Consider the following 56,436-nt stretch of genomic DNA (forward strand, 5'->3'; position numbering starts at 1 on the left):
GTCCACAAAGACATTGGGCACGAAGGCCGGCGTCAGATAGGGCGCGTTCCAGTTCGTCTCCGACAGGGTCTCATAGGCCAGCAGCGTCGCCGGATAGTCCGCCTGATGCGGCCGGCTCGCGACGAGCGTCGACAGGAAGACAAGCTGGTGGTCGAGATGGATGTCGCCCGGATGTGGCGCGAAGATCAGGTCGGGCCCGAGATCGGCAACAAGGCCGCCGATTGCGCCGTTGACGGCCCCGTGCGGATGCTCGCCCAGCGCCGCCGCCGGCAGGTCGAGCCAGTGCGTCCGCGTCACGCCGAGCACGGCATGGGCGGCGGCGGCCTCCGCCCGGACACTGGCAACCATGTCGTCGGAGAATTGCGGCGGTTGGCCCCGGGTGGCCACGCAGACATGCACCTCCCGCCCGGCATCGGCGAGCCGTGCCATGGTGCCGCCAACGCCCAAAACCTCGTCATCGGGATGTGGTGCGATCACGAGCACCGGTCCGGTGCCGGACAGGATATCCATCAATTCGCCTCCTTCGCGCGGCCAAGTATGGCGTGGATGCGCGGCGGTGGTCCCGCCAGCGCGCGCTCTGTCGCCAGGATGCAATTCCCGTCGCCGCACATGATGGTCCAGCCCTGCGGGTCCATCGCCGCAATCTGGCCGGCCTGCGCGATATGCCGCCCCGGCGCGGGGTCGGGTGCGCTGTCCAGAATGGTCAGTCGCGATCCGTCCGGCAGCGTCGTGAAAGCGCCGGGATAGGGCGGGCCGACCGCGCGGATGAAACGGTCGATGGTGGCCGCGGGCTGGTGCCAGTCGATGCGCCCGTCCTCGGCCGTTCGTTTGGCGCAGACGGTGGCTTGCGCGTCATCCTGCGGGATGCGCGGTGCGTCCCCTGCGGCAATCCGGTCAAGCAGCGGCGGGAGCATATCTGCCAGAACCTCCAGTTGCCGGTCATAGAGATCGCGCACCCGGATTCGGTCCGGATCGATGCGGAAGGTTGCCTGTGCGGCTATGTCGCCCGTATCCGCACCATCGGCCAGCCAGAAGAGCGAGGCGCCGGTCTCTTCGGTGCCGGTCAGGATGGTCCAGGGCAACACGGCGCGCCCCCGCAGTTTCGGCAGGACCGACGGGTGATAGCCGATGCTGCCGAGCCGCGCCGCATCGCGGAAATCGGGTCCGCAGAGCTGGGACCAGCCGATCACGAGCGTCAGGTCCGGCGCGGCAGCGCGCAGGGCCGCGAGCGTATCGGGGCTGTTGGAGGCGGCGGCTTCGAATAGGGGCACGCCATGCGCGGCAGCCAGCGGGCGCAAGTCGACGAAATCCGAATGGCGATGCGCGAGCGACAGGGGCAGGGTGATCAGAAGGGCGGGCGCATGGCCGGCATCGACCATCGCGTGGAAGGCCGTTTCCGTGCTGTGGACCGCGCCTACAAGCACCACCCTCATGTGGCGCAGACCCGTTTTGCGCCGCCTTGACCAGCGGTGGATTGGCGGGCCAATTCGGCGCGGGCGACGGTTGCGGCCGCAATCCGGTCCTCCCGCCGGCGTTCGCCGAAGATGAGCACCGCCACCGTTTCCAGTATGATCCGCAGATCGAGCAGGAAGGACCGGTTGGCGACATACCAGAGGTCAAGTTGGAGCTTTTCGCTATTGCTGAGGAACGTGTTGCCGCTGACTTGTGCCCAGCCGGTCATGCCGGGACGCACCGCGCATCGATAGACCCCGTCGGCGCCGAATTCCGCGATCGTCTCGGGCAGGAGCGGGCGCGGACCGACCAGCGCCATATGGCCGAAGAGGATGGCGAAGATCTGGGGCAGCTCGTCGAGCCGGGAACGACGCAGGAGGTTCGATGCCGCGGTCACGCGGTCCGCATCCGGCAACAAAGCCCCGTCCACGTCGCGTGCGTCCGACATGGTGCGGAATTTCCGGATCTTGAACGGGCGCGCCGCGCGGCCGGCGCGGGTCTGGGCGAAGAGCAAGGGGCGTCCGAGCGACACGAACACATAGGCCGCTGTCACCAGCATCGGTATGGCAAGGACGATCACCCCCACCAGAACGATCAGCAATTCGACGAATCGCGGCACGAAGCCTCCCCTTGGCGAACCAACACGAAAACGGAATACTCACACACGTTCAGGGCAGGTTAAGTAGCGCATCGGACGCCCCACGGGTCAAGTAGCAAGCCGGGTTTGATGAAAAAATGAACATTTGCACATGGCAGGGCGGGTTTCCTTTTGACCGGACACGGCGAGCGGTTAGCCTCGGGCCTGTGTGTAACGAGTGTCGGGATTGTGCCCCGCAATGAAACTGCTTCACGTCATCACAGGGACGAATGTGGGCGGCGCCGAGATTATGCTCGCGCGGTACCTGTCCGCCTTGGGCGATGGCCGCGCGGCGCATCGCGTGATCGGACTGCTGCCCGACGGGCCGGTCGCTGGCCAGATCAGGGGCGCGGGCGTGGAGCTTTCCTCTGTCGGCATGGGGCAGGGGCGGCCCAATCCGGCCGCACTCCTGCGGCTGCGCCGGATGATCGACGATGCCGCGCCTGATGTGATCCACGGCTGGATGTATCACGGCAATCTGGCCGCGCGGCTGGCGACGATGGGACGGCGCAAGCGGCCGGCGCTGGTTTGGGGCATGCATCACTCCCTGCAGGATCTGGCGAACGAGAAAGCCAGCACGCGCGCAGTGGTGCGGCTGTCGGCGCGGCTCTCGGGGCAGGTCGATGCCATCACATATTGTTCTGCCGTTTCCCAGGCGCAGCATGAAGCGGTCGGATTTCTGCCCGACCGCGCGCATCTGGTGCCCAATGCGATCGACACAAACGCGTTTCGCCCCGATCCGGAGGCCAAGGCGCGGCTTGCGGGAATAGGCGGATTTCCCGCGGAACGTGTCGTCATCGGCAATGTGGCGCGGGCGCACCCGATGAAGGACCATGGGCGGATGATGGAGGCTGTGGCCGATCTTGCCGCGATCGGGCACGACGTTCAAGCCGTCATCGTCGGCGCGGGGCACAAAGACGGCGCGGCGCGGGAGGTGGCGCGCAGGCGCGGTGCCGAGGACCGGTTAACGTGTCTGGAGGCGCGCGACGACATTGCGCGGCTGGTTCCGGGCTTCGACATCTACCTGTCCGCGTCAGGCTGGGGGGAGGCATTCCCGCTGTCGGTGGGCGAGGCCATGGCCGCCGGCGTGCCCGTCGTCTCGACCGATGTGGGCGATTGCCGATTGCTCGTCGGACCAGGCGGGCAGATCGTCCCCTCCGGCAATACCGTGGTGCAGGTTGCGGCCCTTGTGGATATGATCGCTGCCGGGGATGACCGGCGCCGCGCGATCGGTGCTGCGGGGCGGGCACATGTTGCCCAGAATTTCGGACTGTCGCGCTACCTCGATAGTCACCAGAACATCTACAAGGATGCGCTATCGCGACGGAGTTCATCCTAAACGGGTTTATTTTTTTCGGATTTCGGGCTAATGGATTCAGGGAATATTACGGGAATTCTGAAGAATAGTGGCGACGTTTCAGGGTGGGGCCCAGAAACGGACCCCGATCCGGTGGCGTTTTTGGGGTGTGACCCGGATGACAGAGTTGCGGCGACCATGCCGGCCCGTGTGTTGTGGGATGGGGCGCTGAACAAGTGAACAGAAGCAATGGATCTTTCGACCTGGGGCCGGGCAGCCGGCCGACCTATGCTGCGCAGCCGGGCAGTTTCGAGGAGCGCCCGCAGGAGCGCGTCAGCTTCCACGATATCTGGGCAATCCTGCGCCGCAATCTGGGGATGATCCTGCTCATCCTCGCCGTGGGCATGACCGCCGGCGCGTTCGTGACGCTCAATCTCGACAAGACCTACCGGGCGCAATCGACCATTGTCCTGAAAGTCAGCGACGCCCGCGTCACCCAGACCGACGCGGAGATCGAGGCCGTGGAGCTGACCCGCGCGTCGGTGGAAACGGAAATCGACGTTCTGCGCTCGCGCGAGTTTGCCGGCCGTGTGGCGAGCGTGCTCGACCTCTATACGGACCCCGCTTTCAATCCGCTCGCGCGCCCTGGGATGACCGAGGCCGATGTGACCGCCGCGGAGCGCGAGACCGTGATCTCCAAATTGCTGACGACCTATTCCGTCTACCGGTCCGGCGACAGTCTGGCGCTCGACATACTGGTGGAATATGGCGAGCCGGTCATGACCGCCCGGATCGCCAATACGGTGGCCAGCGAGTACATCTCCAATTCGCTCGACCTGAAGATGTTCGACGTGGAGCAGTCGATCAACTTCCTGCGCAACCGGACGAAAACGCTGGCCGATGTGCTGGCGCTGAACGAGGCGCGCGTCGCAGGCTTCATCCGCGAAAACAATCTGGATGATACGGCAGCGGCGGACGGGCTGCGTGCGCAACTGGAGCGGGTGACGGCCCTTTACGATCTGGCTGTGGCCGGCCAGACGGCGGGGCAGGACCCCGAGGTCCTGCGCGCCCAGATCACGGAACTGGAACGCCAACTGCGCAGCCGGACGCAAGCCGAACTGGAACTGCTGAAACTAGAGCGGGCGCTGGAAACGGACCGCAACCGCTACCAGACAGCGGTGGAGAAGCTAAGCGAGATCGAAGCGCAGGCCGATATCCTGTCGGCAGGTGCGCGGCAGGTCTCGTTCGCGGAGGTGCCGCAGAAGCCGGCCGCGCCCAATGTACGCACGGCGCTGGCATTCATCTTTGTCGGCCTGCTCGGCCTGTCTTTCGTGGCGGTGCTCCTGCGCGAGGGCCTGGACCGGCGCATCTGGACGGAGGTGCATTCGGGCCGCGTCACCGGCGTGCCGAACCTTGCCTATGTGCCGCGCGTCGGGCGCGGCGGACGTCGCGGGCCGGTGCCGCACCAGTTCCTCGTCGACAATCCGCGCTCGGCTTTCAGTGAATCGCTTCGCTCGCTCTTCACACTTTGCATGAACCTCGGCACGCGGGACCGCAGCCAGGTCATCATGATCACCTCCGGTCTGCCCAATGAGGGCAAGTCCACGATTGCGGTGTCGCTCGGCGTCTCGGCGGCGGCCGACCATCCCAAGGTGCTGCTGATCGACCTCGACGTGCACCGGTCGGGCGTGTCCAACCTCCTCAAGGTGGGCCTGTCGGACGTGTCTATCGGAGAGGTCATGCAGGACCCTGAACTGCTTGCGGAAAACATCAGCCCGGTCGAGGAACTGCCCGGTCTGTTTCTGCTGAACTTCCGCAAGGACTCGGAGATTTCGGGCCAGTTGATGACCGGCCAGAAGGCCGCGCGGTCGATCCGCTGGATGCGGGAAAATTTCGATGTGATCATTTTCGATACGCCGCCGGTCCTGATCGTCGATGATGCGAGCCGGCTGGCGCCCATCACCGACGAGGCGCTCTTGATCGCACGCTGGGGCGTGACGACGGAGGAGGTTCTGCGCGACACGGCGGAGCGGCTCAAGCGCAACGGTGTGCAACTGACCGGCACGGTCATCAACGATGTCGATATCCGGCGTCAGAAACGCTACGGCTACGGGGGCTATGCCAGCTACTATGCCTATGGCGGCGACTATTACTGACCGGTTTGGCCCTGTCCGTCGGGCATGCGCCCGCGCCGCACTGGCCGCGTGGCTTGGCCCTATGGCAATCGCCGCTTCCGCGGTTGGTGCCGCCGACCTGCCGGCCTTCCCGGGCGCACAGGGCTATGGTGCTGTTGCCACGGGCTGGCGCGGCGGGCAGGTGATGCGCGTCACGACCCTCGATGATGCGGGCCCGGGCAGTCTGCGGGCCTGCGCCGAGGGCGCGGACACGCCGCGCGTCTGTATCTTCGATATCTCCGGCACCATTTCCGTCGACCGGCCGATCTTCGTTTCCAGCAACCGCTATATTGCGGGCCAGACGGCTCCGGGCCAGGGCATCCAGATCCGGCTTGGCGCATCGCGAAACACGCCGCTTGTGATCAAGAACGTCCATGATGTGGTGGTGCGGTTCCTCAAACTGCGGCCCGGGCCGAGCCAGATCGCCGGTCCGAGCGTGGACGGCGTCACGGTCGAGAATGGCGAGCGGATCATGCTCGACCATCTGTCGGTCATGTTCGCCACCGACGAGAATGTGAATGTCCATGTCTCCAACAGCGTCGCGGGCGATATCACCCTGTCGAACAGTATCGTTGCCTGGGGGCTCGATCGGTCCAACCATCCCAAGGGACGGCATTCCAAGGGGGCGCTGATCTGCTCGGACGAAGGGCCGAAGAATGACTGCGGCCGGATCAGCCTGATCGGCAACCTGTTTGCCCATAACCGCGACCGCAACCCGGACCTGAAAGCCACCGATCACGGACCGGTCGAGGTGATCAACAATATCTTCTACGACGCGATCAGCCAGTTCGGCGAGTTCTACGACCTGCTTGGCGATACGGATATCTCCTATGTCGGCAATCTCGCGCTTGCCGGGCCGTCGACGAACCGGCGCGCGCCGGAGGCCGTGCAACTGTTCGACTGGGAGGATGGCCATACCATCGCGCTCTATGCTGCCGGGAACCGGGCCGAACGCCGCCGCCCGTGCCGGCGGCCGCGCGAGTTGGATGTGCTCGATGCCGAAGCGAAACGTCTGTCTGTTGATGCGCCGGCCGTGCCGCTGACCGTCGAGCCGCTGGATGTGGACGCGGCCGAGGCACGGGTCATGGAAACCGCGGGTGCACGCTTGCCGGATGGCCGGTTTCACGATGCGCTCGACCGCGCCGTGCTCGACAATCTACGCGACTGTTCCGGATCGGTGATCGACCGGGTTGAGGAAGCGGGCGGCTGGCCTAACCTGCCGGAGGAACGTGGCGCACCTGATGCCGACGGCGACGGGTTGCCGGACCCGTGGGAAGAGGCGCAGGACGCGCTCGACGCCCGCGTGCGGGACAATATCTGGGCGCCGGCCCATCCCGCGGGCTGGTCCCATCTGGAGCTTTGGCTGGCGCATCTTGCCGGCGACGAGATTGCCCCGTGACGGTGTTGCGCGGCCTGAGAGACCGGATCAGGGCGGAGGACACGTTCAAGCGGCTTGCGCGCAATTTCTCCTGGCTTTTCTCCGCCCATATGGCGATTGCCCTCTTGGGGCTCGTCTCGCTCGCGGTCACGGCGCGCGCGCTCGGGCCAGCCGCGCTCGGCATTCTTGCCATTGTCGAGAGCTATGTGCGGATCATCGATCGCTTGTTCCGGCTTGAACCGCTGCAGGCCGTCATCAAATACGGCGTCGACCCGCTGGAAGCTTCGGACCGCGACAGATTCCTGCGGCTCGTCAAACTCTCGTTCCTTGTGGACCTCTGCGGCGGTGTGCTTGCCGGTACGATTGCGATCGGGTTTGCCGGTCTCGCGGCGCCCCATATCGGGCTGGAGGAGGCTGGCAGCGCCTATCTCGTCCTTGTTGCCGCAGCGCTTTTCCTGTCATTCCAGCCGACCGGCCTGTCGGTGTTGCGGCTCTTCGATCGGTTCGATCTGCTTGCAAAGATCGACACTGGCGTCGCCGCCCTGCGCCTGGTGCTCTGTGTCCTTGCCTGGGCGGCGGGCTGGGGCATCTGGGCGTTTCTGACGATCCTTTTTGTCCAGAGTGTCGCCACCAACCTCGTGACATTCTCCTATTCGCTGCGCGAACTGTCGCGGCGCGGCTTCGACCCGTTCTGGATCAAGCCCATGAAAGGCGTGATCGAGGAGAATAGCGGTTTCGTCCGGTTCCTTTGGAACTCCAACATCAACGTCATTCTGCGCCAGTCGACACAGAGGTTCGACACGATCCTGCTGGCGCTTGTCGTCGATCCGGTGATCGTCGGCTATTTCCATATTGCCAAGCGCAGTTCCAACGCTGCCCTCCGGTTCGGGCGGCCGCTGCGGCAGGCGATCTACCCGGACATTGCGCGGCTCTGGTCTGCGGGGCAGTTCGACAGGTTCCGGACGGTGGTCTTCATTACCAGCGGCGGGGTTCTGGCCGTCATGTTCGTCGTGTTCCTGCCGGTCATGTTCTATGCCGGGCCGCTGGTGGCGCTTGTCTTCGGGCAGGGATATGCGGATGCGGCCGGGATTGTGACGATCCAGGCTCTTGCGGTCGTGCTTTACCTTGGCGGGATCATCCTGAACCCCACACTCCTTGCCATGGGATGCGACAGGCAGCTGGTTCGTGTTACCTTCGTGGCCACGATCATGTTCTTCGCCGGTTTCCTGCCAATGGCAAAGCTTTTCGGCGGGGAAGGCGCGGCCATGGCGCATCTGATGTTCAACGTGGTCTGGCTGGTTGGATGCCTGATCGTGTTTCGACGCTATGGGACGGGCGGACCGAGCGCGGGGACGGGAGTGAAACAGAGAAGTGACTGACAGCGCAATCCCGACGCTCCAGGGGCGGCATCACGTTCTGGACCGGTTCGAACTCGCGCTGGTCGGACTGGTCGTTTTCCTGTCGCCGATGAACTACCTGCGGGTCGACAGTTTCTACCTGACATTCGGGGATGTGGCGGGGTTCATGGCCTTCTTCCTGATCCTTGCAACCGGGCGCCTGCCATTGCGCCCGTTGGGCCCCGCAACGCCGGTCTGGCTGGCATCCTTTCTGCTGATGATCTCGGGGTTGCTGATCGGGAGTTTCGTCAATGGCGATCCTGTGGCCGGCACGACCATCGCGCTGCAATACAGCTACTCGCTGATACTGCTGCCGGTGCTCATCTGCGCACGGCCCTATGCGCAGATCGTGTTGTTGGCCAAGATTTTCGTCCTTTCCATAACGGTGATCATGATCTTCGGCATCTTCTGGCTGGAGTTCGGGGATCTGACAAACTGGCGCCTCGTCTCGCCATCAGGACGGCTCAGGTCATTGATCGAAAGGGAAAATGGCGCGGCCACCATGTGTGGGCTTGCCGTGACATTCCTCGTTTGGCTCACGTTGACAGGCAGGTGGTCACGCCTGACCGGTGCGGTGCTGGCCGTTCCCATCGTCTATGGATTGTTGCTGACAGGTTCGAATACGGGTCTTGCCGTGGCCACGGTCGGAGTCGGTAGCGTCATCTTCTTCAGCGGTTCATTCGTCCTTTTCTCGATCGGGCTTGTTTTGGTCAGCCTGATTGCCGCAACGACATATTTCTGGGGCGATCTGTTCCTGCCGGACGTGTTCCAGAGGCGTGTCTTTGCGGCCATCCAGCAAGGCGATCTGAACCAGGCAGGCACATTTTCCGACCGCTGGTTTCTGATCAGAGAGGCCATGGACATCGCCAATTCGCATGTCCTGATCGGACTTGGCGCTGACCAGCACCGCCTGATTTCCGCGCATGGCGCACCTGTCCACAACACCTATTTGCTTATGCTGACGGAGGGCGGTCTCCTGTCGCTTGTCGGTCTGGTCGGACTGCTGGCCTCCGGGCTGTACCTCGGGTGGCTGTCGCTCCGGCAGGGCGGGTACATGCGGGGCGTGATGACGCTGACGATCATCCTGCTCTACATGCTGCTGCTGAACGCGTTCGCGCATTTCTACGCCCGATTCTGGATCATTCCGCTCGCGCTGGCGCTCGGGATCAGCGCCTCGGTCTTCTTTGACCGGTCCCCGCATCTGGAGCGCCGGATGCGCTGAATCCACCCGCCGTGACAATCTTAACTTTGTGGACGCGCAGGGCTTTGCTAAGGTTTGCGGAGTTTCCTGCGGTCCGATCATCGCCATCCGGCACTTTTGCCGATGCGAACGGGCCGAATTGCGCCTGCCCAGTGTAACCGAGTTTGCCGAGTGTTGAGTGTCATGAAACCTTTTCTTGCGATCACCGCATATCTCGCCCTCGCGGGCGCCGCACAGGCGCAGCAGGCCGAAACCTATCTTCTGAACGATCAGGATACGATTTCCCTGCGTGTCGGCCAGTGGAACCTTGAGGAGCGGAATTTCGACCTTTGGGACGGGCTGAGCGGGGAGTATCGCGTCGGACCCGATGGCTACCTGTCGGTGCCGCTCGTGGGCTCGATTCCGGCCGAGGGCAAAAGCGTGTCGGAGTTGAGCGAGACGATTGCGCGGCTTGTGCAGATCAATATCGGCCTGCCGCAGCCGCCCGCGGTGGCCATGGATATCGCCGCCTACAAGCCGATCTATGTCGGCGGGTCGGTCAACCGGCCGGGCGAGTATCCCTACCGCTACGGCATGACCATCCAGCAGGCGATTGCAGTGGCTGGCGGGCCGCCGCGGCTCGATGATCCCGAAGAGACGAATGAGCGCGAGGCGATCCGTCTGCGCGGCGACATCGAGGCCTACCGCACCCGGATCGCGCGGCTCGAAGCCGAGCAGGAACGCTATCTGAACGAACTGGCATCCTACGCCACGGCAGAGGAAAGCGGGAACCTGCCGGCGGTGGAATTGCTCGATGCCGAGGGGCTCGAGGATGATATCCAGGATGCCAACCGCAATTCGCTCGTCGCGCGGAAGGAGAATATCGAGAGCCTGCGCCAGTTGCTTGAACAGCAGATCTCGCGGCTCGGCGCCGAGATCGCGCTGCGCGACGAACAGATCCGCCTCGCGCGGGAGGAACTGGACGGGGCGAGCCAGCTGAAGGAGCGGGGCCTTGCCGTCAATGCGCGGCTGACGGCCCTGACAAGCGCCGTGTCGGACCTTGAATCGAAGCGTATCCAGTTGGAGGTCGCGAAGCTGACGGCGGAACAGCAGCTCAACCTTGCGCAACGCGATGCGCTCACGCTGCTCGACGAAGCCCGATTGCGGCGCCTGTCGGACCTGAAGGAAAGCCGCATCGAACTGGATGAGTTGCGGGTCCGGCTCGCCACGACGCTCAACCTCTATAACGAAGCGATTTCGCGCGGCCTGATCGACGATCAGGTGCTCGACCTGCCGCAGCCGAAATATTTCGTGACGCGGGAGAATGACGCGGGCGGCTTCGACATTCTGGAGCTTGAAGCGACGGCGCGGCTCAGTTCCGGCGACACGCTGCAGGTCGTGATCGACAGCGGCTTCGACACGCCGGCGAACTGACGGCGCGGGTCCGGAGATGGCACCGATCAAAATCCTCTACCCATTCGTGGGCGGCGACACGTTTGGCGGCAGCCATGTGTCCGCGTTGCAGATGATCCGCGCGCTCGACCGGGACCGGTTCGATCCGCATATCCTTCTGCATCACGACGCGGGTGCGGTCGGGGACCTGATCCGTGACTTCGGATTGGACTTCGAGCTTTTGCGCGATGTGCCCATCATGGCACCGCGCTACAGCCGCAAGCCGGGCGACGCGACGCCGTTGACATTTCTGACGCGGAGCTGGCGCGGCCTGTCCCGCGCGCTTCGGCGGATCGACCCTGACATTGTGCACACGAATGACGGGCGGATGCACAGCAACTGGATCGGACCGACGAAGGCCCAACGTCGCAAATTCATCTGGCATCACCGGCAGGCGCCGGAGGCCGCCGGTGTGAATTTTGTGGCACCTTTGCTGGCGGACAGGATTCTCGGGGTGTCGGAATTTTCACGACCGTCCCGGCCCGTGCGAAGCGTCGCAGAGCTATACACCGTCGTGCGCAGCCCGTTCCTGTTCCCCGTCATCCGGCCGGACCGGGCAGCTGAACACAAGGCGCTGACGCAAGAACTGGGTGTTCCGGACGATGCCATCCTTCTAGGATATTTTGGCGAACTGAATGTCCGCAAGCGGCCGCTTGATTTTGTGAAGGCCGTGAAATCGGTTGCGGCGGTGTTTCCCGAGCGGTCTGTTTTGGGCCTCTTCTTCGGGCGGCCCGATGGCACGGAAGCTGCGTGGGACAGGCAGGTTGCGGCGCTGTCGGAATCGCTGGGCCTGGACGACCGGATACACCTGATGGGGTATCGCAGCCCGATCGAGCCCGCGATGGCGGGCGTGGATGTGATGCTCGTCCCCGCCGTGAGCGAACCGTTCGGGCGGACGCTGATCGAGGCCATGTATCTGGGAACGCCCGTCGTGGCGACAGACCATGGCGGCAATCCCGAGGCGATCACGGATGGAGTCAACGGGTTCCTCGTTCCACCCGACGCGCCGGATACGTTCGCTGAGCCCGTGCGCCGGCTCATGAGCAAGCCGGACCTTCATGCCCGGATCACGGGCAGCGCAATGCGCAGTGCAGAAAGCGGCTATGGATTGACGGATCACGTCCGGTCCGTCAGCCGCGTATATGAAGCGGTCACAAAACCCGTGCCTCCACACGGAGAAAGCGCCAGCTCATGTCAGATCTGAGGCTCGATTTCCTGATCATCGGCGCCGCGAAATGCGCGACCACCTGGCTTCAAAATAGCTTGCAGGCCAACCCTCAGATATTCATGCCCGATCCAGAGATGCACTATTTCAGCCGTGAATATGCGCGCGGTCCGGACTGGTATCGCAGTGCATTTCCGGCTGAAAAGGCCGGGCAGATGTTCGGGGAGAAATCGAACAGCTACCTGACCGAGGAAGCGGCTGCTGCCCGGATCGCGGCCGATTGCGGCCAGATCCCGATGATTCTGCAATTGCGGGATCCGGTGGCGCGCGCCTATTCCGACTATTGCATGCTCTACCGCCGTGGTTCGGTCGGCCCGAATGTGGAGGAATATCTCGACCCGCGTGTCGCTGCGGATGGCCGGTTCCTACAAAATGGGCTCTATGCGCGGCACATCAACCGGTTCCTCGATCTGTTTCCCGCCCGGTGCTTCCTGTTCCTGCGCTTCGAGGATGTCAGGACGGCCCCGGAAGCCCAGTTGGCCAAGGTCGCCGAGCATATTGGGTTCAAGGGCCATCTGGAGCCGCCGCTTTCCCAGAAGGTCAAGGACCGGCATGCCGCTCAAATCCCGCCGTCGCTCCGCCCCATATTGGAGCCGTTTCGTCCGGTCCTCCGTCCGGTGCGCCATACGGCTCTGGTCAAGGGGTTGCGCAATGCCGTCGCGCGGGAGGTCAATTATCCGCCTCTGTCCGCCGATCTTGCCGCGCGGATGGCGGACCATTTCGCGCCGGACGTGGCCGAATTGGAGCGGTTGAGCGGCCTCGACGTTTCCGAATGGTTGCGCCCGATGGAGCAAGTAAATCGGCGTGAACCCTTGGGCGAATCCTAGGGCAGTATCGACAGAAGTTCCGGGGCATCGAGACGCGCGACGGTCAGGTCCGCGGCATGCGCCGGCGTGGGCGGGGCGGTATGGTGCAGCCGTGCGGACCGTTCCACCTGCACCGTTGTCCAGCCCAGACGACGCGGACCTATGAAATCCTTTGCGGGATTGTCGCCGATATAGATGCATGCCTCTCCGGTGACGCCAAAATCCGCCTGAAGGTCGGCAAAAGCGGGTGTGTCCGGCTTGAAGTGACCGCCCCGCGAAGGGTCGTTGATATGAACGGTGCTGATCCGTTCCCTCAGCCCGAGCGCGTCGATCTTGAGGTTCTGCGTGACAAGGCGGCCGTCCGTCACAATGCCCGTCGGGACATGCGCGGGCAAGATGCCCAGCAGATTCTTCGCGTCAGGGCAGAGCGCGATCTTCGGGCGATGTCCGCGCAGTTCCGCGACCGGATCGATCCCTGCGGCCTCCAAAGCCGGTCCGATGCCGGTCCGGACGACGGCCCTGTCGATAGCCGGCGCATTCGGGTCGGCCAGAAAACTGTCGCGACAGGCGGTGCCGAACCCTTCGACCCCGAGCGCCTCGCGGCAGAGCCGCTCGAGATGGTCGAAGCCGCTCAGGACATGGTCGCGCTCCAGATAGAGCGTGTCGTCAAGGTCGAAGACGACCAGCCGGACCGCCATCAGACGAAGATTTCGCTGTCATGGCGGAGCATGCGCACGCCCTCGGTCCAGTCGTCATGCGCGCTCAGCGGGCGGCCTGTGGCATCCTCGATCAGCCATTGCGCGAAGCGCGCCCCGCAGTGATGCGCCAGCGGATAGCCGCCGCCGAAGCGTGCGTTGATCTCGAAGACCCGCGGGCCTTTGACCGGATCATGGATCAGCTGGTAGCAGACCGTGCCCCAAAGGCCGGGCAGGGCGTCGACGATCTGCGCAGAGATTGCGTCGATCTCAGGCAGGCGGACAGAAAGACCTTTCTCTACTTCGCCGCCGCGGGTCTGTTCGCGCAGGTGGGCAAAGCTCGTCCGCAATGTGCCGGCGCGGTCGACAAAGATGGACACGGTATATTCCGGACCGGAGAGCAGATCCTGAAAAATCAGATCACCGGCCGGCTTGGCGGCTAGGTCCTCTGGCCCCGCGAGCGTCACGATGCCCTTGCCGGAACTGCCCGAAACCGGTTTGCCGATGACCGGCCAGTCCACCGCCGCGCCGCCGTCCGTAAGTGTGTGCCAGTCATAGGTTTCCGGCACGGCGATTCCGGCGGATTTCAGGGCCGCTGCCGTTCGCCTCTTGTCGCGAGCGATCGCGACCACGTCCGGTGACGAGACATGGACCGCGCAACCGATTTCTTCGAATGCGGACCGCGCCGCGGCATAGGCCGCGAGTTCGGTGTCGATGGTCGGCACAAGCAAACGGGCACCCTCCGTCCGCGCGACCTCAAGCACGGCCGGAATGAACCCGGGATCATCCGCTCGCGGCACGCGAACGCGCCGGTCGGCGCTGAGGCAGGCCGTGCTGCGGTCGGGATCAAGGTCGAGCGCCACGATCCGCGGAATGAGCCCCAGGTCCCGCGCCGCGTCCCGCAGGCAGTTCAGCAAGCCCACCCGACGTCCGGCCGAGGAGAGGATGATTGTCAGTTGATCGCTCAAGTCGATTTGGTCCGCAGGCAATGGGGTGAATGTTGCGACAGCCAGACGCGTACCCGACGATGGCACGCGTTCACTGCCAAGGCACTAAATGTCATACTCAAGCTTTCGCATGGTTGCGGAAGCGATCCGGTTGAACGCAGTGATATCTTCCTGCGTGAGCTTTGAGGTCCAGCCGCCTTGATTGTTGTAGACAGGCTGCCGCGTCTGCTCGGCGCGTATTGCCATGTTCCCATCCTTTATCCAGTTGTATCCGGAGCCATCGCTGTGGAGCATAGAGTCCGCGTACGGAACCTCGATGGCCTCGCAAACCTGCCTGACAACATGTTCGGTATCTGAAACCAGACTTTCGTAGCGGACTATCGCCGAGAATTGCGCATCTGGCCTCGAAACCATAGCCTCATTGTCGGTTACCCATCTTTTGATCGCGAAGTCCCGGTCCACACCGCGCTTTAGAAAAGAAGCAAGCACGTCCCTCCCATCTCTGGTGATTGCAACAAAGCGTGCATTTGGGACGACCCGAAGAATGCGATCTATCGCATGGACATGCTTGGGCGTCTTCTCCACGAAACCTGAAAAACCACCTTGGCGCGCGAGATTCGCCCAAGCACGGGTAACCTCTTTCGCGGTTCGCAAGTTCTTGCTTGGAAAGAAGAGGCCGCTTTCGTACCCGATATGCATGAGGTCCGGACAACGGCCGAGGATCGTGGCAAGCAACGATGTTCCACTATGCCCACAACCGACGACGAAAACCGGTTTCAAGTCAGAGAAATCGAGCGGCTGAAAACCAAAGTCGTTGATCAAATTCAAAGTTTGCAGGCCCTTGATGCGCAGTTGTTCTGGCAGACTTGCGGGTCTGACGAGATCAAATTTGCTTGCCATGCATTCGACTCCGCTCTTTTGCCGCTCTGATGAGATCGTGCTTCAGGAAAACAGGCGTACCTGCGCGCCTGTCAGCCACCATCCAACGCAACATCATCGCCGAATGTTTCGCCCCATCAGGTCCATTGCAACGAATATCTTGCCGCTGCGTGGGGATTCTCACTGCAAGGGGCGGGCCATAAAGTGATTTGTTGGCGGACCGGGCTATGCCATGATCGGGCAGCCCGAGAGGGACCGGCCGTGTGTGGGGTCGGGCGGCCACCCAGTGGCCCGGATGCGTTACGAGGGGTGTGCGTTGGATCGACGTCGGCAGAACCAGTTTGTCCGTTTTCTCGCGGTTGGGCTTCTCAACACGGCCTTTGGCTACGGCGTCTATGCGCTTCTCGTCTTCGTCGGGCTGCCCGCGCAGGCTGCGCTGATCGGGCAGTTCGTGGCTGGCGCGACGTGGAACTACTTTACCCATGCGCGGCTTGTGTTCGGCACGCGCGGCACTGGGCGGATGCCGGCCTATTTCGGCGCCTACCTGCTTGTCTATGCCGTCAATGCGCTGCTGTTGCGGCTTCTCATGGGGCTGGGGCTCGGCGCGTATCTGGCGCAGGCGCTTCTGCTGCCGGTGACGGTGGTGCTTGCCTTCCTGCTCATATCCCGCGTGCTTGACGGGCCGGACCGGGCGGCACAGCAGCCGTGAACCTGTCGGCGCACGATATCCCGCGGCACACGGGCGCCGACAGCCGGCGCGGCCTTTGGGTCGTCATCGCCTGTGCGGCGGTCCTGCTTTTGCTGATCCTCTTGCGGATGGTCGGCTACGGGCTCAGCCGCGACGAGATGATGTATGCGAGCGCCGCGCGGCTTCTGGAAACCGGCGCGCCCTATGCGGATTTCTTCTACAATCACGTGCCTTACTCGGCCTATTACTTTCGGCTGTTCGACCTCGCATTCGCAGAAAACTACCTTCTCCTCTCCGCCCGTTTGGCGGTCTTTGTCGCGTGGATTGTCTTTGCCGCGAGCGTCGGCTGGTTTGCCTGGGTGCGGACCGGATCCGCGCTGTTCACCGGCTTTGCGCTGGCCGCGGTCCTTTGCAATGACCTGCTCCTGTCCGTGCCGGGCATGGTGGCGTCGAACAACCTGTTGCCCCTGCCGCTGGTTTTTCTGGGCTATACGCTCTTCATCTGCGGCACGCAAAGCGCGCCGAAAACTTTGCTTCTGCTCCTGAGCGGCCTCTGCCTGTCTTTGGCCACCGGCACGAAGATCAGCGCCGTGGTTTTCGTGCCGCCTGTTGCAGTGGCCGCCTTCTTCCTGCCCTCCGCGGCCGCGATGCGGGACCGGTTGTTGCGGTCTGTGCTGCCGCTTGCGCTGGGCGGGCTCGTCGGCGGCGCGCCGTTCCTGTGGCAACTGGCAACCGATCCGGCGACGGTCATGGCGCATGTGGTCGGGTTCCACCGTGGCCCGCATGTCGCCTATTGGGTCGCCAACGCGACGTCCGAGCCGGGGCTGGCACTGTCTCTGGGCGCGCGGTTGCAGCTTGCGTTCCAGATCTGGTTCGGCGGCGCGTTCCTGATCCTCTGGCTGGTGACGCTCGGGCTGGGTCTGGCGGGCGTCATGGCAGGGCGGCGCGTCGTGACGGGCCATGTGCTGACGGCCCTTGCGGCCCTACTCCTTGCGATCGGGATCAGTCTGACCCCCCATCCGGCCTTCCCGCAATATTTCGTCCCGCCTTTGGTGCCGCTTCTGCTCCTATGTATCCTCTGGGCTGGCGCGGTTGCCGACGATCTGGACCGGATGGCACCCTTCCTGTTGGCTGGAAGCCTGGCCCTGCTCCTGTTGGCCGCTCCAAGGCTGGCGAGCGGCGCGCGAACCCTGATGGCACCTGCTGAGACCGTCTCGGCGAAATCGGCGCGTGCGGGAGCGGCCCTCGCGGAGGCTGTCACCGCCAGCGGTCCCGTCGCGACGTTCCTGCCCGTCTATGCGCTCGAAGGTGGGTTGCCGGTCTATCCCGAACTTGCGACAGGCCAGTTCGCTTACCGGATCGTGCCCCATACCGCGCCTGACCTGCTCTCGCACTATGTGGCCTTCGGACCCGGCGAGGTTGCCGCCCGTTTTGATGCCGAACCGCCTGCCGCGCTGCTTCTGGGGTTCGAACCTGAACTCGAAGCGCCCATGGTCGCGTGGGCAAAGGCCAATGGGTACGAGGCCGAGCCATTTCCGCTCGCGGACAATCGCTACGGACGCGCGATGCTTTGGCTCGCGCCTCCGTGAGCGGAGCATCGCGGCCCAAGAGGTTGTAAAAAATTCCGATTCCGGCATAGTCGGATCGGTTACAGTGTATCGAGTTTTCTGAGTTGCAAGGGGTGTGATCCATGCAAATCGTCTTGCTTGCCGGTGGCCTCGGTTCCCGATTGGCCGAAGAAACCACACGAATTCCGAAACCGATGGTGGAGGTCGCGGGGCGTCCGGTCATCGTCCGTGTGATGGATATCTATTCCCATTTCGGGCACCGGAACTTCCTTGTGGCCGCGGGCTACAAATCCGTGCTGCTGAAACAGTTCTTTCTCAACTTCCACCTCGCCTCCAATGACGTGACCGTGGATGTCGGCACCGGCGATGCGCGGTTCACGGATGCAGGTGCTGCAGATTGGGAAGTGTCGATCGTGGATACCGGTGCGACCGCGATGACCGGCGGGCGGCTTTTGCGCCTGCGCGACTGGCTCGACGGCGGCACATTCATGGTGACCTATTCCGACGGGCTGGGAAACATTGACATCGACGCGCTACTGGCCTTCCACAAATCGCATGGCAAGCTCGCGACCGTGACGGCGGTGCAGCCGCCCGCGCGGTTCGGCAATCTCGAACTGGACGGCGATCAGGTATCGGCCTTCACCGAGAAGGTGCGGCGGCATGAAACCTGGATCAACGGCGGCTATTTCGTCTTCGAGCCGGGCGTACTCGACTATATTGACGGCGACAGCCAGCCGCTCGAACAGGAGCCTCTGACCCGTATCGCCGAAGACGGCCAGCTGATGGCCTACAAGCATCACGGGTTCTGGCATCCGATGGACACGGTGCGCGACCGCGATTTCCTGGCCAAACAGTGCGACCGCACGCCGCCGCCCTGGCTCGACTTCGATGCAGGCGCGGAAGCGGCGCGGGCCGCGAGCACGACCTGGTAGGCCCGGATGGCAGCTCCCACCCCCTTTGACGGCGCATTTGCCGGGCGCCACGTGCTCCTGACCGGCCAGACCGGTTTCAAGGGCGGCTGGCTGGCGGCGTGGCTGGTGCGTCTGGGCGCGCAAGTCACCGCTGTGGCGCTGCCGCCGGAGGATGGGCCGGGCTACTATCGCGACACGGGGATCGAGGCGCGGATCGACAGCCGGTTTGCCGATATCAACGACCGGGCGGCGCTCGCTGCAACGCTTGACGGCGTCGAGGCGGATCTGGTCATCCATATGGCTGCGCAGGCGCTCGTGCGCGACAGTTATGCCGATCCGGTCGGCACTTTCATGACGAACGTCATGGGCACGGCGCATGTGTTGGAGGAAGCCCGCAGGATGCCCACGCTCAGGGGCGTTGTCGTGGTCAGTTCCGACAAATGCTACGAGAACCGCGAATGGGTCTGGGGCTACCGCGAGAACGACCCGATGGGCGGGGCCGACCCTTACAGTGCGAGCAAGGGCTGTACCGAATTGCTGGCAGCCTCCTGGCGGCGATCGTTTTTCTCCGACTCTGATGGTCCGCGTCTGGCCTCCGCCCGCGCCGGCAATGTGTTTGGCGGCGGTGACTGGGCGCGCGACCGTCTGATACCAGACATTGTGCGCGCGGCGGCAGCCGGCACGCCCGTCGCGCTGCGCAACCCGGAGTCGAAGCGACCGTGGCAGCATGTGCTGGAGCCGCTGAGCGGTTATCTGCAATTGTCGGCGGCCCTTCTGGCAGGTGGCGAACGTGCCGACGCGGCCGCGACCGGCTGGAATTTCGGGCCGGGCCCGGACGCAGTGGTGCCCGTGTCCAAACTGACCGAGGCGATGTGCGCCGCGTGGGGGGCAGGCGCGCCGCAGATCCGTTTTGCCGACGAGACAGATGCCCCGCACGAAGCCAAAATCCTGCAACTCGACAGCACCAAGGCCATCACGGAACTCGGCTGGCGCCCGCGACTGACATTGCGCGAGGCGGCCGCGATGACGGCCGAATGGTATGCCGCACATGCGGGCGGGCAGGATATGGCTGCCCTCAGTGACCGACAGATTGCCGCCTTTGAAGAGAGAATGACCCACGACCCGAGATGATCCGAAACCGCCGCGCGGCGAGAGGCCGACGGCGACGAAAAGGAGAAGCAGATGCGCGTGAATTATGGCCAGACCGTCCATGGCGAGGAAGAAATCGAAGCCGTCGTGGATGTGCTGCGGACCTCCACCCAGATGGGGCCGCGGGTGCGCGACATGCAGGCGCAGGTCGCGGCGCTCTTCTCCAAGAGCCACGGGATCATGGTCAATTCCGGCTCCTCGGCCAACTATCTTGCGGTCGAGTTGCTCGACCTGCCCGAAGGGGCGGAGGTCATCACGCCCGCGCTGACATTCGCCACCACCGTGGCCCCGATCGTGCGCAACCGGCTGGTGCCGGCCTTTGTCGATGTGGCACCGGGCACCTACAATATCGACGCGGACCGGATCGAGGCGATGATCGGCCCCAAGACAAAGGCGATGGTCATTCCCTCGCTCATCGGCAACCTGCCGGACTGGCCGAGGATCGCGGAGATCGCACGCGCGCACGGGCTCAAGATCGTGGAAGACAGCGCCGACACGCTTGGCGCGACGATCGGCGGCCTGTCCACGGGGCTCTATTCCGACATCTCCACCACCAGCTTCTACGGCAGCCACGTCATCAACGGCGCGGGCAATGGCGGGATGCTGTGTGTCAGCGACGAGGATCTGGCGCGGCGTGCGCTCCTGCTGCGAAGCTGGGGGCGGACATCCTCGCTCTTCGTGGAAAGCGAGACGATCGAAAACCGTTTCAACGTTGAACTGGACGGGATCGAATATGACGCGAAATTCCTGTTCGAGGATCTGGGCTACAATGTGGAACCGTCCGAGATCAGCGCGGCCTTCGGGCTGGTGCAACTGAAGAAGCTCGACCGCAACATCACGGCGCGGGAAGAGAATTTTGCCCAGCATCTCGCCTTCTTCCGCGACTGGGAGGACTGGTTCATCCTGCCCGAGCAATTGCCGGCATCGCGCACCGGTTGGTTGGCCTTTCCGCTCACGCTGCGGGAGGGGGCGCCGTTCACACGGCGCGACTTGCAGATCTATCTGGAGGAACGCGACATCCAGACCCGCCCTGTCTTCACCGGCAACATCCTGCGACAGCCGGCCATGAAAGGGGTGGAGGCCCACACCGACGCGGACGGCTATCCAGCGGCCGATGCCGTGATGCGCGGCGGGATCCTGCTGGCCTGCCACCACGGGCTGGACCAGCCGCAGATCGACTATATGCACGAGACTTTGCGCACATTCCTGAACGGTAAAAAGTAATAGTAACCAGTATATTGACGTATCGAGAGGAGAGACGGATGGAGAGTTCCCTGACGGCCTGCAGAGCCTGCCGCTCAGAAAATCTGGTGACGTTCCTGCCAATGGGGGACCATCCGCCGGCCAATATGTTCGTGCGGCCCGAGGATCGCGACAAGCCGCAACCGGCCTTTCCGCTCAACACTCAGGCCTGCCTCGATTGCGGGCTGATCCAGGTTGCGGACCAGATCCCCGCGGGTTTCTTCGAACACTACCTTTACGTGCCCTCGGGCGCCGCCACGATGCACACGCATTTTGACGGGCTGGCGTCTGTGCTGACCGGTCTGGCCGATGGCGGTCTGGTCGTCGATATCGGCTGCAATGATGGGCTGATGCTGGCAGCGGCGAACGGCAAGGGGGCACGCACGCTGGGGATCGACCCGGCCCGCAATCTGGCAGAGATCGCGGCCGAACGCGGTGTCACCGTCGAGACCGGATATTTCGGACCGGACTTCGCGGCAGAGATGCGGGACAAACATGGTCCGGCGGCGGTGATTGCTACCTCGAACACGCTCAACCATATCGGGGATCTGCACAGTTTCATGGTCGGAATCGACCGGTTCCTGGCCGATGACGGCGTATTCGTGGTGGAGGTGCCCTGGGGCAAGAAGATCGTCGAGACGAGCCAGTTCGACAATGTCTATCACGAACATGTCTCTGAAATGAGTCTGCGGTCCCTCGTCAAACTCGCGGCCTTTTTCGGCATGGACGTGTTCGACGTCACGAAACTGCCGGTGCACGGCGGATCGATGCGGGTCTTCTTCTCCCGCAAGGCGGCCGGCCGTCCGATCGCGCCCATCGTGGCTGAGATGCTCGCGGATGAGGATGCCATCGGCATGACCGAGGCCGCGACCTATGCGGCTTTCGCCGAGCGGGTGGAGGCGATCAAGACCGATCTGCGCGCCGAACTGTCGAAACTGAAGGCAGAGGGCAAGGTTGTTGCCGGATACGGCGCACCGGCCAAGGGCAATACATTGCTCAACTATTTCGACATCGGGCCGGAGGATATCGCCTATCTGGTCGATAAGAACCCGCTGAAACAGGGGCTTCTGTCGCCGGGCAAGCTGATCCCAATCTATGGGCCGGAGAAGATCGCGACAGACCCGCCGGACGTGCTTCTGGTGCTCGCATGGAATTTCTTCGACGAGATCCGCGAGCAGCAGGCGGCCTTCGAAAACGCCGGTGGACGGTTCCTCGTCCCGCTGCCGCACCCCCATTTCGTGCCCGCCTGATCCATGTGGCGCGGGCGGTCCGTTACTGTCGCGGGGGGCGCCGGGTTCATTGGTGCCCGGCTGACGCGCGCGCTGGTCGAGCAGGGGGCGAACGCCGCCGTGCTGGTGCGCGAGACGACGGACACGCGCCGTTTGGACACTATTCTGCCGCCGGAGCGCATCGACAGGGTGAACTTCGCGGACCGGAAGGATCTTGAGAGGGCATTGGCGCTCCGTTCGCCCGATACCGTTTTCCATCTGGCCCAAGGGGTGGCGCGCGGCGCAGCGATGACGCCCGCCGCCCTTCGCGACGCCGTGGCGGTGGACCAGACAGGGCTCCTGACCCTGCTGGACGCGCTGGCAGACAGCGGCGCACCGGTCCGGGCTTTCGTGCGGGCGGGGTCGATCGCCGAATATGGCTCCACCGAGACACCGGCACGTGAAACCGATGCCGGGCGGCCGACGGGTATCTACCAGACCGTGTCGCTCGGCTCGACCGTGCTGCTGCAGGGACTGGCCGACGGGCTGCCGTTTCCGGCCATCACGCTGCGGCTCGCGCTTGTGTACGGGCCGGACCAGTCGGAGGCGTTTTTTGTGCCCGCCGCGATCCGGTCCGCGCTGCAAACGGGCATGATTTCATTGCGCGCGCCCGGCGATATCCGCGACTATATCCATGTGGATGATGTCGTGGCCGGGATGCTGGCTGTGGCCGAAGCACCGGAGCAGGCCGCGCCGGTGATGAACCTCTCGACCGGTCAGGGACGGTCGCTCGCCGCTGTGGCGGCCGGGATTGCCGCGGCGACCGGTGCCAAGGTCCGGTATGAGGGCGCGCCGGATGCGACAAGCGCGAACCCTTTTATCCACGCCGATCCGTCGCTTCTGTCCGGTTTGTACGGCTGGGCGCCGAAAACATCCTTCGCGGCGGGGATCGAAACATTGGTGAGAGAGATGACCCATGGCTGACCCGGCGCAAAAGGCAAAGGCGGAGACATTCGTTTCCATCCTTGTTCCCGCCTTCAACGAGGAAGAAACCGTCGAGCGCGCCTATCGCGAGGTGACGGCGGTGATGGAAGGGCTGGAGGACACCCGGTTCGAGATGATCTTCACCGACAATCATTCGACGGACGGCACCTTCCGCAAGCTGATGGAGATTGCAGAGCGCGATCCGCGGGTGAAGGTGATCCGCTTCTCGCGCAATTGCGGCTACCAGAGATCGCTTCTGGTCGCCTACCAGTCCGCGAGCGGGGATTGTGCGATCCAGCTCGATTGCGACCTGCAGGACCCGCCGGAGCTGATCCCGCAAATGCTGGAGAAATGGCGCGAGGGGCATCAGGTCGTCTATGGTATCCGCCGCAGTCTTGCCGACGGGCCTCTGGTCGCCTTTGCGCGGCGCGCCTTCTATGCCGTCATCAACTGGCTGAGCGAGGATGAGTTGCCACTGAATGTCGGCGAGTTCCGGCTCGTGGACCGGCGCATCCTGAACGAACTGGCGCGGGTGCGGGACAGCTCGCCCTACCTGCGCGGCCTCATCGCGGCGATGGGTTTCAGCCAGGTCGGGCTGGAATATGACCGGCAGGACCGGATTGCGGGCACGTCGAAATTTCCCTTCAAGGCGATGCTGTCACTTGCGATCGACGGGATCGTCAACCATTCGCTCGTACCCCTGCGGCTTGCGACGCTGGTTGGCATGTCGGTCGCGGTCATCACCTTCCTGATGCTGGTCATCTACCTGATCGGCAAGCTCGTCTTCGGGCAGGACTGGCCGGCGGGTTTTGCGACGACCACCGTGCTCCTGCTCCTCTCCATGATGCTGAACGCAATGTTCTTCGGGATCGTGGGCGAGTATCTCGGCCGGATCTTCATGCAGGCCAAAGCCATGCACGTTCCCATTGTCGAAGCGCGTGTGAATATCGACCCGCCCGCCCATCTGACCGCGCCCGACGCAGACGGTCCCATGCCGGAGTACGAGATCCATGCGCCTGGTCTTCATTCTGAGCGGACTTAGCGCCGGAGGGGCCGAGAAGATCATCGCCCTTCTGGCCGCGCACCGTATGGAGCGGGGCGACGAGGTGCATGTGGTCGCTATGTACTGCCCCGAGGAGGGGCCCTATTTTCCGTTGCCGGACGGGGTGAAGGTCCATGTGCTCGACCGGGGCGCCGTGCAGGGCGGGCGCGGGCTGCAATGGCGGCGGCTGCGTTTTATCCGGCGCACGCTGAGAGAGATCGCGCCGGATGTGGCCGTGTCCTTCCTGACCAAGATAAATGTTCTGTCACTTTTGGCGACTGTGGACCGCGATTTTCCTTTGCTGGTCTCGGAGCGCAACAATCCGAAAGCCCAGAAAAACAATCGGCTGTGGAAGCATCTCAACTTACTGATGTCAGGAACAGCTGACAGGATCGTAATGCTGACCAGAAGATCAATAGATCAATTGCCGAATAGATTACAGAGAAGGGCATTTGTTATTCCGAACCCTTGCATGAGGTTCCCAAATATTCTGTACAGTCATAGCACGGGAAAGCGTGTTATTGCCGTTGGCCGACTGGATTATCAAAAGGGATTTGATCTTCTGATTCCTGCATTCCGATCTGTGCTAGCGGCACACCCTGACGCCACATTGAAGATTTTCGGCGAGGGGCGCGAAAGGCAAAATCTGGAAGCCTTGATCCGAAAAGAAAATCTTGAAGAAACTGTATCCCTCCCAGGCACCACAAAGCGGAGCGGTGAATGGATTGAACATGGTGATCTGTTCGTTTTGCCCTCAAGGCATGAGGGATTTGCGAACGTTGTCGCTGAAGCCGCGGCAGCTGGCTTGCCAATCGTGGCATTCGATTGTGATTTCGGTCCTGCTGAAATCCTCAAGGACGGCGAAACCGGACTCCTTGTGCCGGATGGCGACGTAGATGCAATGGTCAAAGCATTGATTGATTTGCTAGATGACCCATCGCTGCGCCAGAAAATGTCGGAAAATGCGCCAGCAACAGTCGCGCATCTGTCCTTGGAGAATGTGATGCAGCTCTGGGACGCGGCGATTGACGGTCTGGTCGCGGACCGGTCAGGCTGAGCGCACGCAGGCAATTCCACTGCGGTCTGAAACGAAAAAAGGCCCGCACAGGGCGGGCCTTTCCGGAATTGCTTTGGGTGCCGCTTTGCTCAGAGCGCCTCTTTCAGCGCCGGCACGGCGTCGAACAGGTCGGCCACCAGCCCGTAATCGGCGATCTGGAAGATCGGCGCTTCCTCGTCCTTGTTGATCGCGACGATGACCTTGCTGTCCTTCATGCCGGCCAGATGCTGGATCGCACCGGAGATGCCGACAGCAATGTACAGTTCGGGCGCGACCACCTTGCCGGTCTGGCCGACCTGCCAGTCGTTCGGGGCATAGCCCGAGTCGACAGCGGCACGGGACGCACCGACAGCGGCGCCGAGCGTGTCGGCGAGGCTCTCGATCAGGGCGAAATTCTCTTCCGATCCGACGCCGCGGCCACCGGACACGACGATCTTGGCAGATGTCAGTTCCGGACGGTCGCTTTCCTGCACCTTGTCCTCGACGAAGCTCGACAGGGCCGGATCGTCAGCGGCGGCGATCGTCTCGACCGGGGCGCTGCCGCCGGTCGGGGCCGCGTCGAAATTGGCGGTGCGCAGCGTCACGACCTTCGTCGCATCGGCCGATTTCACCGTCTGGATCGCGTTGCCCGCGTAGATCGGGCGCTCGAACGTGTCGCCGTCAACCACGCCGGTCACGTCGGAGATGACCATCACGTCGAGCAGGGCCGCCACGCGCGGGGCAAGGTTCTTGCCCGCAGCGGTCGCGGGTGCGACGATGTGGCTGTAGTCACCCGCCAGGCTGACGACGAGCGCGGCGAGCGGTTCCGCCAGCCCGTGGCCGTAGATCGCGGCATCGGCATGAAGCACCTTCGAGACGCCGTCGAGCGTCGCGGCCTCGGCGGCGGCATCATCCGTGCCTTCGCCCGCGACCAGCACGGTCACGTCGCCCAGCTGTTTCGCACCCGTCAGGGCTTTGGCGGTGGCATCAAGCGCCAGCGCGCCGCCGGAGAGTTCGGCAATCAGAAGGACAGACATCAGAGAACCCCCGCTTCATCTTTGAGTTTCGCGACCAGTTCGGCCACATCCGCCACTTTCACGCCGGCAGACCGGGTCGCCGGTTCGGCGGTCGACACAACGGTGAGCCGCGGCGAGACATCCACGCCGTAATCGGCGGGTGTCTTTTCCTCGAGCGGCTTCTTCTTCGCCTTCATGATGTTGGGCAGCGAGGCGTAGCGCGGCTCGTTGAGACGCAGGTCGACGGACACGACCGCCGGCAGTTTCACGCTGATCGTCTGCAGGCCGCCATCGACCTCGCGCGTGACCTGTGCGCTGTCGCCTTCGACCTTCACCTCGGAAGCAAAGGTCGCCTGGCTCCAGCCGAGCAGGGCGGACAGCATCTGGCCGGTCGCATTCATGTCATTGTCGATGGCCTGCTTGCCGCAGATCACCATCTGCGGGGCTTCCTCATCGACCACGGCCTTCAGGAGCTTGGCCACCGCGAGCGGCTCCAGATCCTGGTGCACATCATCGGTGGCCACGATCAGGATCGCCCGGTCGGCACCCATGGCAAGCGCGGTGCGCAGCGTTTCCTGAGCCTGTTTCACACCGATGGAAACGGCGACGATCTCTTCGACCACGCCGGCTTCCTTCAGACGGATCGCCTCTTCGACGGCAATCTCGTCAAAAGGGTTCATCGACATTTTCACATTGGCAAGGTCGACCCCGGTCCCGTCCGCTTTGACGCGAACCTTCACGTTATAGTCGATCACCCGCTTCACAGGCACAATCACCTTCATCGCGCAGCTCTCCGTTCTGGGCCGATCGCTCGGCAGGGCATCTGGACGCCGTGGCTAGACCCGCGCAGGGTGGCCGAGCCGGCATCCGGCTGATCATTCGTGGCGGCAATCAATCAGCGAAAGCGCCATATCGCAAGAGGGACATTGCGTCACGCCGACGCAACGGAACCCCCTTGGGGTTGTATCGGGGGTGAAAATGTCGCCTTCGGGCGGCGGTGCGGGCTTCCGGCCGGTGGCAGGCGGTTCGGGCGATTCGACCAACGCACCCTCAGCGATGCGCGCCCGGCACCCAGAGTATGTCGTCCGCCCCGTTGCCGTTGGCGATCCGTCCGGCGACGAAGAACCAATCCGACAGTCGGTTGAGATAGCGCAGCGCCGCGTCGTTGACCGGTTCATGTCCCGCCAGTTCCACGGCCAGCCGTTCGGCGCGGCGCGACACGGTCCGGCAGAGGTGGAAATGCGCGGCAAGCGGCGTGCCGCCGGGCAGGATGAAGCTGCGGAGCGGCGTCAGGTCGGCATTCATCGCGTCGATCTCGGCCTCCAGCCGGTCGACCTGCGCGTCCGACATGCGCAGCGGCGGATAGTCGGCCTCCGCATCCTTTTCCATATCCGGACGGCACAGGTCGGCCCCGAGGTCGAACAGGTCGTTCTGGATGCGGGCCACGGCCTCGGCCATGTCGCCGTCCGCATGAAGGCGGGCAAGGCCGAGCGTCGCGTTCACCTCGTCCACCGTGCCGTAGGCCTGTACGCGCAGGTCATGCTTGGCGACGCGTGTGCCATTGCCGAGCGCGGTGTCACCCTTGTCGCCGGTACGGGTGTAGATCTTGCTCAGGACAACCATCGGTCAGCCTCCGTTCCGGGTCAGCCAGGTCAGACCGACAATGAGCAGCACGGCAATGAACTGCAACAGGAGCCGCAGCCGCATGATCTTGTTGGCATATTTCTTGTTGAACTCGCCGCCCTTGGCGAAACCGCCAACGCCCAGCAACAGGACGGCCAGCACCGCCAGACAGGCGATCAGGATAATCGTGACAAAGGTGGGCGCCATGATGCGGTTCCTCTCCGAGTTTCGCCCTCTCTACCGCGTCGCGGGGCGGGGGCAAAGGGACAGCGTGTCACCCCCGCAGGACGATCCGGTCAAAAATCCGTGTCGAGGTGACCCGCTTCAGCGCCCCCATCATATAGGTCGGCGTGGTCACATAGTAGCGCGGGCGCGGGCGCTTGCTCTCCAGCGCATGGATCAGCTTCTCGGTGACGGCGGAGGCTGGCAGTTCGAACCGGTCGGGTTTGGTCGTGTCGCGGTAGAGGCGCGGGATCAGCTGGGCCTCGTAGAGCCGCCGGAGCGCCGAGTTTTCCCAGTCGATCCATGTCTCGAAATGCGCGCGCGAATTCTCGCGGATCCGCGAGGTGATCGGCCCGGGTTCGATCAGGATGATATCGACCGGCGCGGGCTCGGATTCGAGCCGCAGCACATCCGTCAGGCCCTCCATGGCATATTTCGTGGCGACATAGGCGCCGCGCATCCGCAAGGGCGTGAAGCCGAGCACGGAACTGTTGTTCACGATCCGGCCGTGGCCCTGTGCGCGCATCACCGGCATGACCCGTTTGATCAGGTCGAACTGTCCGAAAAGATTGACCTCGAAAATCTCCCGCAGGGCGCCGCGCGGCAGGTCCTCGACCGCGCCGGGTGTTCCGAAGGCCCCATTGTTGAAAAGCGCGTCGAGCGTGCCGCCGGTCCGCTCCAGCACCGTATCGAGTGCCGCAGCAATCGAGTCGGTATCGGCGAGGTCGAGCGGCAGGCTTTCCAACCCTTCGGCCACCAGCCGGTCCACATCCTTCTGCTGCCGGCAGGTGGCGAAGACGCGCCAGCCCCGTTTCGCCATGCCGCGCGCCGCGTCCAGACCGATGCCGCTCGAACATCCGGTGATCAGGAGGGATTTCTGGCCCATGTTTTTCATTTTCCTTGGCTTTTCAAAGCGTGTCCCGATGCCCCCGGCGGCGCAGTCTAGGCAGGTCGCCGATCCGTCGCAAGCCGCGCCGCGCAGGGCCGGTGACGTCAAGCCTCATCTTGGTCTGGACCGCCAGAAATGGGGGATGTATCACAATATCTATGGCAGATCTCATCGACGACCCCGAAATACCGGAACCTCAGGGACAGAGCGCGGAACCGCTGCGCCGGGCGCTTGGCGACCGGTACCTGACCTATGCGCTGTCCACGATCATGCATCGCGCGCTGCCCGATGCGCGTGACGGGCTGAAGCCGGTGCACCGGCGGATCCTCTATGCGATGCGCGGGCTGAAACTGGACCCGAACGGGGCGTTCCGCAAATGCGCCAAGATCGTCGGTGAGGTGATGGGCAACTATCACCCGCATGGCGATCAGGCGATCTACGATGCGCTGGCGCGGCTCGCACAGGATTTCAACGTCCGCTACCCGCTCGTCGACGGGCAGGGCAATTTCGGCAACATCGACGGCGATAATCCGGCGGCGCAGCGGTACACCGAGGCACGGCTGACCAAGGCGGCGGAGGCGCTTCTTGAAGGTCTGGCCGAGGACAGCGTCGATTTCCGCCCCAATTACGACGGCTCGGAAAGCGAGCCGGAGGTCCTGCCCGCAAGTTTCCCGAACCTGCTGGCCAACGGGTCGTCCGGCATCGCCGTCGGCATGGCCACGAGCATTCCGCCGCACAATGTGGAAGAGCTTTGCAACGCGGCCCTGCACCTGATCAAGTCGCCCAACGCGCGGATCGAGACCCTGATGGACCATGTGCCGGGTCCGGATTTCCCGACCGGCGGCGTTCTGGTGGAGCCGCGCGAGGCGATCCTGAAAGCCTATGAGACCGGCCGCGGCGGCTTCCGCCTGCGCGCCCGCTGGGAGATCGAGGATCTGGGCCGCGGCACGTGGCAGATCATCGTGACCGAGATCCCCTATCAGGTGCAGAAGTCGAAGCTGATCGAGAAGATCGCCGCGCTCATCACCGAGAAGAAGATCCCGATTCTCGCAGATGTGCGCGACGAGAGCGCCGAGGATATCCGGCTGGTGCTGGAGCCGCGCGCCAAGACGGTCGATCCGCAGGTGCTGATGGAAACGCTCTTCCGCCAGTCCGATCTGGAAAGCCGCTTTCCGCTCAACATGAATGTGCTGATCGACGGCCGGAAGCCGGAGGTCTGTTCGCTACGCGACGTGCTAAGGGCCTTCCTCGACCATCGCCGCGAGGTGCTCCTGCGCCGCTCGCGCCACCGGATGGGCAAGATCGACCACCGGCTGGAAGTGCTCGAAGGCTATATTACGGCCTTCCTCAACCTCGACCGCGTGATCGAGATCATCCGCTACGAGGATGATCCGAAAGCGGTGCTGATCGACGAGTTCGACCTGACGGACGTGCAGGCCGAGGCGATCCTGAACATGCGGCTGCGCAACCTGCGCCGGCTGGAGGAGATGGAACTGCGCAACGAGCGCGATGCGCTGCTGGTCGAACGGGCCGAGATCGAGGACCTGCTCGCCGACGAGGCGCTGCAATGGCAGACCATCGCCGACCAGTTGCGGGCGGTCCGCAAGACCTTCGGGCGCACGACCGAGGGCGGTGAACGCCGCACGCTGATCGAGGAGGCGCCGGAGTTCGAGGAGGTGCCGCTCGAAGCGATGATCGAGCGCGAACCGATCACCATCGTCTGCTCCGCCATGGGCTGGATCCGCGCGATGAAGGGCCATATCGCGCTCGACAGCGAGCTGAAGTTCAAGGATGGCGACGAGGGCCGGTTCATCTTCCACGCCGAGACCACGGACAAGCTGATCCTGCTCGGGTCAAACGGCCGCGCCTATACGCTCGCCTGCAACCTGCTGCCGGGCGGCCGCGGCATGGGCGAGCCGGTGCGCCTGATGGTGGACCTGCCGAACGAGGTCGAACTGGTCGATCTGTTCCTCCACAAACCGGAGGAGAAGTATCTGCTTGCCTCGACCGCGGGGGACGGGTTCGTCATTCCCGGCGCGGATCTGGCCGCGCAAACCCGTTCGGGCAAACAGGTTCTGAACCTGAAGGGCGATGCGCGGGCCCTGGCGTGCAAACCGGTTGCCGGCGATCACGTGGCCTGTGTCGGCCTCAACCGCAAGGTGCTGATCTTCCCGTTGGCCGACCTGCCCGAGATGGGCCGCGGCAAGGGTGTGCGGCTGCAGAAATATGCCGACGCGGACGGGGCGCTCAGCGACATCCGCACCTTCACGCTGGCCGAGGGGCTGAGCTGGCTTGATCCGGCTGGCCGGACCCGCACGGAGACCGATCTGGGCGACTGGATGGGCAAGCGGGCGTCGGCGGGCCGGATGGCGCCGCGCGGCTTCCCGCGCGACAACAAGTTCACCTGATCGGGGCGGGCCTCAGGCCCGCTCGACCCGGAGCCGCACACCACCGGCCGGGCGCAGCGTCAGCAGCATTTCCGGGCGCGGATCGCGCCCGGGAATGGCTGTGAACCGGTAGCGGCCGAGCAGGCTGGCCAGAATGATCTGCGCCTCCATCAGCGCGAAACTCATGCCGATACAGATGCGCGGCCCGTCCCCGAAAGGCAGATAGGCGAAACGGGGCGGGCGCGTATCGGCGAACCGCGCAGGTCGGAACGCATCCGGATCGTCCCAGAGAAGCCGGTTCCGGTGCAGCGCATAAACCGGGATCATCACCGTGTCGCCGCGGCGGATTTCCCGCCCGCAGAGCGTGTCATCAGCGAGTGCCGTGCGCGACAGGATCGCCGCCGGCGGGTAGAGCCGCAACGTTTCCTCGATGATCTGGCGGACAAGCGGCATCGAAGCCAATTCGTCCGGTCCGGGCAGTCGGCCGTCGGGGCAGGCGGCCTGCACTTCTGCGCGCGCACGGTCCTGCACATCCGGGTCGAAGGCACATAAGTAGAGCGCCCAGCTGAGCGTCAGCGCGGTCGTCTCGTGCCCCGCCACGATGAAGGTCAGCAGATTGTCCCGCAGTTCCGCGGGGCGCATCTGCCGCCCGGTCTCGGGGTCTTCCGCCACCAGCAGGAGGTCGAGCAGATCGTCGACCATGCCGCCGCCGTCAGCACGGCGCCGGTCGATGGCGGCGTCGGCCAGTTCGCGCATCCGGCCGAGCGAGGAGGGGCCGAAGAGCCGCCCCGGACGCGGCACCCAGTCGGGAAGGCCGAACATGTCGAGCAGAGACACACGTGCAATGCCCTCGATATAGGCTTCGATGGCGCCCTGAACCTCGGCGCTGTCCATCGCGTTGCTGGTGCCCGAGAATGTGACCCGGTTGATGACGTCGAACGTGGTCGCGACCATTTCTCCATAAAGGTCGACCGTCTGGCCCGCGCGTCCGTCGAGGCGGGCAAGGCTCGCTTCGGCGCCGGCCTGCATGACAGGCGCGAGGGCCGCGATATTGCGATGTCGGAAGACGGGCGCCACGGCCTGCCGCTGCCAGCGCCAATGCGCGCCCTCGGCAATGAAGAGACTGTCGCCGATCGCGGGGCGCAGGAGCCGCTTGGTCGTGTCGGATTTGGGATAGTCGGCCAGCCGGTCCTTCACCACATGCTGGATTGCGTCCGGGTCCATCAGCATGTGCCAACGGATGCCGGTGCGACCGGACACGATCGGCTGCGTGGTGGCGATCTCGGGGATGATTTCCAGCAGGTTGCGCCGCGCGACCTTCAGCGTGCGCAGGATACCCCATGGCTCGCGCACCAGCGGCACACGCACCGGCAGGCGCGCGGCGGGCATGGCGGCTGCATCATCGGGCATGGCGGAACCTGAACCGTGTCATGGTTCCAATATGGGGCGGATTGCCCGTCAGGCAAAGGCGTCGGGGTCGAACTCACGCGCCATGTGATCGAGAACCGCGTTCACGAATTTGGGTTCGCGGCCTTCGGGGAAGAAGGCCTTGGCCACATCGACAAACTCGTTGATCGTCACTTTCGGCGGTGTTTTCCCGATCACCATCTCTGCGCCTGCACCGCGGAAGAGCGCGCGCAGGGTCGGGTCGATCCGGTCGATCGGCCATTTGGCGACGAGCGCGCGGTCGGTGGCCTGGTCGATCCGGGCCTGGTCGGTGACGGCCGTGCGCACCAGTTTGCGGAAGAGCGCCAGATCGCCCTCGGCATAGGTGTCGCCGTCGATCTCGGCGCCGAACCGGTGGTTCTCGAACTCCATCCGGATCGCTTCGGCATCCCCGTCGGAGGCTTCCATCTGGAAGAGCGCCTGCACGGCATAGAGCCGCGCGGCAGAGCGCATCTGGCGGCGGTCGGCTTGGGAAGTGGCGCTCATCAGCTCATATCCTTGTTCTGCGGGGTGCCGGCCATGCGGAAGCTGCCCTCCGGCAGGTCGCGATCGCCGGGTCGCGCCGGCGCGAAACGGCGCTTGGCGGCGAGCAGGTGCAGCGCGGCATCCGCGGCGCCGCCCCCCTTGTTCTGGCCGTGCGCCTCGGCACGTGCCATGGCCTGATCGCGGTTCTCGACCGTCAGGATGCCGTTGCCGATGCACAGGCCCTGCAGCCCGAGCAGCGTCAGGCCACGGCTGCTGTCATTGCAGACGGTCTCGTAGTGGGTCGTTTCGCCCCGGATCACGCAGCCGAGCGCCACATAGGCGTCGAACCGGCCCGACCGGTCGGCAAGCGCGACCGTCGTGGGAACTTCCAGTGCGCCGGGCACGTCGATCAATTCGTGCGCGACCCCGGCCGCGTCGCAGGCGGCCTGCGCGCCCGCCAGCAGCTGGTCGGCAATGTCCTTGTAATAGGGCGCGCGGACGATCAGAACGCGCGCCGGTGCCAGCCCGTTGGGGCGCGGCAGCACATGGTGGGTTTCGTTGGCGGCCATGGATCAGCCCTCCGCGCTCTGGGAGAAGGGGCGGCTGTCGGTGATCGACAGGCCGTAGCCTTCAAGCCCGATCACCTTCGGCGCCGGGGAATTGGTCAGGAGGATCATCTCATGCACGCCGAGCGAGCCGAGGATCTGTGCCCCGAGCCCGTATTGCCGCAATGTCTGCGGAGAAACCTCGCCGTCGAGCACCAGCTTGTGGGCCATGTCGCGCAACAGCACGATCACGCCGCGCCCCTCTGCCGCGATGGCCTTCATCGCATCCTCGATCTGGTGGCCCCGTCCGGGCGCGAGCGCCAGCAGGTCCTCCATCGGGTTGACCGCATGCATGCGCACAAGCACCGGCTCGGGCGTCGAGAGGTCGCCCTTGGTCAGCGCCAGATGTTCTGCGCCGCCTGTCTCGTCGGTAAAGACCCGCAGCATCCAGTCGCCGCCATATTCGGATTTCACCGTCTTGACCGCGCTTTCGCGGACCAGATTGTCGTGCCGCCGCCGGTAGGCGATCAGGTCGGAAATGGTGCCGATCTTCAGATTGTGCTTCTGCGCGAAGGCCACAAGGTCGGGCAGGCGCGCCATGGTCCCGTCCTCTTTCATGATCTCGCAGATCACGCCAGAGGGGTTGAGGCCGGCGAGCCGGGAAATGTCGACGGCCGCTTCGGTGTGGCCGGCGCGGACCAGCACCCCGCCGTCGCGGGCCCGCAGGGGGAAGATGTGCCCCGGCGTCGCGATGTCCTGCGCGCCGCTCGACGGGTCGATGGCAACAGACACCGTGCGGGCGCGGTCATGCGCGGAAATGCCGGTGGTCACGCCCTCGCGCGCCTCGATCGAGACGGTAAAGGCGGTTTCGTGGCGCGAACTGTTGGAGGCCGACATCATCGGCAGGCCGAGCGCGTCCAACCGTTCGCCGGTCAACGACAGGCAGATCAGGCCGCGCCCGTGGGTGGCCATGAAATTGATCGCGTCCGGCGTCGTCATCTGGGCGGGGATGACCAGATCGCCCTCATTCTCCCGATCCTCATGATCGACGAGGATGAACATGCGCCCGTTGCGGGCATCCTCGATGATCTCCTCGATCGAGGAAATGGCATCGTGGTAATGGGTCGGGTCAGTCATGAGCAGCCTTTCTCAGGCAGGAGCGGACATCTCGTTCAGACGCGCCACATAACGTGCAAGCGTGTCGATCTCAAGATGCACCGGGTCGCCCGCCTCCACGTCACCCCAGGTGGTGCAGGCCTTGGTGTGGGGGATGATGTTCACGCCGAACCGTGTCCCGTCGACCTCGTTCACGGTCAGCGATGTGCCGTTGAGCGCGACCGACCCTTTGGGTGCAATGAATTTCGCGAGCGCGGCAGGGGCCTCGAAGGTGAAGCGCGTGCTCTCGCCCTCGTCCTGCACGCCGGTCACGGTCGCGATCCCGTCCACATGGCCCGAGACGATATGTCCGCCCAACTCGTCGCCGAGCCGCAGCGCGCGTTCCAGATTGACGCGGCGGCCCCCGGTCCATCCTTTCGGTCCGCCGATCGCTGTTTTCGACAGGGTTTCGGCCGAGATGGTCACGTCAAACCAGCCGCCGGTCCCGTCCTCCGACGCACCGCGGTCGACGACGGTCAGGCAGACCCCGTCGCAGGCGATGGACGCGCCGAGATCGACGCCCGACATGTCGTAGGACGTGCCGATCCGGGCATGCAGATCGCCCGCTTCGGTCACCTCGACAATGGTTCCGATATCGGTGATGATCCCTGTAAACATGCTGGTAACCGCCTCCGTTGATGCTGGGACGGTGGTAGCGTCTGGCTCCGTTCGGGGCAAGGCGCAACTGGATAGCAGAAAATCGCCACGGTGGCGTTCGGAGCGGCGGCGACCGCCCCGGCCCCCGAGCGGGAGAGGGGGCAGCAATGGGGCCATCCGCATGACGGGGGCAGACCGGCCGGATACCGGCGGCGGGCCCGCGCTGGCATATGTCCCGCCTGCGTCACCGGCAGGGCGTCGGCCGGACGATGGCGGTTCGGCTTCGGCCGGCGGCGCAAAGCAGCGAACTTTCATGTTTTTGCAAGGACCGCACGGCCCGTTCTATCAGGAACTGGGTCGCCAGTTGCGCCGCGCCGGTGCGCGCACCGTTCGGGTGACGTTCAATGGCGGGGACAGACTTTTTGCCGGACGCGGGGCGCGGCTCGACTATAGTGGTACGCTGGCGGACTGGCCCGGCCACCTGTCGGGCTGGATTTCGGAACACGGTGTTACCGATCTGGTGCTCTATGGCGATGCGCGCCCGCTGCACAGGGCCGCGCACGACGTGGCGCGGGCCGGCAGGGTCCGGCTGCACTATTTCGAAGAAGGCTATGTCCGCCCGCACTGGGTGACCTATGAGCGTGACGGGGTGAACGGGGACTCGCCCGCGGCCCGCCTCTCCATGGCCGAGATCGCGGCCCGGATGGGCGGTCGTGACCCGGACCTGCCATCCGCGCCGGACCAGTGGGGCGCGCTTTGGCACCACTCGCTCTATGGTGCGCTCTACCATTTTGCCGTGGCCTGTTCGAGGCGGCGGGTTCAGGCGGCGCCGCACCGCAAGGTCACGGTCGGGCAGGAGGCCGCGATGCAGGCCCGTCGACTGGCGATGCTGCCGCTCCAGAGCTTGCGGCGGCGCTGGCGGGTGCGCGCGATCAAGCTGCGCGGCGCGCCCTATCATCTTGTGCTTTTGCAACTGGGGCACGATGCGTCGGTCCAGCGTTACAGCCGGTTCGACGGTATGCCGCCATTCGTGGACGAGGTCATGGCAGCCTTTGCCGAAGGCGCACCAGCGCACCACCATCTGGTTCTGAAAACCCATCCGTTGGAGGACGGGCGCGACGGGCTCTATCGCGCGGTGCGAGAGGCCACGCGCCGCCACGGGCTCGGTGGCCGCGTGCATCTGGTGCCGGGCGGGCGGCTCGGCCCGCTGCTCGACAGCGCGCGTTCCGCCGCAACGGTCAATTCCACGGCGGGCCAGCAGGCGCTCTGGCGCGGGCTGCCGCTCAGGATCTGGGGGCAGGCGATCTATGGCAAGCCGGGGCTTGTCTCCGATCAGCCGCCGGCGGCTTTCTTCGCGGTGCCCGAACGCCCTGACGGGGCCGCCTACCGCCAGTTCCGCCACTTCCTTCTCGACACGAGCCAGGTGCCCGGCGGCTTTTACACTGGCCGGGGCCGGGCGGAGGCTTTGCGCCATCTGGCCGACATGATGCTCGACCCGCTCGGCCCCTATGACCGGCAGGTGCAGCGCGCCGGTGCCGGTGGCGGCGCGCCGGCCCTGCGCCTTGCCGCTGCGGGTGAAGGCCACGATCTGTCAGCAGGCTTGGCGGAACAGGGCCGGACCTGATATGGTTGCCGCAAAACAGAACATGACGATGGACAGGCACCCCGTGACGATCTTGCGCAAACTGGCCGCCCTGTGCGTGTGCGGCGGTCTTCTGGCGGGGTGCGACCTGCCACGGACAGGCCCCTCACTTTCCGAAATCGAAGCCGGATCGACCGCCAATGGCGGCAATGTCCACATCGTTTCCGTCGATGACCGGGTCACGCAGGCCTCGCGCAAGAACGAGGCGCTGGGCTTTTCTTCGGAACTGGTGAACAGCTACGCCACGGTGACCGACCTAATCCGCGCGGGCGACACGCTGTCGATCACCGTGTGGGAGAATGTCGACAACGGGCTTCTGGCCTCTGTCGGGCAGAAAGTCACGCTTCTGCAAGAAATCCAGGTCGACCAGAGCGGCCAGATCTTCATGCCCTATGCGGGCCGCCTTCTGGCGGACGGGAAATCGCCCGAACAGCTGCGCCAGATGATTACCGAAAGCCTCGACCTTCAGACGCCGGACCCGCAGGTGGAGGTGCGCCGCCTTGCCGGTGACGGGTCGAGCGTGACCATCGTGGGCGGCGTCGGTGCGCAGGGCGTCTATCCGATCGAGCCCTCGACCAAGAAGCTCACTTCGATGATCGCGCGCGCCGGCGGTGTCGTGCTGCCGCCGGAAACCGCGCAAATCAAGATCCGTCGCGGCGGTGCGACCAGTTCGATCTGGCTGCAGGACCTCTACGACAATCCGCGGACGGACATTCCGCTGCGCTCCAATGACTATATCATCGTCGAGGAAGACCGCCGCACCTTCACCGCGCTCGGCGCGACCGGGCAGCAGGTTGTGCCTTTCAAGATCCGCGATCTGTCGGTGGCTGAAGCGCTGGCGCAATTGGGCGGGCTCAACGGCGCAACGGCCGACCCGACCGGGATTTTCATCTTCCGGATGGAGCCGCCCGCGGTCGCCAACCGCGTGCTCGGCCGGTCCGATATCACCACACCGCAGCGCTTTGCCTATGTGGTGGATCTGACCAAACCGAGCGGCATTTTTCTCGCGCGGGATTTCCTGATCCGCGACGATGACACGATCTATGTGACGGAAGCACCCTTCGCCCAGTTCGAGAAGGTGCTGCGGGCCACGGTGACGACCATCAATTTCGCCGCGCTGGTCCAGACCGTCACGCCGAACTAGGCGCGGGGCGGTGGATGGCGGGCACATGCGCGAGGCGGGGCCGGCCGCGGCAGGCAGTACCGCGTTGTCCGCGGAAACACTGCAACCCGTCTCGGTCCTGTCCGGCGGTTTCCTGACCGACAGGCATCTGCGCTGGATGATGCGCATGGCGGGTCTTGATCCGCGCCCGTCTGTCCAAGCCGGGCCGGACCGGCCGGTGGCGGTCTGGGGGCGGAAGGGACCGGCCCGGCGCGGCATGGCGCTAGCGAAGCGTGCGGGGGCGCCGCTTCTGACGTTGGAGGACGCGCCCCTGCGCAGCGTCCGGCCCGACCCGGCGGACCCGTCCGTCGGCTTGCTGATCGACGCAGGCGGTGTTCATTACGACCCCTGGTCCGGATCCGATCTGGCGCGACGACTGGACACGGTCGAATGGGACAGAACCAGTGCGAACAGGGCCGCCGCCGCGATACGGATGCTGCGGGCGGCGGGGCTGTCGAAATACAATCCTGTGCCGCGCGGCGCGACGTCGCTTCCGCGGCGGTTCGTTCTTGTTGTTGACCAGAAACGCGGCGATGCGTCCCTGCGCGCCAGTGGCGGAGATGCCGCGCTTTTCGCGGCCATGCTGGCGCAGGCCCGCGCAGATCATCCGGGCGTTCCGGTTCTTGTGCGGGCGCATCCTGCGGGTGCAGGCCATCTCGATCTGGGCAGCCTGCCATCCGGTGTGACCGTCGATCTTGCAAGCAACCCGTGGGACCTGCTCGACGCAGCCGAGGCCGTCTATTGCCACAGTTCGCAACTGGGGTTCGAAGCGATCTGCGCCGGTCACCGGCCGCACGTCTTCGGGCTGCCCTTCTATGCCGGGCGCGGCCTGACGGTCGACCATCACCCCGATGCGAGCCGGCTGGCGCGGCGCGACCTCACGGTCGAAGCGCTCTTTTCCGGCGCCATGCTGGACCTTCCGCATTGGGTCGATCCGGTGCGGCGCGAGGCGTGCGACTTCGAGAGCGCCGCGGAGGGCCTGCGGGCGCGGGCAGAAGCCTGGTGGCGGGTCGAGCGGCCGCTCCTGTGCAGCGGCATGGCGCCGTGGAAACGCCGTCACGTGGCCCGCTTCCTGACCGGGCAGGGCGGTGCACCGCGGTTCGCTGCGGCGCGGACGGGCGCAGCTTTGGCCAAACGGGCCGCCCGCGAGCGGCGGGACCTTGCGGTCTGGGCCAGCCGGATGCCGGCTGATCTGCCAGCGGCGGCACAGGCGGCCGGGCAGCGGCTCTGGCGGGTGGAGGACGGGTTCCTGCGTTCGGTGGGCCTTGGCGCGGAATTGCGGCCGGCCCTCTCGCTCGCATTCGACGATTTAGGGATCTACTACGATCCGAGCGGCCCGAGCCGGCTGGAACAGCTGATCGCCGCGCGCGCGGACCTGAGCGCCGACGCGCGGGCCCGCGCGGCACGGTTGCGGGCGCGGATCGTTGCCGCGGGCCTCAGCAAATATAATGTCGGGGACGCCGCACGCCCGGCCTTCGACACATGCGGGCGGCCGCGCCTTCTGGTCGTGGGGCAGGTGGAAGATGATGCGTCCGTGACATCGGGCGGGGGTGCGATACGCACCAATATCGCGCTCTTGCAGGCCGCGCGGGATGCCCATCCTGACGCGTTCATCCTCTACAAGCCGCACCCCGATGTGCAGGCCGGTCTGCGCCCGGGCGCGGTGCCGCCGGACGCTGTCGCTGAACTTGCCAACGGGCAGCTGGACGGATTGTCGAGTCCATCTGCCCTTGCGGTTGCGGATCATGTCTGGACCCTGACGTCGCTCACCGGGTTCGAGGCGCTGCTGCGCGGGCTCAAGGTCACCTGCCTCGGCACGCCCTTCTATGCCGGTTGGGGGCTGACGGATGATCGCGGACCGGCCTGCCCGCGGCGCACGGCGCGCCCCGAACTGGATGGCCTCGTCCATGCGGCGCTGATCGATTATCCGCTTTATTTCGACCCCGCCACCGGTCTGGCTTGCGACGCGGAAACAGCGATGGACCTGCTTGTGGCGCAGCGCGCGGGCGCGGCGGGACAGGCGCCCGGGCAGGGCGTTGTGGGGCGAATGCTTCGGGTTGGCGCGCGGCTCCGGGGCTGATGCCGGCCTAGCGCGGGCGCCAGCGGCAGATCATGTCGGGCCCCGCAACCTCCGCTGATTCCAGATCGAAGCGCGGCGCGTCTGCCAGCGCGGACAGGTGCAGGGGGGCGACCCCCGACAGACCGTCGCCGCCAAGGATCAGCCCGGCATGATGCGTCTCCAGCCGGTCGATCAACCCGGCCGCCAGAAGTGTCGCGGCCAGTTTGCCGCCGCCTTCGCACAGGAGCCGTGTGATCCCGGCCTTGCCCAGTTGCGAAAGCAGGTCATCGACCCGCAGTTCGCCTTCCGGCCCGTGCGCAACGATCAGGGTGCGGGCGCCAAGGTCGGTGAAGGCCCGCGCGCGTGCACGGTCGGCACTGCGCCGGTGGCAGAGCCAGAGCGGTTGCTGCCTGGCGCTGCGGGCCAGCCGTCCGGTGAGCGGAAGCGACAGGCTTCCATCGGCTACGATGCGCACGGGGTTCTGCGCGTCCATCCCCATGTCGCGAATGTCGAGCATCGGGTCGTCGGCCCGCGCCGTGCCCGCGCCGATCAGAACCGCATCATGGGTGGCGCGCAGCAGATGCACGCGGCGGCGCGCATCCGGTCCGGTGATCCAGCGGCTCTCGCCCCGTGCGGTGGCGATCCGCCCGTCCGCGGAGAGGGCCATCTTCAAGGTCACAAGCGGCCGGCCGAGCGTCGTGCGCATCAGGAAACCGGCATGGGCCTCCAGCGCCGCATCATGGCAGACATTGCGGGTGACCGTGATGCCTGCCTCCTCCAGCATCCGGAAGCCGCGCCCGCTGACCCGCGGATCGGGGTCTTCGAGCGCGCCGACCACCCGCGCCACGCGCGCGTCGATCAGCGCCTGTGCGCAGGGCGGCGTCTTGCCGGTATGGGCACAGGGTTCGAGCGTCACATAGGCGGTGGCGCCCTGCGCGGCATCCCCTGCCTGCGTCAGCGCCATGACCTCGCCATGCGGGCGCCCGCCGGGCTGCGTCCAGCCGCGTCCGACGACGCGGCCCTCCTTCACGAGGATGCAGCCGACCGCGGGGTTCGGCCAGACCCGGCCCAGACCGCGCTGCCCCAGCGCCAGTGCGGCTTGCATCCAGCGCCTGTCAGCCGCGCGGGACATGGGTCAGGCGTCGTCTTCTTCGGGGATGTTGGGGCGCAGTTCGGCGACGAACTCCTCGAAATCGTCGGCTGCCTGGAAGTTCTTGTAAACGCTCGCAAAACGCACGTAGGCGACGGTGTCGATCCGGGCCAGCGTTTCCATCACGATCTGGCCGATCTTGTCGGATGCCACATCCGTGTCGCCCATGCTTTCCAGCCGCCGGACGATGCCCGAGATCATCTGGTCGATCCGTTCCACCTCGACAGGGCGTTTCTGCAGGGCGATGCGGATGGAGCGTTCCAGCTTGTCACGGTCGAACGGTTCGCGCTTGCCGTTCTTCTTCACCACGACAAGGTCGCGCAGTTGTACGCGCTCGTAGGTGGTGAACCGGCCGGCACAGGCCGGGCAGTAGCGCCGGCGCCGGATGGCCACATGGTCTTCGGCCGGGCGGCTGTCCTTTACCTGAGTATCCGTGTTACCGCAAAATGGACACCGCATATGGCTCCCCCCAAACTCTGGTCCTCAAGACGTTGGGGGCGAGTATAGGCAGAGCGATTCGTCTTGGGTAGATGCCAGATGGCTTCCCCCATATCTGAGTGGCGAACCAAGACCTTGTGTTGCGAAACTGAATCAGTCCGACCGGTGGCGCGGGGCTCGATCAGGCCGACAGGTGGAGCACCACCTCGCGCCGGTGGGGCGCGTCGCGATGTTCGAACAGATAGACGCCCTGCCAAGTGCCGAGCAGCGGTGCGCCGTCCGCCACAGGGATCGAGAGCGAGACCGGCAGGAGCGCGGCCTTGATATGGGCGGGCATATCGTCCGGTCCCTCATAGGTGTGGGTCAGATAGGCCATGGACGGGTCGGTCGTGGGCGGCACGAGGCGCGCGAAATAGTTCCGCAGATCGGTGCGCACCTCCGGGTCGGCATTTTCCTGGATGAGGAGCGAGCAGGAGGTGTGGCGGACGAACAGCGTTGCCAGACCGTCCCCCCGGCCGGCAAGGGCGCTGCGCAACTCGCGGGTGAACTCGTAGAGCCCTTGGCCACGGGTTTCGATTGTTATGCGGGTTTGCATGGCAGCGTCCTTTGGCGGCACGGATCAGAGCGAAAAGGCGAAACGGGGCAAGGCGCGGCCGGGAATGGCATCCGACGCGTCGAACCCGTCCGCGCTTGCGCCGTGATGCAGGTAGAAGCCGGCCGCATGCGGATCGGCGGTGGCCAGAAGTTGCCGGCCGCCGGCATCGCGTGCGCGGTCAAGCGCCCAGTCAAGGAGCGCGGACCCGACCCCTTTGCCAATGGCTTCGGGCGCGATGAACAGTTTGTCGAGTGTCAGAACAGGAGCTTTGCCGGTCAGGCAGGCGAAGCCCGACAGCACCCCGTCGACGTCGGCTATGCAGCTTGTCTGTTGCGCGATCTGCGCCTCAGTCACGGTCAGCGGCGCGATGCAGTGGGTCATGAATTCGGGATCGTAGCCCCAATGTGCCTTGGAGCGGAGGCAAAGCGCCGACAGGTCGGCCGCTTCGCCCGGACAGGCCGGGCGAAGCCTGACGCCGGTCACTGGTCGAGGAAGCTGCGCAACTTTCGGCTGCGGCTCGGATGCTTGAGCTTGCGCAGGGCCTTCGCCTCGATCTGGCGGATACGTTCGCGGGTCACGCTGAACTGCTGGCCGACCTCTTCGAGCGTGTGGTCGGTGTTCATCCCGATGCCGAACCGCATCCGCAGAACCCGTTCCTCACGCGGGGTGAGGGAGGCGAGCACCCGGGTCGTGGTCTCCTTCAGGTTGCCCTGAATGGCGCTGTCGAGCGGCAGGATGGCGTTCTTGTCCTCGATGAAATCGCCAAGCTGGCTGTCTTCCTCGTCCCCGATCGGGGTTTCGAGGCTGATCGGTTCCTTGGCGATCTTCATCACCTTGCGGACCTTTTCGAGCGGCATCTGCAGCTTGTCGGCCAGTTCTTCCGGCGTCGGCTCGCGGCCGATCTCGTGCAGCATCTGGCGACCGGTGCGCACCAGCTTGTTGATCGTCTCGATCATGTGGACCGGGATGCGGATCGTGCGGGCCTGATCGGCGATGGAGCGGGTGATCGCCTGCCGGATCCACCATGTCGCATAGGTGGAGAACTTGTAGCCGCGGCGATACTCGAACTTGTCCACGGCTTTCATCAGGCCGATATTGCCTTCCTGAATGAGATCAAGAAATTGCAGCCCGCGGTTCGTGTATTTCTTGGCGATGGAGATCACCAGACGCAGGTTGGCCTCGACCATTTCCTTCTTGGCGATCCGGGCTTCCTTCTCGCCCTTCTGGACCTGCTGCACGATGCGGCGGAATTCGGAGATCTCGACCCCGACATACTGGCCGACCTCGGCGATCTGGCCGCGCAGGTCCTCCACCTTGTCGCCAAACCGTTCGTTCAGCGTATCCCAGCCGCGCCCGTCGAGCGCGGAGACGCGTTCCAGCCAGTTCGGCTCCAGTTCGGTACCGCGATACTCCTTGATGAAGTCCTGACGGTTGATGCGCGCCTGATCGGCGAGCTTCACCATCGCGCCATCGAGCGACATCAGCTTGCGGTTGATCCCGTAGAGCTGGTCGACCAGCGCCTCGATGCGGTTGTTGTGCAGGTGGAGCGAATTGACCAGTTCCACGATTTCCGAACGCAGGCGCTGATATTCGCGTTCCTGCGTGGTCGTGAAGGAAATGCGCTCGTCCATCGTGGCGGCGATGCGCGTATCCTGCATTTCCGACAGACGGGCGAAATCGTCGGCAATCCGGTTGAGCGTTTCGAGCACCTGCGGTTTCAGCGTCGCTTCCATCGCGGCGAGGGACAGGTTGGCCTGATCGTCCTCATCCTCGGCATCTTCGTCGCTGTCGGCTTCGTTCCCGTCGCTTTCGGCTTTCGCGCCCTTCTCCTCTGAGGCATCGGACTTGTCCGCGCCCTCGGCCGCGCCGTCGATCTCCTCTTCCTCATCATCTTCGAGGGAGGCGCCGAATGTCGTCTCGAGGTCGATCACATCGCGCAGCATGATCTCTTCTTCCAGAAGCTCGTCGCGCCAGATGGTGATCGCCTGGAAGGTGAGCGGGCTTTCACAAAGCCCCAGGATCATGGTGTTCCGGCCGCCCTCGATCCGTTTGGCGATGGCAATCTCGCCCTCGCGGGACAGAAGCTCGACCGAGCCCATTTCGCGCAAATACATGCGCACCGGATCGTCGGTGCGGTCGAGTGTTTCGCTCGATGCGGTGGTGGTGGTCAGTTCGCGCGAGCTGCTGCTGTCCTTGGAACCGCTCTCGCCATCCTCGTCCTCGGCTTCCTCGGCCTCGACGACATTGATGCCCATCTCCGAGAGCATGGCCATCACATCCTCGATCTGCTCGGAGGACACCTGATCGGGCGGCATCACTTCGTTCAGTTCGTCATAGGTGATGTAGCCACGTGCCTTGGCCTGCGCGATCATCTTCTTGACCGCGGCCTGGCTCATGTCGAGCAGGGAGCTGGCGCCCTCCTGGTTCTCGTCACCTTTTTTCTGATCAGCGTCTTTTGCAGCCATCGAGTTCATCGTCTCCTGCGCGGGCCGAATCGGCCCGTTTCACCCTGCGCGGATTGTTTCAGGCGAATCAGTGATTCGCAATCCGCACTTACCTTTTTTTCTTGACCCAGATTTGCCGGTCGATCATGTCCTGCAGCGCCTTTTTCATCGCGGCATCTGTCTGGTCGTCGCCGGCATCCACTTCGCTGGCCTGCCGATTCGCCTGATCGCGGGCCGCCACGGCCTGTTGCAGCCGCCAGGTGACACCCTCATCGGTCACGCCTGCCATCTCGGCCTCGGCATCACGGATTTCCGCATGCGCACCGAGCGTGGCCTGATGTTTGGCGATATCCTCCAGCAGCGTGCTTTCGACGAAATCTCGGGTCGCGTCCGGTCGCAGGTGGCGGCTGATCCGCACATGTCCGACCGCCATGAGTTTTTCGCGCGGGTCATAACCCAGCCGCGCCGCAAGGGACGGTTCGAGATCCTGCTGGGGTCTATCTGGGGTGTCGGCCAGTTCAGACAAGAGCGCGTCACGAAAAACCGCGAGGTCGGGGCAGGCGAAGGGCAGGGTTTCGAGCGCGGCCTCGTGTTTTTCGGCAAGGGCGGGATGGTTGAGGCAGGCCATCAGGATCGCGCTTTCGCGGATCCGCGCCTCCTGGTCGGGCGCGTTGCCCTGCGCCAGCGCGCTTGATTTCGTGCTCGGTTGCACCGGACCGAAGCCGGTTCCGCGCCGGTCTCCCCCGCGCCGCCCGCCGCTTGCGCCGCCGCGCCAGTCATTGCGCCACCCGCCGCCACCCTGCGCGGATTTGGGGCGGAACAGATCCGCGCGGCGTGAGCGGATCTCGGCGCTGTAATGGTCGCGGATCGATTTGTCGGTGATCGTGCCGATCGTCTGGCGCAACGCCGCATCGAGTGCCGCGCGGCGCTCGGGACTGTCGAACTCCTTGCCTTCCGTTGCCTGTTGCCACAGCAGATCTACCATCGGCCGGGCTGTGGCGAGCACCGCCTGCATCGCATCCGCCCCGCCGGCGCGCAGCAGATCGTCTGGATCCTGCCCCTCGGGCAGAAGACAGAAGCGCAGCGACTTGCCGGCTGTCAGGAGCGGCAGGGCCAGCGGGATGAGCCGCATCGCGGCCCGCAGACCCGCCGCGTCGCCGTCGAGCGCGATCACCGGCTCGTCGGCCATGCGCCAGAGCATCCGCAGCTGGTCCTCGGTCACCGCGGTGCCAAGGGGGGCGACCGCGTGATCGAACCCCGCCTTGGCGAGCGCGATCACGTCCATATAGCCCTCGGCCACGATGAGCGCCTGCGCCTTGCCGGCAGCAGCGCGAGCGGGACCGATGTTGAACAGCGTGCGCCCCTTGTCGAAAAGCGGCGTGTCGGGCGAGTTGAGATATTTGGCCCGCGCATTCGGGTCGAGGCTGCGCCCGCCAAAGGCGATGCAGCGCCCGCGCGCATCGCGGATCGGGAACATGACCCGGCCGCGGAACCGGTCGAAGGGCTGGCCGCCATCTTCGGGACGGACGCACAGGCCCGCTTCGATGATCTGGGCCTCGGGCACCGATTTTTCCTGCAGGTGCGACCAGAGTGCCTGTCGCGTATCGGGCGCCCAGCCGATCTCGAACCGGTCCTGAACGGCCTCGGGCATGTCACGTGTCGCCAGATAGTCGCGCGCGACCTGACCGGCGCCGGCACGCAGTTGCAGCCGGTAGAACTGGACGGCCAGTTCCATGACATCGGCGAGCGCGCGCCCGGCCTCGGCCCGTTTCGCAGCCTCGGGGTCGCGTTCGGGCATCTGCATGCCGGCCTCGCCCGCGAGCAGCCGGATCGCCTCGATGAAATCGAGATTCTCCGTCTCCCGCACGAAGGTCACGGCGTCACCCTTCGCGTGACAGCCGAAGCAATAGTAGAAGCCCTTGGCATCATCGACGTGGAAGCTGGCGGTTTTTTCCTGATGGAACGGGCAGGGGGCCCAATAGTCCCCCTTGCCGGGATTGGACTTGCGATTGTCCCAGCTCACCTTGCGGCCGATCACCTGCGCGAGGGACAGGCGCGAGCGCAATTCTTCGATGAAACCGGGCGGGAGACTCATGCGTTGACTATCGGTCGCGGCGCGGGACGGCGCAAGCGGTCATTCGCCGCCGGACGGTGCGGCACTCGCGTTTTGGTTGTCACACAAGTGACGCAAGCCTAAGGTAGGTCGGGGCCATGAAAGAGGTTATAGACACCCAGATCCGTGAGCGCGCGCCATGGATCGAACGGTCCGCGCCGGGGATGGGACTGGTGCGGGGGGTCCTTCATTCGCTTCTGGCCTATGACCGGACATTGCGGATCGCAGAGGGGCTGGAACCCTTGCCCGCCCACGAGATCATGCGCGAAATGGTCGGCCGGATCGCCCATGACGTGGAGGCGACGGGCCTTGAAAATGTGCCGCGCCACGGGCCGGCGATGCTTGTCTGCAACCACCCGACCGGGATCGCGGACGGGATCATCCTTTACGCGTTGCTGGCCGATCTGCGGCCCGACCTCTTCTTCTTCGCCAATGTGGATGCGGTGCGGATCATGCCGCAGTTGGACGAGATCATTGCGCCTGTCGAATGGCGCGCCGACCGGCGCAGTCACGGCGACAACCGCGCCACGCTCGCCTATGCGCGGCGGGCCTTCAAGGACGGGCGGCTCGGGATCATGTTCCCGTCCGGGCGGCTCGCCAAGCGCCGCGGCTTCCGGCTGCATGAACGCCCGTGGATGCCGAGCGCGGCGATGCTCATCCGCAAATTCGGGATGCCGGTCGTGCCGCTGCATATCCGCGCGCGCAATTCCGCGCTCTTCTATTTCTTCGACCTGCTGCACCCGACGCTGCGTGACATCACGCTCTTCCACGAAGTGCTGAACAAGGATCGCCAGCGGTTCCAGATCACCGCCGGAGAGGCCATGGACGGCGCCCGCCTGCCGGCCAACTCGGCGGAGGCGACGGACATATTGCGGCGCGCGACCCTGTCGCTTGCAGGCGATCCGGCCATGTCCATGTTCAAGCCGAAGCCCCGTGCGGTGGCGACGACGGTCCTATCGCGCTAGTTGCCGGCCGCGCCTGTCCCGATAATAACGCTCTGGCGCTCGGCGCCGCTGTCTGCGTCAAAGATCCGGATCGTTTCACGGCCCGCCTCATCCCGCGTCACGACGGCGATCCAGTCCGAACCGAAGGTCACGGCACCGGCGGATGTGCCTTCGGGCAGCACGATACTGTCGGGCAGTGACGGCGCGGCCGTCTCTTGTGTCCGCAAGAAGGCCATGACAATGATCGCCATGATGACAGTGATCCCGACAATCAGGGTCGCGGTGAGCGCCGTGACAAGCCAGCGCAGCGCCCTGAGGCGTGGCGGCTCGGCGCCCTCGGCCTGCTGATCCGGTTGGTCCATCATGTCGAACTCCGCTCCTGACGCCACCCGCGTGACGATCACCCTGCCCGACGGGGCCGGGTCGCGTCTTGATAAGGCGCTGGCGGCCGCGGCGCCAGAGGAACTGTCGCTCAGCCGGTCACGGGTGCAGGCGCTCATCGCCGCCGGTGCGGTGCGGGACGCGGACGGGCGCGTCGCTGACAGCGGCAAGCAGGCGGCGCCGGCGGGCTCGGTCTGGACCATCGACTTGCCGCCGGCCGCGCCTGTCGATCTGGTGCCGCAGGATATCCCCCTTTCCGTGCTTTATGAGGATGCCGACCTGATCGTGGTCGACAAGCCGGCGGGCATGGTCGTCCACCCCGCGCCGGGCGCGCCGGACGGCACGCTGGCCAATGCGCTTCTGTACCATTGCGGCGACAGTCTGGCGGGGATTGGCGGCGAGAAGCGGCCGGGCATCGTCCACCGGATCGACAAGGACACATCCGGCATTCTTGTCGCGGCCAAGACCGACGCCGCGCATCAGGGCCTGTCGGCGCAATTCGCGGCCCATAGCGTGCTGCGTCAGTATCTGGCGGTCTCTTGGGGTGCGCCATCGGCGGGCGATGCGCGGCTGCGCGGTCTGAAGGGCGTGTCCTTCGAGCCGGGCAATGTGCTCAAGGTCGACCGGCCGATCGCGCGCCATGCCAGCGACCGGAAGAAAATGGCCGTGACGCCCGCCGGCGGCAAACGCGCCGTGACGCGCGCGCAGGTGCAGGAGGTTTTCGGCGGCGGCGCTGCGGCGCTTCTGCAATGCTGGCTGGAGACGGGCCGAACCCACCAAATCCGCGTGCATATGGCCTATGCCGGCCACGCGCTTCTGGGCGACCAGACCTATGGCGGGCGACGGCGGATGCCGGTGCGGGCCTTTGACGGGGCGGTCCGGTCACGGATCGAAGCCTTTCCGCGGCAGGCGCTCCACGCCGCGACGCTCGGCTTCACCCATCCGGTCAGCGGGACCGACATGCGGTTCGAGACCGCGCCACCGGCTGATTTCGCGGCGCTCTTGCAGGATCTGCGGGGCTCGGCCACCGGCTGACCCAATCCCCAAAAGTTTTGGCCGTCCTTCGAAAGCCGGCTGCGCGCGGGGTGCGTATCCGGTGCCCTGCGCCTGCATGTCCCCATCACGAGGCGCAGGTCGGGAGCAGAACGCGAAGCCGGACAAGCCATGAGCGAGCGGGAAATCATCATACTCGTCTTCTTGGCGGTGGTCGCGATGCTGATCCGTGTCGGCGCAACAGGCCGACGGCACGGATCGGATCGCGCGCGGCGCTCCCGACCCAAGGGACAAGCCCTGCAGCCCGCAAGACGGCGCCCTGCCCATCAGCTTCGTCGCCCGATCTCCCATCGGTCCGGTACATTGTCGGGACGGGCCTGGGTGATCGTTGGGGACACGATCGCAATCAAACAACAGAAAATCCGGCTCGCGGGCATCGACGCGCCGGAACTCGACGCGCCTTACGGGCAGAAGTCGAAATGGGCGATGGTGCAGATCTGCAAGGGGCAGACAGTGACCGCACATTTGACGGGTGAGACCTCTTATGACCGGCTTGTGGCCGTCTGCACGCTGCCGGACGGCCGGGACATAGGGGCAGAGCTTGTGGCACAGGGGCTTGCACTCGATTTCACGCGATTTTCCGGTGGACGCTACCGGCATCTGGAACCCAAAGGCGTCCGGTCGCGTTTGATGTGGGCGCGGCACAGGGCCGATTACGAGGCGAAGACCGGTAAGGCTGACAACTGAGCCGGGTGCGGATGACGCTCCGTCGACAGGCCAGCACGCGTGTTACAGCCGTTCACGCGGACCATGCCGCCGCTTCACGAACCCGTGCAAGCCGTTGAATCGGAAAGAATCCGCCGACAGATCACGGTAGGATCGCGCGACACCTTGATCGTCCGGCAGGGAGCGCATACCTGCCATGGACGCGCCGAACATGAACCAGAGCGCAGGAGGACAGAGATGAGCTATTCCAATCTTCCGGCCCCGTCGCCCGAGCAGGGCCTGTCGAACTATCTTCAGGAAATCCGCAAGTTCCCGATGCTGGAACCGGAGGAAGAGTATATGCTCGCCAAGGCCTGGGTTGACCACCAGGACAAGGAGAGCGCGCACAAGCTTGTCACCTCGCATCTGCGACTCGCCGCAAAGATTGCCATGGGCTATCGCGGCTATGGGCTGCCCACGGCCGAGGTCGTGTCGGAAGCCAATGTCGGCCTGATGCAGGCTGTCAAACGGTTCGACCCCGAAAAAGGGTTCCGGCTCGCAACCTATGCCATGTGGTGGATCCGCGCCTCGATCCAGGAATATATCCTGCGGTCATGGTCGCTGGTGAAAATGGGCACCACGTCGGCCCAGAAAAAGCTCTTCTTCAACCTGCGCAAGGCCAAGAACAAGATCGGCGCGCTGGAGGAAGGGGACCTGCGGCCCGAGAATGTCGCCCGGATCGCCAATGATCTGAACGTGACCGAGGATGAGGTCATCTCCATGAACCGGCGCATGTCGGGCGGGGATGCGTCGCTCAACGCGCAGATCAAGACCGATGGCGAAGGTGCTGCCGAATGGCAAGACTGGCTTCAGGACGAGGATGCCGACCAGGCCGCCGACTATGCCGAGAAGGACGAACTCGACAATCGCCGCGAGTTGCTCCTGCAAGCGATGAAAGTGCTCAACGAGCGCGAACGCGACATCCTGACCGAGCGCAAGCTGAAGGACGAGCCGCAGACGCTGGAGGATCTCAGCCAGCACTATGGCGTCAGCCGCGAACGGATCCGCCAGATCGAGGTGCGGGCCTTCGAGAAGATCCAGAAGAAGATGCGCGAACTCGCCGCCGAACGCGGCATGGTGCCGACCGTCGGATGACAGGTTTGACAGAATGAAAGAAGAAAGGGCGCCGCAATCGGGCGCCCTTTCTCATTTCAGCCCCTCCGAATCGAGAGGCCGGATTGCGTCAGGACAGCGGTTCCTTGCGCTTCCGCTGCAGAAAGAAATGCAGCAGGAAGAGGATGCCAGTGACCAGGTTGAGGATCATCCAGATTTTCTTGGGCAGAACCACGAAATAGACCGGGTTGTAGACCAGTGCGACGATCAGGAACAGCAGCACGGTCGGGCCGAATTTCCGTTGCAGGCGAACCTCGTTCGTTGCAATGGCCAGTGCGGCCAGAGCCACGATCCAGCGAAGTGCGAAGTAATATGTGAGCGGCAGCGGGATAATGCCGATAATCAGAAACGCCGCCGGGAGGATCCAAAGCAGGTTCCATGCATTGAAGCGCTTGGATTGGATTTCTGTACCGTTGACGCCATCGTCGTACTTGAAGTCAGTCATGGGGGCTCCTTATTTGACTTCCGGCACGTTATTCGAAGACTGTATTAAATCAATACTGTTTTGATTTTTTTGACAGTGTTTGCGCTGTTTATCTCTGTGGAGCAAAAGAGAAAGGGCGCCGCAGTCGGGCGCCCTTTTTGTCAGCTTCGGGGTGTCCGAGGCGTCTAGTCTTCCATCGCCTCCAGTTCGTCGATCATGCCGGAGATCATGTCGAGCCCCTTGTCCCAGAAGGCCGGGTCGGTGGCGTCGAGGCCGAAGGGGGCCAGCAGTTCCTTGTGGTTCTTCGATCCGCCGGCCGCGAGCAGGTCGAAATATTTCTGCTCGAACCCCGCATCCCCGTCGCGATAGACGGCATAGAGCGCATTCACCAGCCCGTCCCCGAACGCATAGGCGTAGACGTAGAAGGGCGAGTGGATGAAATGCGGGATGTAGGACCAGAAGGTCTCATAGCCGTCCATGTAATCGAAGACAGGCCCGAGGCTCTCCTCCTGCACGCCCATCCAGATCGCGTTGATCTGGTCGGGCGTGAGTTCCCCTTCGGCGCGGGCCGCGTGCAGGCGGCACTCGAAATCGTAGAAGGCAATCTGGCGCACGACCGTGTTGATCATGTCCTCGACCTTGCCGGCGAGCAGCACCTTGCGGGTCCTGGCGTCGGGCGCGGCGTCGAGCAGTTTCTGGAAGGTCAGCATCTCGCCGAAGACCGAAGCCGTTTCGGCAAGCGTCAGAGGCGTGCCGGACAGAAGCTCGCCCTGACCGGCGGCCAGCACCTGATGCACGCCATGACCCAGTTCGTGCGCCAGCGTCATCACGTCCCGCGGCTTGCCCAGATAGTTCAGCATCACATAGGGGTGCACGGTCGTCACCGTGGGGTGTGCAAACGCCCCCGGCGCCTTGCCGGGCTTGACCGGCGCGTCGATCCAGCCCTTGTCGAAGAACGGCTCCGCCAGTTCCGCCATTCTGGGATCGAAGCCCGCATAGGCGTCCAGCACGGTCTGGCGTGCCTCGTCCCAGCCGACCGTCCGGTCATCGGCCATCGGCAGGGGGGCGTTGCGGTCCCAGACCTGCAACCGGTCAAGGCCAAGCCACTTCGCCTTCAGCGCATAGTAGCGGTGGGACAGTTTCGGATAGGCCGCGACCACCGCGTCGCGCAGCGCCTCGACCACTTCGGGTTCCACATCGTTCGACAGGTGGCGGCCGGTCTGCGGTGTTGGCATCTTGCGCCATTTGTCCTCGACCTGCTTTTCCTTGGCGAGCGTGTTGGTGATGCGCGCGAAGAGCGGCAGGTTCTTGACGAACACTGTGCCGAGCGCGCGGGCCCCGGCCTCGCGGCGTTTGCGGTCTGCATCGGTCAGAAGGTTCAGCGTGGCTTCGAGCGGCAGCGGGTCATCCTCGCCCTCCACGTCGAATTCGAGTGCGGCCATCGTCTCGTCAAAGAGCCGGTTCCAGGCGGCCGCCCCGACGACCGACTGGTCGTGCAGGAACTTCTCCAGTTCGTCGGACAGCTGGTAGGGCTTCATCTTGCGCATCCGGTCGAGCACAGGCTTGTAGCGGGCCAGATCGTCGCTGGCCGAGACCAGCGCCGCATAGCGGTCGTCGGAGATCCGGTTCAGTTCCAGCGAGAAGAAGACAAGCTGCGTCGAATGGTCGGTCAGCGTCGCCTGCATGTCGGACATGAATTTGGCGCGCTCCGCATCGACCGTGTTCTGGTAGTAGCGCAGGCCCGCATAGGACATGATCCGGCCCTCGACCTCGCCGATCTTTTCCCAGCGGCGGATGCAGGCGAGCATCGCGTCCGCATCGAGCGTGTCGAGCTTGCCCTCGTAATCCGCGGCAAAGGCGGCACATTCCCCTTCCAGCCAGTCGAGGTCGCGTGCCAGTTCCGGCGCGTCCTGTCCGGTATACAGGTCGTCGAGGTTCCACTCCGGCAGGTCGCCAAGCGCCCCCCCGGCAGGATCGCGGCTGTCGCGGAGGATCGTGGTCGGTTGGGATCGGGTGCGCATCGGCGGCTCTCCTGATGTTTCGGACTTTGTCCTGACATAGGCCGGATGGCGCGCCGATTGAAGGGGCTCAGAGCGTCAGATCGACAGAGACGGGAAAATGGTCGGAGGCTGTCAGGAGCGCCTCGCGCATCCTGTCGTCGGCATAGCAGTCCGGATCGTCGAACGGGTGCCAGATCTGCCAGCGCCCGCCCGTATCAGCGGCGAAGTCCGGGCTCAGCATCACATAGTCGAGCATCGCGTTGAGATAGCGGTGCAATTCCTTGGAGTAAAAGCGCGCGGTCGAGAGCGCCCACCCCTGTCGCGGGTCGAGCCACAGGCGGGCGTGCGGCTCGGCCAGCATCCGGTCGGGCGGCATGTTGGTCCCAATCACGATCTCGATGCCGGACCGCCCGAACAGTTTCTCATAGCCGTCGAGGCCCGGACCGTCGTTGAAATCGCCCAAGACAACCAGATCGTCGCCCGCATCCAGATGCGCATCGACCCGCTGGCGGATCCAGATGCACTGGGCCAGCTGCTTGCGCCGGTTGGCGATCGAGATGCGCGTCTCGTCCTGCCGGTTGCGCGCCCCGTGTGGCGCTTTCGACTTGGCATGGACGCCGATCATCCGGAACTTTCGTCCCGACGGCAGGGCGGTCACCGCCAGTTCAAGGGGCGGTTTGGAAAACCGGTGGATCTCGGGTTCCGCATCCACGTCGATATCGAGCCGGAAGGCACTGTCGAACCGCGGGGCCGTGACGGAGCCGCGCCCGTCGGACCCTTCGCCTTTCGGATCGTGCTCGACCATGACACGGGCCGGATCGAAGAGCACCGCCAGTTCCTGCTGGGTCTCGTTGGCGAACCCCATGGCAGCCCGGCTCTGGCGCAGCCCGAACGCGGCGGCGAACTGCTCCAGCGCGTCGACCGTATTTTGCTTGTGGCCGGTGTTCGGGGCCTCGACGATGAAAGTCAGGTCGGCATCGACAGCGCGCAGCACGGTCGCAATGGCATTGGCCTGCTGGCGGCGGGTGACATTGTGGCGCCGCGACCATTCATCGTCGAGCAACAGTTTGTTGTCTTTGGAAAAAAGCTCCGCGAACCATTCGATATTATAGGTCGCGATGCGCATCTCATCCCGGCACGGTCTGGTGGCTGATCGTCTCCCAGGCGCGGTTGATGTCGGCCATGCGGCGGCTGGCGAGCTTCACCGCCTCTTCGGGCAGGCCGCGGGCGATCATCCGGTCGGGATGGTTTTCCCGCACCAGTTCGCGCCAGCGTTTGCGCACTTCGGGCAGGGGCGCGTTGGGCGCCACCCCGAGGATCGTATAGGGGTCCTTCTCCGCGCCCGGGACCCAGCGGGCCCGTAGGCTCTGGAAACAGCTGTCGGGGATCTCGAAAATTTCCGCCACCTGATGCAGAAACTCGTCCTCCTGCGGATGGTAGGTGCCGTCCGCCATGGAGATGTGGAACAGCCCTTCGAGCAGGTCCTGCAGCGCGGTCTTGTTGCCGGTGAACATGCGCGCAATGCGCTGGGCATAAATCTCGAACCCGGCCACGTCCTGCCGGGCGAGATTGAAGACGCGGGCGGCCTGCTCCTCATCCTCGGCATTGATGTGGAACACCTGCCGGAAGGCCTGCACCTCGTCCCGCGTGACCTGACCGTCGGCCTTGGCCATTTTCGCACCGAGCGCGATCACCGCGATGGTGAAGGCAATCGAGCGTTCGGGCGGCGTGTTCAGCCGCTCGAACACGCTGGAGAGCGATTCTCCGGCGGCGAGTGCGGACAGGGCCTGGGATATGCGGGACCAGATGGACATGGCGCCAGTCTAGCAGGTCCGCCCGCGCCGACCAGCGCCATTCACGGAAAATTTCGTCGCAGGGGAGCGGCACTGGAGTAGTGCCGCGCTACGGCTTAACTGTCTGCCGTATCGAGCTTTTTCAACATGACCGTCACATCGTGCCAGCGGTCGAACTTGCGGCCAACTTCGGGCAGAACGCAGAGCGTCTCGAAGCCGCAGGCTGCGTGGAAGGTGACGCCGGCAGGATTTTCGCCAGATACATAGGCAAAGAGCCGGTGCACGCCTTGCGCGCGGGCCATCTCCTCAAGCGCTGCCATGAGCGCCCGTCCTGCACCGCGCCCGCGCGCGCCGGGCGCCAGAATGATCGTATGTTCGCCCGTGTGCCGGTAGCCGTTGCCGGGCCGGTAGGGAAAGAGCGCAGCAAACCCGATCAGTTCGCCCGCATCCTCGGCCACGATCATCCCGCGCGGCATACCCTCCGGCGGGGCCATGGCCGCTTCGATGGCATCCAGCGACTTTTCGGTCGTGTTCACGGTGACGCCCGTGTCGCGGATCACCGGGTTCCAGATGGCCGCGATGGCCGGTGCATCGGCAGGGCGGGCAGGGCGGATCAGGGGTGTGTCGGGCATGCGCATCGGCTTTCGGGACAGGTCGCGCGCACGCTAGGCCAGCCCGGTCGCCCTGTCGAGCGCCCTTGGGTGATTGCAGCCCCCGCCCGGACCCCC

At 64.8% G+C, this 56,436-nt stretch carries 53 protein-coding genes (1 of these 53 running past the window's edge); 25 read left to right on the forward strand and 28 right to left on the reverse strand.

All coding sequences use genetic code 11. The features are described from left to right. The 3 genes in view from GSH16_RS07070 to GSH16_RS07080 are tightly spaced (each overlapping or abutting the next) and all read right to left on the reverse strand, a layout consistent with a single transcriptional unit that may run on beyond the window. Nucleotides 1–510: the 5' portion of a PIG-L deacetylase family protein gene (locus GSH16_RS07070; RefSeq protein WP_160853476.1), read on the reverse strand. 174 nt of this gene lie to the left of the window's left edge; 510 of the gene's 684 nt are visible here — the first part of the coding sequence; its start codon is at nt 508–510; its stop codon lies beyond the left edge, outside the window. Then, nucleotides 510–1,433 carry a methionyl-tRNA formyltransferase gene (locus GSH16_RS07075; protein WP_160853478.1) on the reverse strand — a complete coding sequence of 308 codons (924 nt, stop codon included), beginning with the start codon at nt 1,431–1,433 and terminating at the stop codon, nt 510–512. The genes GSH16_RS07070 and GSH16_RS07075 overlap by 1 nt, the downstream gene beginning before the upstream one ends. Continuing rightward, nucleotides 1,430–2,071, reverse strand: coding sequence for a sugar transferase (locus GSH16_RS07080; RefSeq protein ID WP_160853480.1), 642 nt, complete (start codon nt 2,069–2,071; stop codon nt 1,430–1,432). The genes GSH16_RS07075 and GSH16_RS07080 overlap by 4 nt, the downstream gene beginning before the upstream one ends. 217 nt (nt 2,072–2,288) lie before the next feature. Between GSH16_RS07080 and GSH16_RS07085 the strand changes: the two genes are divergently transcribed. The 8 genes from GSH16_RS07085 to GSH16_RS07120 all read left to right on the forward strand — a co-directional run bounded on the left by GSH16_RS07085 (nt 2,289) and on the right by GSH16_RS07120 (nt 13,019). After that, the gene (locus tag GSH16_RS07085) at nt 2,289–3,428 is read left to right on the forward strand and encodes a glycosyltransferase (protein ID WP_160853482.1); all 1,140 of its coding nucleotides are present in this window, start codon (nt 2,289–2,291) and stop codon (nt 3,426–3,428) included. A 194-nt stretch (nt 3,429–3,622) separates the two neighbouring features. Beyond that, nucleotides 3,623–5,542 carry a GumC family protein gene (locus GSH16_RS07090; RefSeq protein WP_160853484.1) on the forward strand — a complete coding sequence of 640 codons (1,920 nt, stop codon included), beginning with the start codon at nt 3,623–3,625 and terminating at the stop codon, nt 5,540–5,542. A gap of 61 nt (nt 5,543–5,603) precedes the next feature. Beyond that, entirely contained in the window at nt 5,604–6,959 is a 1,356-nt protein-coding gene (locus GSH16_RS07095) for a pectate lyase family protein (RefSeq protein WP_160853486.1), read from the forward strand. Further along, entirely contained in the window at nt 6,956–8,317 is a 1,362-nt protein-coding gene (locus tag GSH16_RS07100) for a lipopolysaccharide biosynthesis protein (protein WP_160853488.1), read from the forward strand. Before GSH16_RS07095 ends, GSH16_RS07100 begins: the two co-directional genes overlap by 4 nt. Continuing rightward, nucleotides 8,310–9,557, forward strand: a complete 1,248-nt coding sequence (locus GSH16_RS07105) for an O-antigen ligase family protein (RefSeq protein ID WP_160853490.1) — start codon at nt 8,310–8,312, stop codon at nt 9,555–9,557. Before GSH16_RS07100 ends, GSH16_RS07105 begins: the two co-directional genes overlap by 8 nt. Before the next feature lie 162 nt (nt 9,558–9,719). Next, nucleotides 9,720–10,949, forward strand: a complete 1,230-nt coding sequence (locus GSH16_RS07110) for a polysaccharide biosynthesis/export family protein (protein ID WP_160853492.1) — start codon at nt 9,720–9,722, stop codon at nt 10,947–10,949. Between the two features lie 16 nt (nt 10,950–10,965). After that, complete coding sequence (locus tag GSH16_RS07115; protein ID WP_160853494.1) at nt 10,966–12,171, forward strand: glycosyltransferase family 4 protein; 1,206 nt, start codon at nt 10,966–10,968, stop codon at nt 12,169–12,171. Next, entirely contained in the window at nt 12,159–13,019 is an 861-nt protein-coding gene (locus GSH16_RS07120) for a sulfotransferase family protein (RefSeq protein WP_160853496.1), read from the forward strand. The genes GSH16_RS07115 and GSH16_RS07120 overlap by 13 nt, the downstream gene beginning before the upstream one ends. On the opposite strand, the gene GSH16_RS07125 is transcribed toward GSH16_RS07120, so the two are convergent. The 3 genes from GSH16_RS07125 to GSH16_RS07135 all read right to left on the reverse strand — a co-directional run bounded on the left by GSH16_RS07125 (nt 13,016) and on the right by GSH16_RS07135 (nt 15,540). Beyond that, entirely contained in the window at nt 13,016–13,696 is a 681-nt protein-coding gene (locus tag GSH16_RS07125) for an HAD family hydrolase (protein WP_160853498.1), read from the reverse strand. The two genes, GSH16_RS07120 and GSH16_RS07125, sit on opposite strands and share 4 nt — an antisense overlap. Then, nucleotides 13,696–14,661: an ATP-grasp domain-containing protein gene (locus tag GSH16_RS07130; RefSeq protein WP_160853500.1), complete on the reverse strand. Its 966-nt coding sequence runs from the start codon at nt 14,659–14,661 to the stop codon at nt 13,696–13,698. Before GSH16_RS07130 ends, GSH16_RS07125 begins: the two co-directional genes overlap by 1 nt. Nucleotides 14,662–14,745: 84 nt before the next feature. Then, nucleotides 14,746–15,540 (reverse strand): sulfotransferase family protein, encoded by a 795-nt coding sequence (locus GSH16_RS07135; RefSeq protein WP_160853502.1) that lies wholly within the window; start codon nt 15,538–15,540, stop codon nt 14,746–14,748. 295 nt (nt 15,541–15,835) lie between these two features. Between GSH16_RS07135 and GSH16_RS07140 the strand changes: the two genes are divergently transcribed. The 9 genes from GSH16_RS07140 (at nt 15,836) to GSH16_RS07180 (ending at nt 25,368) form a co-directional block, all read left to right on the forward strand. Beyond that, on the forward strand, nt 15,836–16,228 hold the full coding sequence (locus GSH16_RS07140; protein WP_160853504.1) for a GtrA family protein: 393 nt from the start codon (nt 15,836–15,838) through the stop codon (nt 16,226–16,228). Continuing rightward, the gene (locus GSH16_RS07145) at nt 16,225–17,796 is read left to right on the forward strand and encodes a hypothetical protein (protein WP_160853506.1); all 1,572 of its coding nucleotides are present in this window, start codon (nt 16,225–16,227) and stop codon (nt 17,794–17,796) included. The genes GSH16_RS07140 and GSH16_RS07145 overlap by 4 nt, the downstream gene beginning before the upstream one ends. A 101-nt stretch (nt 17,797–17,897) precedes the next feature. After that, complete coding sequence (rfbF, locus tag GSH16_RS07150) at nt 17,898–18,707, forward strand: glucose-1-phosphate cytidylyltransferase (RefSeq protein ID WP_160853508.1); 810 nt, start codon at nt 17,898–17,900, stop codon at nt 18,705–18,707. A gap of 6 nt (nt 18,708–18,713) precedes the next feature. Continuing rightward, complete coding sequence (gene rfbG / locus GSH16_RS07155; protein WP_160853510.1) at nt 18,714–19,817, forward strand: CDP-glucose 4,6-dehydratase; 1,104 nt, start codon at nt 18,714–18,716, stop codon at nt 19,815–19,817. A 51-nt stretch (nt 19,818–19,868) separates the two neighbouring features. Continuing rightward, nucleotides 19,869–21,059 (forward strand): DegT/DnrJ/EryC1/StrS family aminotransferase, encoded by a 1,191-nt coding sequence (locus GSH16_RS07160; protein ID WP_160853512.1) that lies wholly within the window; start codon nt 19,869–19,871, stop codon nt 21,057–21,059. Between the two features lie 38 nt (nt 21,060–21,097). Beyond that, complete coding sequence (locus tag GSH16_RS07165; protein ID WP_160853514.1) at nt 21,098–22,327, forward strand: class I SAM-dependent methyltransferase; 1,230 nt, start codon at nt 21,098–21,100, stop codon at nt 22,325–22,327. 3 nt (nt 22,328–22,330) lie between these two features. Next, entirely contained in the window at nt 22,331–23,269 is a 939-nt protein-coding gene (locus tag GSH16_RS07170) for an NAD-dependent epimerase/dehydratase family protein (protein WP_160853516.1), read from the forward strand. Continuing rightward, nucleotides 23,262–24,311: a glycosyltransferase family 2 protein gene (locus GSH16_RS07175; protein WP_160853518.1), complete on the forward strand. Its 1,050-nt coding sequence runs from the start codon at nt 23,262–23,264 to the stop codon at nt 24,309–24,311. Before GSH16_RS07170 ends, GSH16_RS07175 begins: the two co-directional genes overlap by 8 nt. Then, nucleotides 24,280–25,368, forward strand: coding sequence for a glycosyltransferase family 4 protein (locus tag GSH16_RS07180; protein WP_160853520.1), 1,089 nt, complete (start codon nt 24,280–24,282; stop codon nt 25,366–25,368). The genes GSH16_RS07175 and GSH16_RS07180 overlap by 32 nt, the downstream gene beginning before the upstream one ends. 89 nt (nt 25,369–25,457) lie before the next feature. Here GSH16_RS07180 and GSH16_RS07185 read toward each other — a convergent pair whose 3' ends face one another. From GSH16_RS07185 to GSH16_RS07205, 5 genes are all read right to left on the reverse strand, one after another. Beyond that, on the reverse strand, nt 25,458–26,384 hold the full coding sequence (locus GSH16_RS07185) for an electron transfer flavoprotein subunit alpha/FixB family protein (RefSeq protein ID WP_160853522.1): 927 nt from the start codon (nt 26,382–26,384) through the stop codon (nt 25,458–25,460). Continuing rightward, nucleotides 26,384–27,145: an electron transfer flavoprotein subunit beta/FixA family protein gene (locus tag GSH16_RS07190; RefSeq protein WP_160853524.1), complete on the reverse strand. Its 762-nt coding sequence runs from the start codon at nt 27,143–27,145 to the stop codon at nt 26,384–26,386. The genes GSH16_RS07185 and GSH16_RS07190 overlap by 1 nt, the downstream gene beginning before the upstream one ends. Nucleotides 27,146–27,413: 268 nt before the next feature. Beyond that, nucleotides 27,414–27,986, reverse strand: coding sequence for a cob(I)yrinic acid a,c-diamide adenosyltransferase (locus GSH16_RS07195; protein WP_160853526.1), 573 nt, complete (start codon nt 27,984–27,986; stop codon nt 27,414–27,416). Between the two features lie 3 nt (nt 27,987–27,989). After that, nucleotides 27,990–28,193: a twin transmembrane helix small protein gene (locus GSH16_RS07200; RefSeq protein WP_160853528.1), complete on the reverse strand. Its 204-nt coding sequence runs from the start codon at nt 28,191–28,193 to the stop codon at nt 27,990–27,992. 67 nt (nt 28,194–28,260) lie between these two features. Continuing rightward, nucleotides 28,261–29,094: an SDR family NAD(P)-dependent oxidoreductase gene (locus GSH16_RS07205; protein WP_160853530.1), complete on the reverse strand. Its 834-nt coding sequence runs from the start codon at nt 29,092–29,094 to the stop codon at nt 28,261–28,263. A gap of 161 nt (nt 29,095–29,255) precedes the next feature. Between GSH16_RS07205 and parC the strand changes: the two genes are divergently transcribed. Beyond that, nucleotides 29,256–31,505 (forward strand): DNA topoisomerase IV subunit A, encoded by a 2,250-nt coding sequence (parC, locus tag GSH16_RS07210; RefSeq protein WP_160853532.1) that lies wholly within the window; start codon nt 29,256–29,258, stop codon nt 31,503–31,505. A 12-nt stretch (nt 31,506–31,517) separates the two neighbouring features. Here the strand turns inward: parC and GSH16_RS07215 are convergent, their stop codons facing one another. Genes GSH16_RS07215 through GSH16_RS07235 form a run of 5 tightly spaced genes read right to left on the reverse strand, consistent with a single transcriptional unit; the run spans nt 31,518 to nt 35,713 of the window. After that, nucleotides 31,518–32,894: a cytochrome P450 gene (locus tag GSH16_RS07215; protein WP_235913067.1), complete on the reverse strand. Its 1,377-nt coding sequence runs from the start codon at nt 32,892–32,894 to the stop codon at nt 31,518–31,520. A 48-nt stretch (nt 32,895–32,942) separates the two neighbouring features. Beyond that, the gene (gene nusB / locus GSH16_RS07220) at nt 32,943–33,416 is read right to left on the reverse strand and encodes a transcription antitermination factor NusB (RefSeq protein ID WP_160853534.1); all 474 of its coding nucleotides are present in this window, start codon (nt 33,414–33,416) and stop codon (nt 32,943–32,945) included. After that, entirely contained in the window at nt 33,416–33,964 is a 549-nt protein-coding gene (locus GSH16_RS07225; RefSeq protein ID WP_160853536.1) for a 6,7-dimethyl-8-ribityllumazine synthase, read from the reverse strand. The genes nusB and GSH16_RS07225 overlap by 1 nt, the downstream gene beginning before the upstream one ends. A gap of 3 nt (nt 33,965–33,967) precedes the next feature. Beyond that, nucleotides 33,968–35,077, reverse strand: a complete 1,110-nt coding sequence (gene ribB, locus GSH16_RS07230; RefSeq protein WP_160853538.1) for a 3,4-dihydroxy-2-butanone-4-phosphate synthase — start codon at nt 35,075–35,077, stop codon at nt 33,968–33,970. Between the two features lie 12 nt (nt 35,078–35,089). After that, the gene (locus GSH16_RS07235) at nt 35,090–35,713 is read right to left on the reverse strand and encodes a riboflavin synthase (protein WP_160853540.1); all 624 of its coding nucleotides are present in this window, start codon (nt 35,711–35,713) and stop codon (nt 35,090–35,092) included. A gap of 292 nt (nt 35,714–36,005) precedes the next feature. On the opposite strand from GSH16_RS07235, the gene GSH16_RS07240 reads away from it, so the two are divergent. The 3 genes from GSH16_RS07240 to GSH16_RS07250 all read left to right on the forward strand — a co-directional run bounded on the left by GSH16_RS07240 (nt 36,006) and on the right by GSH16_RS07250 (nt 40,576). Continuing rightward, a complete protein-coding gene (locus tag GSH16_RS07240) occupies nt 36,006–37,316 on the forward strand; it encodes a capsule biosynthesis protein (RefSeq protein WP_235913068.1) in 1,311 nt (436 codons plus the stop codon). A gap of 1 nt (nt 37,317) precedes the next feature. Next, nucleotides 37,318–38,478 carry a polysaccharide biosynthesis/export family protein gene (locus GSH16_RS07245; protein WP_235913071.1) on the forward strand — a complete coding sequence of 387 codons (1,161 nt, stop codon included), beginning with the start codon at nt 37,318–37,320 and terminating at the stop codon, nt 38,476–38,478. A 64-nt stretch (nt 38,479–38,542) separates the two neighbouring features. After that, the gene (locus tag GSH16_RS07250; RefSeq protein ID WP_235913073.1) at nt 38,543–40,576 is read left to right on the forward strand and encodes a capsular polysaccharide biosynthesis protein; all 2,034 of its coding nucleotides are present in this window, start codon (nt 38,543–38,545) and stop codon (nt 40,574–40,576) included. Between the two features lie 7 nt (nt 40,577–40,583). Here the strand turns inward: GSH16_RS07250 and ribD are convergent, their stop codons facing one another. From ribD to dnaG, 6 genes are all read right to left on the reverse strand, one after another. After that, nucleotides 40,584–41,687 carry a bifunctional diaminohydroxyphosphoribosylaminopyrimidine deaminase/5-amino-6-(5-phosphoribosylamino)uracil reductase RibD gene (gene ribD, locus GSH16_RS07255; protein WP_235913074.1) on the reverse strand — a complete coding sequence of 368 codons (1,104 nt, stop codon included), beginning with the start codon at nt 41,685–41,687 and terminating at the stop codon, nt 40,584–40,586. A 3-nt stretch (nt 41,688–41,690) separates the two neighbouring features. Next, nucleotides 41,691–42,164: a transcriptional regulator NrdR gene (nrdR, locus tag GSH16_RS07260; protein ID WP_160853543.1), complete on the reverse strand. Its 474-nt coding sequence runs from the start codon at nt 42,162–42,164 to the stop codon at nt 41,691–41,693. A 160-nt stretch (nt 42,165–42,324) separates the two neighbouring features. Further along, entirely contained in the window at nt 42,325–42,738 is a 414-nt protein-coding gene (locus GSH16_RS07265) for a secondary thiamine-phosphate synthase enzyme YjbQ (RefSeq protein ID WP_160853545.1), read from the reverse strand. A 24-nt stretch (nt 42,739–42,762) separates the two neighbouring features. Then, entirely contained in the window at nt 42,763–43,221 is a 459-nt protein-coding gene (locus GSH16_RS07270) for a GNAT family N-acetyltransferase (protein ID WP_205524041.1), read from the reverse strand. Then, nucleotides 43,218–45,203, reverse strand: a complete 1,986-nt coding sequence (gene rpoD / locus GSH16_RS07275) for an RNA polymerase sigma factor RpoD (RefSeq protein ID WP_160853547.1) — start codon at nt 45,201–45,203, stop codon at nt 43,218–43,220. The genes GSH16_RS07270 and rpoD overlap by 4 nt, the downstream gene beginning before the upstream one ends. A gap of 88 nt (nt 45,204–45,291) precedes the next feature. Beyond that, nucleotides 45,292–47,277 carry a DNA primase gene (gene dnaG / locus GSH16_RS07280; RefSeq protein WP_160853549.1) on the reverse strand — a complete coding sequence of 662 codons (1,986 nt, stop codon included), beginning with the start codon at nt 47,275–47,277 and terminating at the stop codon, nt 45,292–45,294. Nucleotides 47,278–47,393: 116 nt separating this feature from the next. Here dnaG and GSH16_RS07285 point away from each other — a divergent pair, with 116 nt between their 5' ends. Continuing rightward, a complete protein-coding gene (locus GSH16_RS07285; RefSeq protein WP_160853551.1) occupies nt 47,394–48,260 on the forward strand; it encodes a 1-acyl-sn-glycerol-3-phosphate acyltransferase in 867 nt (288 codons plus the stop codon). On the opposite strand, the gene GSH16_RS07290 is transcribed toward GSH16_RS07285, so the two are convergent. Beyond that, the gene (locus tag GSH16_RS07290) at nt 48,257–48,601 is read right to left on the reverse strand and encodes a DUF6476 family protein (protein ID WP_160853553.1); all 345 of its coding nucleotides are present in this window, start codon (nt 48,599–48,601) and stop codon (nt 48,257–48,259) included. The two genes, GSH16_RS07285 and GSH16_RS07290, sit on opposite strands and share 4 nt — an antisense overlap. A 1-nt stretch (nt 48,602) precedes the next feature. Between GSH16_RS07290 and GSH16_RS07295 the strand changes: the two genes are divergently transcribed. From GSH16_RS07295 to rpoH, 3 genes are all read left to right on the forward strand, one after another. Next, on the forward strand, nt 48,603–49,655 hold the full coding sequence (locus tag GSH16_RS07295; protein ID WP_160853554.1) for an RluA family pseudouridine synthase: 1,053 nt from the start codon (nt 48,603–48,605) through the stop codon (nt 49,653–49,655). A 129-nt stretch (nt 49,656–49,784) separates the two neighbouring features. Next, complete coding sequence (locus tag GSH16_RS07300; RefSeq protein ID WP_160853556.1) at nt 49,785–50,360, forward strand: thermonuclease family protein; 576 nt, start codon at nt 49,785–49,787, stop codon at nt 50,358–50,360. A 216-nt stretch (nt 50,361–50,576) separates the two neighbouring features. Further along, nucleotides 50,577–51,473: an RNA polymerase sigma factor RpoH gene (gene rpoH, locus GSH16_RS07305; protein WP_160853558.1), complete on the forward strand. Its 897-nt coding sequence runs from the start codon at nt 50,577–50,579 to the stop codon at nt 51,471–51,473. Between the two features lie 88 nt (nt 51,474–51,561). Here rpoH and GSH16_RS07310 read toward each other — a convergent pair whose 3' ends face one another. The 5 genes from GSH16_RS07310 to GSH16_RS07330 form a co-directional block, all read right to left on the reverse strand. After that, complete coding sequence (locus GSH16_RS07310) at nt 51,562–51,936, reverse strand: DUF6804 family protein (RefSeq protein WP_160853560.1); 375 nt, start codon at nt 51,934–51,936, stop codon at nt 51,562–51,564. A gap of 164 nt (nt 51,937–52,100) precedes the next feature. Continuing rightward, nucleotides 52,101–53,936: a M3 family oligoendopeptidase gene (locus GSH16_RS07315; protein ID WP_160853562.1), complete on the reverse strand. Its 1,836-nt coding sequence runs from the start codon at nt 53,934–53,936 to the stop codon at nt 52,101–52,103. A 67-nt stretch (nt 53,937–54,003) separates the two neighbouring features. Next, complete coding sequence (locus tag GSH16_RS07320; protein WP_160853564.1) at nt 54,004–55,041, reverse strand: endonuclease/exonuclease/phosphatase family protein; 1,038 nt, start codon at nt 55,039–55,041, stop codon at nt 54,004–54,006. A 1-nt stretch (nt 55,042) separates the two neighbouring features. Further along, nucleotides 55,043–55,729: a molecular chaperone DjiA gene (locus GSH16_RS07325; RefSeq protein WP_160853566.1), complete on the reverse strand. Its 687-nt coding sequence runs from the start codon at nt 55,727–55,729 to the stop codon at nt 55,043–55,045. A 95-nt stretch (nt 55,730–55,824) separates the two neighbouring features. Further along, nucleotides 55,825–56,325, reverse strand: a complete 501-nt coding sequence (locus GSH16_RS07330; protein WP_160855114.1) for a GNAT family N-acetyltransferase — start codon at nt 56,323–56,325, stop codon at nt 55,825–55,827. Between the last annotated feature and the right edge of the window lie 111 nt (nt 56,326–56,436).

The organism is Oceanomicrobium pacificus, from assembly GCF_009833495.1.
Taxonomy (GTDB): Bacteria; Pseudomonadota; Alphaproteobacteria; order Rhodobacterales; family Rhodobacteraceae; genus Oceanomicrobium; species Oceanomicrobium pacificus.

Excerpts from the sequence above, each read along its gene's own strand:
- GSH16_RS07075 (WP_160853478.1), bottom strand. The coding sequence starts at position 1,433 with ATGAGGGTGGTGCTTGTAGGCGCGGTCCACAGCACGGAAACGGCCTTC.
- GSH16_RS07085 (WP_160853482.1), top strand. The coding sequence starts at position 2,289 with ATGAAACTGCTTCACGTCATCACAGGGACGAATGTGGGCGGCGCCGAG.
- GSH16_RS07095 (WP_160853486.1), top strand. The coding sequence starts at position 5,604 with ATGGCAATCGCCGCTTCCGCGGTTGGTGCCGCCGACCTGCCGGCCTTC.
- GSH16_RS07110 (WP_160853492.1), top strand. The coding sequence starts at position 9,720 with ATGAAACCTTTTCTTGCGATCACCGCATATCTCGCCCTCGCGGGCGCC.
- GSH16_RS07115 (WP_160853494.1), top strand. The coding sequence starts at position 10,966 with ATGGCACCGATCAAAATCCTCTACCCATTCGTGGGCGGCGACACGTTT.
- GSH16_RS07120 (WP_160853496.1), top strand. The coding sequence starts at position 12,159 with ATGTCAGATCTGAGGCTCGATTTCCTGATCATCGGCGCCGCGAAATGC.
- GSH16_RS07125 (WP_160853498.1), bottom strand. The coding sequence starts at position 13,696 with ATGGCGGTCCGGCTGGTCGTCTTCGACCTTGACGACACGCTCTATCTG.
- GSH16_RS07135 (WP_160853502.1), bottom strand. The coding sequence starts at position 15,540 with ATGGCAAGCAAATTTGATCTCGTCAGACCCGCAAGTCTGCCAGAACAA.
- rfbF (WP_160853508.1), top strand. The coding sequence starts at position 17,898 with ATGCAAATCGTCTTGCTTGCCGGTGGCCTCGGTTCCCGATTGGCCGAA.
- rfbG (WP_160853510.1), top strand. The coding sequence starts at position 18,714 with ATGGCAGCTCCCACCCCCTTTGACGGCGCATTTGCCGGGCGCCACGTG.
- GSH16_RS07160 (WP_160853512.1), top strand. The coding sequence starts at position 19,869 with ATGCGCGTGAATTATGGCCAGACCGTCCATGGCGAGGAAGAAATCGAA.
- GSH16_RS07165 (WP_160853514.1), top strand. The coding sequence starts at position 21,098 with ATGGAGAGTTCCCTGACGGCCTGCAGAGCCTGCCGCTCAGAAAATCTG.
- GSH16_RS07170 (WP_160853516.1), top strand. The coding sequence starts at position 22,331 with ATGTGGCGCGGGCGGTCCGTTACTGTCGCGGGGGGCGCCGGGTTCATT.
- GSH16_RS07175 (WP_160853518.1), top strand. The coding sequence starts at position 23,262 with ATGGCTGACCCGGCGCAAAAGGCAAAGGCGGAGACATTCGTTTCCATC.
- GSH16_RS07180 (WP_160853520.1), top strand. The coding sequence starts at position 24,280 with ATGCGCCTGGTCTTCATTCTGAGCGGACTTAGCGCCGGAGGGGCCGAG.
- GSH16_RS07185 (WP_160853522.1), bottom strand. The coding sequence starts at position 26,384 with ATGTCTGTCCTTCTGATTGCCGAACTCTCCGGCGGCGCGCTGGCGCTT.
- GSH16_RS07190 (WP_160853524.1), bottom strand. The coding sequence starts at position 27,145 with ATGAAGGTGATTGTGCCTGTGAAGCGGGTGATCGACTATAACGTGAAG.
- GSH16_RS07195 (WP_160853526.1), bottom strand. The coding sequence starts at position 27,986 with ATGGTTGTCCTGAGCAAGATCTACACCCGTACCGGCGACAAGGGTGAC.
- GSH16_RS07200 (WP_160853528.1), bottom strand. The coding sequence starts at position 28,193 with ATGGCGCCCACCTTTGTCACGATTATCCTGATCGCCTGTCTGGCGGTG.
- GSH16_RS07205 (WP_160853530.1), bottom strand. The coding sequence starts at position 29,094 with ATGGGCCAGAAATCCCTCCTGATCACCGGATGTTCGAGCGGCATCGGT.
- parC (WP_160853532.1), top strand. The coding sequence starts at position 29,256 with ATGGCAGATCTCATCGACGACCCCGAAATACCGGAACCTCAGGGACAG.
- GSH16_RS07215 (WP_235913067.1), bottom strand. The coding sequence starts at position 32,894 with ATGCCCGATGATGCAGCCGCCATGCCCGCCGCGCGCCTGCCGGTGCGT.
- nusB (WP_160853534.1), bottom strand. The coding sequence starts at position 33,416 with ATGAGCGCCACTTCCCAAGCCGACCGCCGCCAGATGCGCTCTGCCGCG.
- GSH16_RS07225 (WP_160853536.1), bottom strand. The coding sequence starts at position 33,964 with ATGGCCGCCAACGAAACCCACCATGTGCTGCCGCGCCCCAACGGGCTG.
- ribB (WP_160853538.1), bottom strand. The coding sequence starts at position 35,077 with ATGACTGACCCGACCCATTACCACGATGCCATTTCCTCGATCGAGGAG.
- GSH16_RS07235 (WP_160853540.1), bottom strand. The coding sequence starts at position 35,713 with ATGTTTACAGGGATCATCACCGATATCGGAACCATTGTCGAGGTGACC.
- GSH16_RS07240 (WP_235913068.1), top strand. The coding sequence starts at position 36,006 with ATGTTTTTGCAAGGACCGCACGGCCCGTTCTATCAGGAACTGGGTCGC.
- GSH16_RS07245 (WP_235913071.1), top strand. The coding sequence starts at position 37,318 with ATGGTTGCCGCAAAACAGAACATGACGATGGACAGGCACCCCGTGACG.
- ribD (WP_235913074.1), bottom strand. The coding sequence starts at position 41,687 with ATGTCCCGCGCGGCTGACAGGCGCTGGATGCAAGCCGCACTGGCGCTG.
- nrdR (WP_160853543.1), bottom strand. The coding sequence starts at position 42,164 with ATGCGGTGTCCATTTTGCGGTAACACGGATACTCAGGTAAAGGACAGC.
- GSH16_RS07265 (WP_160853545.1), bottom strand. The coding sequence starts at position 42,738 with ATGCAAACCCGCATAACAATCGAAACCCGTGGCCAAGGGCTCTACGAG.
- rpoD (WP_160853547.1), bottom strand. The coding sequence starts at position 45,203 with ATGGCTGCAAAAGACGCTGATCAGAAAAAAGGTGACGAGAACCAGGAG.
- dnaG (WP_160853549.1), bottom strand. The coding sequence starts at position 47,277 with ATGAGTCTCCCGCCCGGTTTCATCGAAGAATTGCGCTCGCGCCTGTCC.
- GSH16_RS07285 (WP_160853551.1), top strand. The coding sequence starts at position 47,394 with ATGAAAGAGGTTATAGACACCCAGATCCGTGAGCGCGCGCCATGGATC.
- GSH16_RS07290 (WP_160853553.1), bottom strand. The coding sequence starts at position 48,601 with ATGGACCAACCGGATCAGCAGGCCGAGGGCGCCGAGCCGCCACGCCTC.
- GSH16_RS07295 (WP_160853554.1), top strand. The coding sequence starts at position 48,603 with ATGTCGAACTCCGCTCCTGACGCCACCCGCGTGACGATCACCCTGCCC.
- GSH16_RS07300 (WP_160853556.1), top strand. The coding sequence starts at position 49,785 with ATGAGCGAGCGGGAAATCATCATACTCGTCTTCTTGGCGGTGGTCGCG.
- rpoH (WP_160853558.1), top strand. The coding sequence starts at position 50,577 with ATGAGCTATTCCAATCTTCCGGCCCCGTCGCCCGAGCAGGGCCTGTCG.
- GSH16_RS07310 (WP_160853560.1), bottom strand. The coding sequence starts at position 51,936 with ATGACTGACTTCAAGTACGACGATGGCGTCAACGGTACAGAAATCCAA.
- GSH16_RS07315 (WP_160853562.1), bottom strand. The coding sequence starts at position 53,936 with ATGCGCACCCGATCCCAACCGACCACGATCCTCCGCGACAGCCGCGAT.
- GSH16_RS07320 (WP_160853564.1), bottom strand. The coding sequence starts at position 55,041 with ATGCGCATCGCGACCTATAATATCGAATGGTTCGCGGAGCTTTTTTCC.
- GSH16_RS07325 (WP_160853566.1), bottom strand. The coding sequence starts at position 55,729 with ATGTCCATCTGGTCCCGCATATCCCAGGCCCTGTCCGCACTCGCCGCC.